Genomic DNA, 54976 nt, shown 5'->3' on the forward strand with positions numbered 1-54976 from the left:
CGCCTTCGTTGTCGAAGTTGTGCATGATGGACGTGAACCACCAGCTGAAGCGCTCGGCGCGCCAGATGCGCTTGAGGCAGCGCTCGGAGTAGCTGTCGATGCCGGCTTCGCTCTTGTCGCTGTAGAACTCGACCAGCGCGTTGCTCAGGTACTTCACGTCGGTGGCCGCCAGGTTCAGGCCCTTGGCACCGGTGGGCGGCACGATGTGGCCGGCGTCGCCCGCAAGGAACATGCGGCCGAAGCGCAGCGGCTCGGTGACGAAGCTGCGCAGCGGCGCGATGCTCTTTTCCAGGCTGGGGCCGGTCACCAGTTTTTCTGCCGCTTCCGGGTCCAGGCGCAGCTTGAGCTCGTTCCAGAAGGCGTCGTCGCTCCACTGTTCGATCTTGTCGGTCAACGGCACCTGCAGGTAGTAGCGGCTGCGCGTGGCGCTGCGCTGCGAGCACAGCGCAAAACCCCGCGGGTGGTTCACATAGATCAGTTCGTGGTGCACCGGCGGTGTATCCGACAGCAGGCCGAGCCAGCCGAAGGGATAGACCTTTTCAAACTCCTTGATCGCGTTGCGGGGCGCGCTGGCACGGCAGACGCCATGGAAGCCGTCGCAGCCGGCGATGAAGTCGCAGTCAATGGTGTGGCTCTGGCCATCCTTCTCATAGGTGACGCGCGGCTTGGCGGTGTCGAAATCGTGCACCTGCACGTTGGCGGCCTCGTACACCGTGGGCAGGCCCGCGGCCTTGCGGGCGTCCATCAGGTCGCGGGTCACTTCGGTCTGGCCGTAGACCATGACTTTCTTGCCGCCGGTGAGTTTTTCCAGGTCGATGCGGTGGCGCTCACCGTTGAACAGCATGTCGAATCCGGTGTGCACCAGGCCTTCGGCATGCATGCGCTGCCCGACACCCGCTTCGTCCATCAGATCGGTCGCGACCTGCTCCAGCACGCCGGCGCGGATGCGGCCGAGCACGTAGTCGGGGCTCTGGCGTTCGACGATGACGGCGTCGATGCCGGCCTTGTGCAGCAGCTGTCCGAGCAGCAGGCCGGAGGGGCCTGCACCGACGATGGCGACCTGGGTGCGCATGGGAATGTCTCCTGATTCTGTGGAATGCACAGACTGTAGGCAGCCGCCTTTCATGTCTCAATACCACGGCGGCGGCGCTGCGCGGTCATCAGATCAAATGTGCGATCATCGCGCACTATGACCACCGAACTCCGTCAGATCGCCAAGGCCGACTTCATCGAGGGCATGGCCAAGGGCATGGCGGTGCTGGAGAGCTTCGACACCGAACGCCAGCGCCTGAACGCCACCCAGGCCGCCGAGCGCGCCGGCCTCACGCGCGCCGCTGCGCGGCGCCACCTGCTGACACTGGCCTATCTGGGCTACCTCGACACCGATGGCACGCACTACTGGCTCTCGGCCAAGGTGCTGCGCTTTTCGGGCAGCTACCTGTCATCCGCCAGGTTGCCCCGCCTGCTGCAGCCCACGCTGAACCGGCTGGCGGCGCAAACGCGCGAATCGTTTTCGGCCGTTGTGCTCGACGGCGACGAAGTGGTGATCGTGGCGCGCAGTGCGTCGGTCGGCGGGCAGCGGCTGATGGCCTACGGCCTGCACCTGGGCGCTCGGCTGCCGGTGCACGCGACGTCGACCGGGCGTGTGCTGCTGGCGGCGATGCCTCGGGTGGCGTTCACCGCCTGGCTCAAGGGGCGCGAGCTGGCGCGGCTGACGCCGAAGACGACGGTCGATCACAAGGCCTTGCGCGCCATCGTGGCCCACGTCAAGGCCGACGACCACGCCGTCGCCAGCGAAGAACACGAACTCGGCGTGCACGCCTTGGCGGTGCCACTGCGCAACATGAAAGGCCAGACGGTGGCGGCGCTCAACGTGGTGGCTTCGCCCGACCGGCTGGTGCCGGCCGCAATGCGCAAGGACCTGCTGCCGCTGCTGCTGGACGCGGCGCGGGAACTGCGGCCGCTGCTCTGAGCGGCCTCAGACGCCCAGGTACTGTTCCAGCAGTTCGGGTTTGGACAGCAGCTCTTGCGACGACCCTTCGAACACCACCTCGCCCTTGACGAGGATGACGTTGCGGTCGGTGATCTGCGTGACCTGCTTCCAGGCCTTGTCCACGATGATGCTGCTGATGCCGCTTTCGCGGATCAAGCCGCAGATGCGCCAGATCTCGCGGGCGATCAGCGGCGCCAGGCCTTCGGTCGCCTCGTCGAGGATCAGCACGTCAGGGTTGGTCATCAGCGCGCGGCCGATGGTCAGCATCTGCTGTTCGCCACCGGACAGCTGCTGCCCACCGTGGCCCAGGCGCTCGGACAGGCGCGGGAAGGTTTCGAGCACGCGGTCGTAGGTCCAGTCGCGCTGCCCCTTCGTTCCGGCGCGCGCCGACATCAGCAGGTTTTCCTTCACGCTGAGGTTGCCGAAGATGCCGCGGCCTTCGGGCACGTAGGCGATGCCCTGTCGCGCGATCTCGAAGGTCGGCGCGCCGGTCATGGCCTGTCCCTTGATGTGTACCGTGCCGCCGCTGGGCTTGACGATGCCCATGATGGACTTGAGCAGGGTGCTCTTGCCCATGCCATTGCGGCCCATCAGGCCGATGGTCTGGCCCGGCTGGACGGTGAAGTCAATACCGCGCAGGATGTGGCTCTGGCCGTAGTGCGTGTGCAGGCCGGTGGCCTGGATCAGGGGTGGACTCAATGGATAACCTCCGTGCTTCGCACTGCGGTGCGAGCTTGCTTGGGGCGGCCCTGCGCGGCGCTCATGTCAATGCTCCTCGCCAAGGTAGGCCGCCTGCACCATCGGGTCGTTGCGCACCTCAGTCGGCGTGCCGCTGGCGATCACCTGTCCGTTGACCATCACGGTCAGCTGGTCGGCCAGCGCGAAGACGGCGTCCATGTCGTGTTCGACCAGCATCATCGCGTGGTCCTTTTTGAGCTTGAGCAGCAGCTCGATCATGCCTTCGGCCTCGGCCTGGCCCATGCCGGCCAGCGGTTCGTCCAGCAGCAGCACGGTCGGCTCGGTGGCCAGCGTCATCGCGATTTCGAGCTGGCGCTGCTCGCCGTGGCTGATGGTGGCGGCGACGGTCTGCGCTCGGTGGGTCAGGCCGGCGAGTTCGATGGCGCGTTCGCAGCGCTCGTTGACGACCTTCATGGCGGCGGCCGACTGCAGCCAGCGCAGCGGGTTCCAGGGCGCGTGCCGCTCACGCGACTGCGCGGCCAGGCGGACGTTTTCCCACACGGTGAAGGGCAGGAAGATGTTGGTCTTCTGGTAGCTGCGGCCCAGGCCCAGGCGCGAGATCGACTCGGGGGTGTGACCAGCGGTTTCTTCGCCACCGAACAGGATTTTTCCCGAGGTCGGCTGCAGGTCGCCCGAGAGCAGGTTGGTCAGCGTGGACTTGCCGGCACCGTTGGGACCGATGACCGCGTGCAGGTTGTCGCGGTAGAGCTTGACCGAGACTTCATTGACGGCCGCGAGGCCACCGAAGCGTTTGGTCAGCCTGTCCGCAGCGAGCAGGGCGACATCGCTCATTTCGATGCTCCCTTGTTGCGGTTCAGGAACTTCTCGCCCAGGCCCAGCAGGCCGCGCGGCGCCACGATCACGATGAACACGATGAACAGGCCCATCCAGAGTTGCCAGTGTTTGCCGGTCTCGAAGCTGCCGATGGCGGGCAGGTCCTTGACCAGGTGCAGCACGTATTCGAAGCTGAAGGCACCGACGATGGCACCGGCGAAGTTGCCCATGCCGCCGAGGATGACCATCATGATCGCGTGCGCGCTCATGTGGAAACCCATCAGCTCGGGGTTCACGAAACCGGTCTGTGCGGCCCAGAGGTAGCCGGCGACCCCGGCCAGCGTGCCCGCCAGCGTGAAGGCGGCGAGCTTGTAGCCGAAGCTGCTGTAACCCACGGCGCGAAGCCGATGCTCGTTGACCCGGATGCCCGCCAGCACGCGGCCGAAGGGCGAGAACAGCACGCGGCGCAGGAACAGGTAGACCGCGACCAGCACCACCAGGGTGAAGTAATAGAAGTGGCGCTTGTTTTCCAGGTCCAGGCCGATGGCGGTCGCGTCGGGCCGGAAGTTGACGTAGATGCCGTCCGAGCCGCCCAGCGACTTGTTGTCGAAGAACAGGAAGAACACCATCTGCGCGAAGGCCATGGTGACCATGATGAAGTAGATGCCGTGGGTGCGCACCACGAAGAAGCCGATCACCAGCGCAGCCAGACCGGCCCCGGCCGCCGCCAGCGGCAGGCTCCAGAACAGGCTGATCGGCGTGTCCTGCGGCGTGAGGAAGGCCAGCGCATAACCGGCCAGTCCGAAGTAGGCCGCGTGGCCGAGCGAGACCAGACCGGTCACGCCCTGCAGCAGGTCCAGGCTCATCGCGAAGATCGCCAGGATCATCATCTGCGAGAGCAGCTGCAGGTAGAAGTCGGTGCTTTCCATCGGCACCAGCGGGAAGGCGGCGAGGGCGATGGCACCGGCGATCAGCACGGCCTGCATCGAACGCGGCAGTCTTTCGAGTTGTGCTTTGGCGTTGCTCATTGCTTGAACAGCCCTTCCGGCTTGTAGAGCAGCACCGCTGCCATCAGCATGTAGACCGCCATGCCGGCGACCTGCGGCAGCAGCACCTTGCCGAAGGTGTCGACCAGACCCACCAGCAGGGCCGCGACCAGGGCGCCTCGCACCGAGCCGATGCCGCCGATCACCACCACCACGAAACACATGATCAGCACCGAGCTGCCCATGCCGGGGTAGACGCTGGACAGCGGCGAAGCCACCATGCCCGCCACCGCGGCCAGCGCCACGCCCAGCGCAAACACGACGCCGTGAATCAGGCGGATGTTGATGCCCAGCGCCTCGGTCATCTCGCGGTTGAAAGCGCCGGCGCGGATCTTCATGCCCAGCCGCGTCTTGCTGATCAGGCCGTAGAGGCCCAGCGCCAGCACGATGCACACGCCCGAGACCACCAGCCGGTAGACCGGGTAGGACAGGTTCTCGGTCAGCTGGATCGACTGGTTCACCGCTTCGGGCACGGCGACCGAGTGCACGTCGTCGCCCCAGAGGATCGAGCGGATCTCTTCAAAGATGTAGATCAGGCCGAAGGTCAGCAGCACCTGGTCCAGGTGGTCCCGGTGGTAGAAGTGCCGGAACAGCAGCCATTCCAGCAGCCAGCCGAACGCAACCGCAATGATGCTGCCGACGACGATCGCCAGCACCAGGCTGTCGAACTGCGCCGCCAGTGCCCAGGCGAGGTAGGCGCCGAGCATGTAGAAGCTGCCATGGGCGAGGTTGACCACGCCCATGATGCCGAAGATCAGCGTCAGGCCGGCGGCCAGCATGAACAGCAGCAGCCCGTACTGCAGGCTGTTGAGCAGTTGAATGAGGAAATTGGCGAAGTCCATGGCAGACCCGAAAGGTCAAGGATGCCGCCGAACCGGCTTGGCCGGGCGGCTGGCATCGCCCCTTGGGGGGAGATGCCGAAGGCAGCGCGGGGGGATCAACTCAGCTTGCAACCGGCGCCGGAGTCGGCCACGGCCTTCTGAGCCACGCCGATGACCTTGTTTTCCTTGTTCTCGACCTTGCGCAGGTACATGTCCTGCACCGGGTTGTGGGCCTTGCTCATGGTCCACTTGCCACGCGGGCTGTCGATGGTCGCGCCCTCCATCGCGGCGTACAGTGCCTTCTTGTTGTTCAGGTCGCCCTTGACGGCGTTGGCGCCCTTGACCATCAGCAGGCCGGTGTCGTAGCCCTGCACGGCGTAGACGTCGGGCTGCAGCTTGAAGGTCTTGGCGTATTCCAGGCGGAATTTCTTGTTCAGCGCCGTGTCCAGCGAGTCGCTGTAGTGCATGGTGGTCAGCACGCCGTTGGCGGCGTCACCGGCGGCATCGAGCACGCCTTCGGTCAGGAAGCCGGAGCCGTAGAGCTGGATCGACTTGTTCAGGCCTGCGGCGGCGTAGTCCTTGAGGAACTTGGCCGCGCCGCCACCGGCGAAGAAGCAGGCCACGGCGTCGGGCTTGAGTGCGGCGATCTCGGTCAGAAGGGCCTGGAACTCGACGTTGGGGAAGGGCAGCCCCAGCTTCTTGACGATGGTGCCTCCAGCGGCGGTGTAGCTCTGCTCGAAGCCTTCAAAGGCTTCGTCGCCGGCCGCGTAGTTCCAGGTGATCCAGACCGCCTTCTTGTGACCGCGGTCGACCATGGCCTTGCCCAGCGCCAGCGTCGGCTGGGAATTGGTGAACGAGGTGCGGTACACGTTGGGGGCGCACTGGGCGCGGGTGGCGATATGCACGCCGGCGTTGGGGATCAGGTTGAGCACGCCGGATTCGCGCGCGACCTTGTGAATGCCCATCTGGACGCCGGAGTGCACGGTGCCGACCAGCACATCGACCTTGTCGCGCTGCACGAGGCGCTGCGCGTTTTCGATGCCCTTGGCCGGGTTCGATTCGTCGTCGACCTTGAAGTATTCGATCTCCCGGCCACCAAGCTTGCCGCCCTGTTCGTTGATGGCCATGCGAAAGCCGTTTTCGATCGCCACGCCCAGCTGGGCGAACGTACCGGTGTAGGGCAGCATGAAGCCCACGCGCAGCTTGTCGGACTGGGCGCGCACGATCTGCGGCAGCAGCAGGCCGGACGAAGCGGCGCCGATCACGGCGGCAGAACGGGTCAGGACGAGTCGGCGGGTGGTCATGGAAGGGTCTCCTGGGAGGTCATCAAAGATGCAGTCACTGTAGGCTGGCACCCGGCGTCTGGCGATACAGGCTTTCCCGTACTTTAGGGTTGAAGTATTCAGGAATGAAGGATAAAGGCCAGGTGAGGCAAGCTTTGACATGCAGTATCGTGCATGTTGTGCAGAATATTGCGAGGGGAAACCCTTGAAGGCGACCGCTACCAGCGTTGTTCTGAATACCGTTCCGCCAGGTAGTCCAGCAAGGCTCGCACCGCGGGCGACAGGTGTTTGCGCGACGGGTAGAGCGCGTGGATGGCCATGTCCGGGGGCTGCCAGTCGGGCAGCACCGACCGCAGCCGGCCAGCGGCCAGGTGCGGGTTGGCCAGGTAGGTGGGTTGCAGCGCAACACCGCCACCGGCCAGTGCCGCTTGCAGCAGTGCGGTGGCTTCGTTGGCGCTGAGCTGGCTGCGCACCTGGACCTCGCAGTGCTCGTCGTTGCGGCGCAGGGTCCAGGTGCTCTTGCCGAAGTTGGCAAAGCTCAGGCACCGGTGGTTTTCGAGGTCGGCTGGCACCTTGGGCGCACCGTGCTCCGCCAGGTACTCCGGCGAAGCCACCAGCACCGAGGTGCAGGGCGCCAGCACCCGGCCGATCAGGCTGGGGTCGGGCTCGGCGCTGATGCGGATTGCCAGATCGATGCGCGCCTCCACCAGATTGAGCGCGCCCTCGCTGGCGTTGAGGTCGATCTTGAGTTGCGGGTGCCGCTTGAGGAAATCGGCCAGCGCCGCCGCCAGCTGCGCGTAGGCGAACGAGATGCTGCAGGTGACGCGCAGCTGCCCGCGCAAGGCAGTGCCATGGCGGCTGGTTTCCTGCTCCACATCCTCCATCAGCGCCAGCATCTGCTGGCTGCGGCGCAGGCAACTCTCGCCCGCGTCGGTCAGCGTGACGCTGCGGGTGGTGCGCTGCAGGAGGCGGGCGCCCAGCCACTGCTCCAGTGCGCCCACGTGGCGCGTGACCATGGCGCGCGACATGTCCAGCTGGTCGGCGGCGGCGCTGAAGCTGCCGTTCCCGGCCACAGCCACGAACACGCGCATGGCGGTCAGTCGGTCCATGATTTGATCGATTTGTGAAACAGATATGGGCAAATTATGCGGTTTATCTGTCTGTTTATTGAAACTACAGTCTGCTTCGGCACTGAAGAGTGTCACCGTCCCAACACATCTCAGGAGCCATTCATGATCCGCACCACCGTCGTCGCCGCCTCGCTGGCCATTGCCTTCACCACTGCCCAGGCCGCTCAGCCGCTGACCGTCAAGGTCTACAACGCCGCCGGCAACAGCTTCAACGTCAACTCGACCCTGGTCTACGGCGAAAAAGATGCCGTGGTGATCGACGCCGGCTTCACCCGCGCCGACGCGCTGCGCATCGCCGCCAACGTGCTCGACAGCGGCAAACAGCTCACCACCATCTACGTGAGCCAGGCCGATCCGGACTACTACTTCGGCGTCGAGACACTCAAGGAGATCTTTCCCCAGGCCGACGTGGTGACCACGCCCGCCGTGCTGGAAAAGCTGAACGCCAAGCTGGCTGGCAAAGTGGCGTTCTGGGGTCCCAAGATGGGTGCCAACGCGCCGCGCAAGCCCGTCGTTCCGCGCGCGCTGGAGGGCAACAGCCTGAAGCTCGAAGGGCAGCTCATCGAGATCCGTGGCACGCAAGGCTTGCTGGCTCACCGTCCGTACGCCTGGATTCCGTCGATCAACGCCGTGGTGGGCAATATCGGCGTCTTCGGCGGCATGCACGTCTGGACCGCCGACACCCAGAGCGCCGCTGAGCGTGCCGCCTGGGTGGCGCAGCTGGACGACATGGCGGCCCTCAAGCCTGAGCTGGTGGTGCCCGGTCACATGAAGGCCGGCGCCGCCGTGGACGCCAGCGCCATCACCTTCACCAAGGACTACCTGCAGACCTTCGAGAAGAACCTGGCCAGCAGCAAGAGCGGCGCCGAGCTGATCGACGCCATGAAGAAGACCTACCCGCAGCTGACCGACGGCGCCTTGTCGCTGGACATCGGCGCCAAGGTCAACAAGGGCGAAATGAAGTGGTGAGGCATCCAGCATGAGCGCCACCGTCACCTACCTGTTCGACCCCCTGTGCGGCTGGTGTTATGGCGCCTCGCCGGTGATCGAGAAGCTGGCGCAGCACAACGGCATTCACCTCGTGCTCGCCCCCACGGGTCTGTTTGCCGGCAGCGGGCACCGCATGGACGCGGCCTTTGCCGAGTTCGCCTGGTCCAACGACCAGCGCATCGCCAGGCTGACCGGGCAGCGTTTCACCGAGGCCTACCGCGAGAACGTGCTGGGTCGCCACGGCAGCCCTTTCGACTCGTCGGCAATGACGCTGGCGCTCACGGCAGTGGCGTTGACCGAACCTCTGCGGGAAAGGGAGGTGCTCAAAGCACTGCAGAAAGCCCGCTATGTCGATGGCCTGGACACCGGTAACGCACAGGTGGTCGGCGATCTGCTGCGCCAGATGGGCCTGGATCTTGTCGCCGACCAGGTTGCCGCGGCAGATCTGGCTCTGTTGGAGCGCAACGCGTCACGGCTTCAGCAAGCTCGGCGGTTGATGCGGTCTCTGGGTGCGCAGGGGGTTCCTGGGCTGGTGGTACACACGGCATCGGGCCACCGGCTGTTGGGAGGCAACGCGCTGTACGGCGAGGTCGACCAACTCCTGGAGCAGATTGCGAACACCTGCGGGAATCGGGCCTCTTGAAACTCTTCAATGGCCTACCCGGAGGGACTCGAACCCCCGACCTGCTGCTTAGAAGGCAGCTGCTCTATCCAGTTGAGCTACGGGTAGACGGTGAGATCAGATACAAAAAAGGCCCACGCTGTGGGCCTTTTTGTTCTCAAGGAATGGTCGGAGCGGCGGGATTCGAACTCGCGACCCTCTGCTCCCAAAGCAGATGCGCTACCAGGCTGCGCTACGCTCCGACAAGCCAACGAGTATACCCTGCGAATGCCGTCGTGCCGTGGGAGTGGCTCCGGACGGTGCTTGCGGACACAAAGCCACAGTTCTGCGGTGACGTGTGAACTTTTGGGGGCTCGAAATCCGGCCTCCGGGTCCTGGTGGCGTAGGGGATATGCGGGATCGCCCGACAGGCGCTAGCATTTGACGATTACTTTGGTGTTCATCATGTTCGACCGCATCAGGCAAACCTTTCGGCGCAAGGCCGCCTCCGGGCCGGCAGATACCCCGGTGTCCCGCTGGGCCACCTCGCAGTTCCTGCACCACAAGGGAGGCGACAGCGGTCAGTTCATGATCGAAGGCCAGCTGCAGGGGCGGGCTTTCCGTGCCGAATGTGGTGCTTCCTCGCGTCCATACATCCAGGGCCTGGAGTTGCGCGCCCGGGTGGATCTGAACCTGCCGCCGGCAGGTCAGGTGGTCGTGATGTCCCGTGCGGTCGAGAAAGCGATCGCGGAACTGGACACCGCGTCCGAGGCCTACCGCAGTCTGGTGGATGAAAAGCGCTGGCTGGCGCAGCTGCCTGAGACGCAATGGCGTGGCGCGTCGCCAAAGTTCTGGTCGCGCTACTCGGTGCGCAGCGATTCGTCGGAACTCGCCCAACGGTGGCTGGACAACGACGCTCTGGAGTTCCTGACCATGGGCGACAGCGATGTTGCCGCCAAGGTGCCGGTGGTGATCGCGCTGATGCGCGGCAAGTGTTACCTGCGGCTGCAGGCCAACCCCCATGCCCGGGATGCCGACACCCTGCTTGCCCTGGAGCTGATGGAGCACCTGACCGAGCGGGCGCTGAAGATGGCGGCGCGCAACTCGCGCCGCCACTGAATCAGCAGCCCCGCGTCACCGGCATTTCCACATCGGTCTTCAGGGCCATGTGCCGGGCCAGTTCCAGCTTGGCGATGGCCGCGCGGTGCACTTCGTCCGGACCGTCGGCCAGACGCAGTGTGCGTTGGTTGGCATAGCTGTAGGCCAGCGGGAAGTCGTCGCTGACGCCGCCGCCGCCATGGGCCTGGATGGCCATGTCGATGATCTCGCAGGCCATGTTGGGCGCCACGACCTTGATCATGGCGATCTCGGCCTTGGCAACTTTGTTGCCCACTGTGTCCATCATGTAGGCGGCCTTGAGCGTGAGCAGGCGCGCCATCTCGATCTTGCAGCGGGCATCGGCGATGCGCTCGTGCCAGACCGACTGCGACGAAATCGGCTTGCCGAAGGCGACGCGGCTGTTCAGGCGCTTGCACATCAGTTCCAGCGCACGCTCGGCGGCGCCGATGGAGCGCATGCAGTGGTGGATGCGGCCGGGGCCAAGGCGACCCTGGGCGATTTCGAAGCCGCGGCCTTCGCCCAGCAGCAGGTTGCCCACCGGCACTCGCACATCCTTGAGCAGCACTTCCATGTGGCCGTGCGGCGCGTCGTCGTAGCCGAACACCGTCAGCGGTCGCACCACGGTCACGCCGGGCGTGCCGGCGGGCACCACGATCATGCTCTGCTGCGAGTGGCGGGGCGCTTCCGGATCGGTCTTGCCCATCACGATGTAGACCTTGCAGCGCGGGTCGCCGGCGCCGGACGACCACCACTTGCGGCCATTGAGCACGTAGTGGTCACCGTCGCGCCGGATCTCGCACTGGATGTTGGTGGCGTCGGACGAAGCGACAGCCGGCTCGGTCATCAGGAAGGCCGAGCGGATTTCGCCCTTGAGCAGCGGCTCCAGCCACTCGTCCTTGATGGCTTCACTGGCGTACCGCTCCAGCGTTTCCATGTTGCCGGTGTCGGGCGCCGAGCAATTGAACACCTCGGCGGCGAACGGCACGCGGCCCATGATTTCGCACATCGGTGCGTATTCGAGGTTGGACAGGCCTTCGGGTGCACGCTTGCTTTGCGGCAGGAACAGGTTCCACAGGCCGGCGGCGCGCGCTTTCGGCTTCAGCTCTTCAATGATGGTTGTCGGCCGCCAGGCGTTGCCCGCCGCACGGTTGGCGGCGATTTCGGCGAAGAAGCGACCTTCGTTGGGGTAGATGTGCTCGTCCATGAAGGCCAGCAGGCGCTGGCGCATGTCCTTGACCTTGTCGGTGTAATCGAAGTTCATGTGGTTCCTTTGGGAGTCGTGGGTCCGGACGGGTGAAAAAAGGAGGGGCAGGTCTGGTCAGGCCTGGCGGGCAAATCGCCAGGCCATTTCGGCGAGCGGGCGCGCGCCTGCGGCGGAGGAGACGGCCTGTGCGCTGGAGGCGGTGCCGGTCTCGACGCGCTTGGCGATGCCTTGCAGGATGGCCGCGAGGCGGAACAGGTTGTAGGCCAGGTAGAAATTCCAGTCGGCCTTGAGCTGCTCCGGCGTCACGAAACCAGTGCGCTCGCAGTAGCGCGCGATGTACTCGGCTTCGGTCGGAATGCCCAGGGCCTGCACGTCCAGGCCACCGATGCCCCGGAAGGCGCCGGGCGGGATGTGCCAGGCCATGCAGTGGTAGCTGAAGTCGGCCAGCGGGTGGCCCAGGGTGGACAGTTCCCAGTCGAGGATCGCGAGCACGCGCGGCTCGGTCGGGTGGAACATCAGGTTGTCCAGCCGGTAGTCGCCGTGCACGATGGATACCAGCGATTCGTCGCGCGCCATCGCCGGAATGTTCTGCGGCAGCCACGCCATCAGCTGGTCCATCTCGGGAATGGGCTGGGTGATCGATGCAACGTACTGCTTGCTCCAGCGTCCGATCTGGCGCTCGAAGTAGTTGCCGGGCTTGCCGTAGTCCGACAGGCCGATGGCGTTGGGGCGCACGGTGTGCAACGCCGCCATGACGCGGTTCATCTCGTCGTAGATCGCGCCGCGCTCGGCGTTGGAGAGGTCGGGCAGCGATTGGTCCCACATCACTCGGCCGTCGACGCATTCCATCACGTAGAAGGCGCGGCCGATCACCGATTCGTCTTCGCACAGCGCGTACATGCGCGCCACCGGCACTCCGGTGCCGTGCAGCGCGCCCATCACGCGGTATTCGCGCTCGATCGCATGGGCCGAGGGCAGCAGCTTGGCCACCGGGCCGGGCTTGGCGCGCATCACATAGGCGCGTTGTGGCGTGATGAGCTTGTAGGTCGGGTTGGACTGGCCACCCTTGAACATCTCGATGCTCAGCGGGCCCTGGAAACCCTCCACGTGGCGTTCGAGCCAGGCCTGGAGGGCCGCCGCGTCGACGGCATGTTGTGATGCCACCGGTCGTGTGCCGGTGAAGTTCTGGAAGTCGTTCATTCGGGCACGTTCGGTGAGAGCGGGAGCGGGGTCAGGTTTCGGCTTCGGCGATGCGCATCAACATGTCGCGGTTGCGCACCACCAGCCCTCCCTGTTCGATGCGGATCGCGTCTTCGCGCTCCATGGACTTGAGTTCCTGGTTCACGCGCTGGCGCGAGGCGCCCAGCAACTGCGCCAGTTCTTCTTGCGCCAACTGCAGGCCGATGCGCATTTCGTTGCCGTCCGACAGGCAGGGCACGCCGTACGAGCGCACCAGGTGCAGCAACTGTTTGGCCAGGCGCGCGCGCAGCGGCAGGGTGTTGAGGTCTTCCACCAGACCGAACAGCGTGCGGATGCGCCGTGCCTGCAGGCGCATCAGGGCTTCGTACAGTTCGACGTGCGTACTGAGGATTTTCTGGAAATCGGTGCGGGCCACGCAGAGCATGGTCGTGGGACCGTGCGCGTAGGCATCGTGCGTGCGCCGGTCCCCGTCGAAGAAGGCCACATCGCCGAACCACACGCCCGGCTCCACATACGTCAGCGTGATCAGCTTGCCCGACAGCGAGGTCGAACTCACCCGCACCGCGCCCTTGGCGACCGCCGTCCACTCGGTGGGCGGTTCGCCACGGGCGACGATGAGGTCGCCGTCCTTGAATCGCTTGACGTAGGCGCATCGAAGAATGTCGTGTCGCAGGGAGGGGGAGAGACTCTGGAACCAGCGACCACTGTTGATCGCCTCGCGTTCTTCCATTGTCAGAATCGGTTCGTCCATCGGATGTCTTTTGAGTGACTGAAAGCGGTCCCATTGTCACCACTGGGACGCAGGGAGGGCATCAGGGATATCGCGGGGAACTGTCCCGCAGGTGTCGCTGCGCTGCTCGAAAAATCGCAGCGCGAAGCCTTACCTGTACTGAGCGGGGCGCTTGTCGAGGAAGGCCGCAATGCCTTCGCCGCCGTTGGCGTGGTGCAGGTTGCGCACGAAGTTGTCGCGCTCGGCGGCGAGCTGGGTGTGCAGCGGCGTGGTCTGCGCGTCGTTGACCAGTTCCTTGATGCTGGCCATGGCGTTGGGTGCGCGGCCGTTGAGCTTCTCCGCCAGTGTCAGTGCCGTGGCGAGCGCCTCGCCGGTCGCGCTGACCTGGTTGACCACACCCAGTGCCTGGAGTCGCGCAGCGTCAATGCGGTCACCGCAGAGCAACAACTGCATGGCCGTCGCACGGGGCAGGGCGCGCACCATGCTCCAGCTGGCGCCACCATCGGGCGAAAGACCGACGTTGCTGTAAGCCATCACGAACACGCTGTCCTGCGCCGCGACCAGCAGGTCGCACGACAGCGCCAGCGAAAAGCCGGCGCCAGCGCAGGCACCCTCGACCGCGGCAATCACCGGCTTCGGAAAGGCGCGGATGGTCTCGATCCAGTTGTGCAGGCTCTCGATGCTCTGCGCCTGCACCTCGGGCGGCTGCTGGCGGTTGGACAGCAGGCGCTGCAAGTTGCCGCCGGCGCAGAAGTGGCTGCCTTCACCGGTGATGACCACCGAGCGGATTTCGGGGTTGGATTCGGCCACGTTCAGCGCCTCGACACCCGCCGCATAGATCTCGGGGCCCAGCGCATTGCGGTGTTCGGGGTTGCTGATGGTCAGCACCATGGTCTGGCCGTGGCTGTGGCTCTTGAGGCTGGCGGTCATGGTCAGCTCTCTTCGTGCATCAGGCTCAGACCCAGCGCGCCACGGCGGCGCAGCCAGGGAGAAGGTCGGTAACGCGGATCGGCGTAGACCGTGCCCATGTTGAACAGGATCTCCAGCAAGTTGGTCGGACCGATGCGGTCGCCCATCGCCAGGGGACCCATGGGGTAACCCAGGCCCAGGGTGACGGCCACTTCGAGGTCGGCCGGGGTGCAGATGCCTTGCTGGCACATGTCGGCGGCAATGTTGATGATGGTTGCGACCACGCGCTGGGTCACGAAACCACCGCTGTCCTTGATCACGCTGACCGCCTTGCCGTCCCTGGCGAACAGGGCATGGGCGGCGTCGCGCATGTCCGGGCGGGTGGCCGGGTTGGTGGCCAGAACGCGGCGCTTGGTGGCGGCGTCGTCCAGCATCATGTCGATGCCGACCGTGCGGGTTGGGTCCAGCCGCTCGACCGCCGCCAGCGTGGTCACGTCCAGACCCAGAGGTGCCACCAGGATCAGTGCGGCGGCAGACGGCGCTTGCGCCGTTTCGATGCTGGCGCCCAGGTTCTTGAGCAACTGATAGAGCTCGGCGCGGCGCGCAGCCTTGGGGGAGACCCACACCGGGGGCAGGGAAGCCACTTCGGGCACGGCTGGCTCGGTAGGCAACTGGGCCACACCGTTGACGTACGGGTAGAAGCCCTCGCCGACCTTCTTGCCCACCACACCGCCAGCCAGGCGCTGAGCGGTGATGACACTGGGCCTGTAGCGGGGCTCGTCGTAGTACTGGCGGTAGATGGACTCCATCACCGGATGCGACACGTCCAGCGCAGTCAGGTCCATGAGCTCGAAGGGACCGAGGCGAAAACCCATCTGGTCCTTGAGGATGCGGTCGATGGTGGCGAAATCGGCCACCCGTTCGCCCGCCACGCGCAGCGCTTCGGTGCCGTAGCCCCGGCCGGCGTGGTTGACGATGAAGCCGGGCGTGTCCTGCGCTGTGACCGGCGTGTGCCCGAACTGGCGTGCAAATTCGGTCAGTTGCTGGCACACCACAGCTTCGGTCTTCAGCCCGGCGATCACCTCAACGACGCGCATCAGCGGAACGGGGTTGAAGAAGTGGAATCCCGCCAGTCTCCCGGGCCTCTTGAGGGCCGCACCGATTGCCGTCACCGAGAGGGAAGAGGTGTTCGTGGCGAGCACGGCCGTTTCGGGCAGCAGCGCTTCCAGATCGCCGAAGAGCTTTTGCTTGATGTCGATGCGCTCGACGATCGCTTCGACCACTAAATCACAGGGGGAAAGTGCCGAAAGTTCGCTGACACAGGACAACTGCTCGAGCATGGATGCGCGCTTCTGCGCATCGAGCTTGCTTTTGTCGACCAGCGTCTGCCAGGTATCTGCCAATGCTTTGCGGGCGGCTTCGGCGGCACCGGGCTGGAGATCGAACAACAGAACAGCGCTGCCGGCCTGTGCGGCCATCTGGGCGATGCCACGGCCCATGGCGCCGGTGCCGACGATGCCGACGGTTTGAAAAGTAGGGGTCATATGAAAGTATTATTCGAGGGGGGAGGGCAATGACCTATGACAAAATGTTGCCACCAAGAATGGAAAGGCTCTGACGTGCGCCAGATCTGGATCGGCTCTATTTTGCTATCAACGGCGTTGGGCAGTCCCGCGGCCTCTTTGGGGCGTCACAGCGGAGCCGTGGTGATTGGCCGTCCGCTGGATATCAAGGTGCAGGCCGTTGCGGGCGCCGATGATGACCTCGCGAGCCAGTGTGTGCATGCCGACGTGATGTTCGGCGACAACCAGGTCGGGCCTTCTTCGGTGCGTACATCGGTGCAGCGCAATGCACCGGATGCCGAAGCCTCTGTGCGTATCCAGACCACGGTGCCGGTGAACGAGCCGATTGTCTCCGTGACGGTCAGGGCAGGATGTGTGTCTGCTTTCTCCCGCCGCTACGTTCTTCTGGCAGATCTCGTGTCCGATCCTGCCACCACGGCAGGTTCCGGCACCGAAGCCAGCCCGGTCACCTCGGCCAACCCGTCTGATCTGCCGAAGGCATTGCCGCCATTGAAAGCGGCACCTTCGCTGCGCAGCAGCGGGCGTACCGGGGCGGAGTCGAGCGCGGCTCCTTCGGCCGCTGCAGCAGGAGCCCAGAAGCCAGATGCATTGGGCAATGCCGCCCCCTCTCGCACAAAGCCGCCCAGCGTGGTCCGGCGCGACGAGGCGCCCAAAGAAGTCGCGCCGCGTCTGCACCTCGATCCGGTGGACATGAATCTCGGCATCGAACGGGATCCTGCACTGAGACTTTCTCTGGCCTTGCTGAGCGAGCCGACGTCCAACGAACAGGAACGCGCAGCGGCGGCCCAGTTGTGGAAGGCCTTGAATGCGTCGCCGGAAGACATCCTGCGCGATGCCCAGAAGCTGTCCGTGCTGGAGGCCGAAAGCAAGGGTTTGCGCGAGCAGGAGGCCAAGAACAAGGCCGCCCTTCAGGCGATGGAAGCGGAAGTCGAGAAATCGCGCTACATGACCTGGCTGGCGTATCTGCTGGGCGGGTTGCTGTTGCTGAGCCTCGCGGGTGTTGGCTGGCTGTGGAAGCGCCGCTCGGCAGTGGGTGCCGGGGATGCCAAGGCCAAAAGCTGGTGGGCTGCGGGAGCGACAAAGAATGTGGCAGCAACGACCAAAGGCGCTGTGAATCCTTCGCGTTCGCTGGACCTGGATCTTGATCTCGGCGACGAATCGGGACTGGACGACCTGCATGTCTTGCACAGCGATGCCACCGAGAGCGAAGCTGCGCTGCTGACGGGCTCGGATCGCCGCGAGTTCCCGGCGAGCCAGATGGGGGTTTCCCGCTCGGTCGCCACCGAAGAGCTGTTCGATGTGCAGCAGCAATCGGATTTCTTTGCCTCGCTGGGCGAGTTCGACCAGGCGATCGGTGTGCTCAAGAATCACATCAACGAGAGTCACGAACCCAGCGCTCTGGCCTATCTGGACCTCTTCAAGCTCTATCACAAGCTCGACCGGCGCGCCGAATACGACAAGCTGCGCGTCGAGTTCAACCAGAAGTTCAATGCGGGGGCGCCTCCGTTCGGTCAGTACTCCGATGCAAGCCAGGGGCTGGAGTCGTACGAAACCGCCTTTGGCCGCATCCAGGCCCTTTGGCCGCAGCCGCGCGTGCTGGATGTGATCGAGAACTCGATCTTCCGCGATGCTTCCGATGGCGAAGCCGAGGTGTTCGACCTGGAGGCTTATCGCGAACTGCTGCTGTTGCACGCAATCGCCAAGGATGTGATCAAGCGTGACGCCGGCCTGGGTTCCTCCGACTTCCAGCACACGTCGATCCGTCCGCTCAAGGCGGCAGGTCCTCGCGGTGCTTTGGGTGCTGGTGTCGCTGCTGCCTCCGCTGGCGAGCGCAATACCGTTCCGCAGGACGACATTCCGCATGCATCACCACGCCTGGGGCTGGATGTGGACCTCGATGCCTTGCAGGAAGCATCGGCGTTCGAGGCGTCGCTTCCAGAGGTGGCGGTGCCGGTGGAGCAAACCGCCAAGTTGGTGTCGCCGCTCGCCGGTCCTGGCGGAAGTGAGCTGCCGGTCGGCAATCTGATCGATTTTGAAGTGCTCGACTTCATGCCCCCGGACGACGACTCCAACAAGGGTGGCAAAGCGGGTTGATTGCGTATCGTGCAGGAAAAAGGGCCGGAGACTCCGGCCCTTTTTCATGGTGCTTGGGCTCGCTATCGACGGACCTGCAAGGCCCCGGGGTTGACGATGTTGGTGGGCGTGCCCTTGATGAAATTCACCACATTCTCAAAAGCGGCGGAGAACAGGGTTTCGTAGTTGTCCAGTTCCACGTAGCCAATGTGCGGCGTGCAGATGCAGTTCTCCAGGCGCAGCAGGGCATGGCCCTGAAGGATCGGCTCGGACTCGAACACGTCCACGGCAGCCATGCCAGGTCGTCCCCGGTTGAGAGCGGTCAGCAATGCCTCGGCCTCGATGAGTTCGGCGCGGGAGGTGTTGACCAGCAAGGCCGTCGGCTTCATGCGTGACAGGTCTTCCAGCGAGACACATCCTGCACTGGTTTCGCCTAGGCGCAGGTGCAGACTTAGCACATCGGACTGCTCGAAAAGCGCCTCGCGGCTGCTGGCTTGTTCGTAACCGTCACTCACCGCTTGCTGACGGCTGGCTTCGCTGCCCCAGACCAGAACGCGCATTCCAAAAGCGCGTCCGTAGGCCGCGACGAGTTTGCCGATGCGGCCATAGCTCCACAGACCGAGTGTCTTGCCATGCAACACCATGCCCAGCCCGAAATTGGCTGGCATCGACGACGCTTTCAGGCCGGATTGCTGCCAGGCGCCATGCTTGAGGCTGGCCACATACTGAGGGATCCGTCGCATTGACGCCATGATCAATGCCCAGGTCAGTTCGGCCGTGGACACCGGAGAGCTCTTGCCCTCGGCGACGGCAATGCCGCGTTCCGTGCAGGCGTTGACGTCGATGTGCGCGCCGACACGGCCGGTCTGCGCGATCAGCTTGAGCCGCGGCAGCTTTTCAACGAGTTGGCGCGTGATCTGGGTGCGTTCGCGAATCAGCACAAGCACGTCCGCATCACGCAGGCGGATCGACAACTGGCCAACTCCCTTGACGGTATTGGTGAAGACCTTGGCGGGAAAAGGTTCCAGGCGCGTGGCGCAATCGAGTTTGCGGACCACGTCCTGATAGTCGTCGAGGATGACAATGTTCATGCCGGCTATTGTGCCGTCATGCTCGGGTGCCGGCCCTTGCCAGGGTTCCGGCACCACCCGGGCGGGAAGGATTCCTCCGCGACGAGGACGGTCAGACCAACGCGCTGGGCTGTTCCAGAGCAGCCAGCCGGTCCAGCTCGGCGCAGACGTCGGCCATGCGACCGGCGATGACGAGCCTGGTGTTGCCCCGCACCGTCTTGGGTGGTCGCACGATGCGCACCGGCGCCGCGCGCACAGTGGCGGGACAGGCCGGGGGTACCAGCGGGATGGAGGAGCGGGGCGCGATTTCTGCAGGTTGCGCGTTACGCCCCAGCCAGCCGGCCTTGGCGAACCGTTGCAGCCAGGGTGAGGCCGTGCGACGGGTCTGGCAAGACGGCGACGGCGCGGGCAACCAGCTGTCGATCAGCTGCAGGGGGGTACGCCAGGTGGTGGAAGTGATGCGGATTCCCATGTGAAACTCCAGTGAGGGGTTGGACACAGGCAGGATTGACACGGAAAAGCCGACCCCGCAGGGATGTGCACGGTGGCACGGATGCCGCCGGACAAAACGCCCGCCACCTGCGAGGACAGCGCCGACCCGAAGGGTCAGATCTGGAAGCTGTTTCGGATCAAGCCGACCGCCAGACCTTCGATTTCGAAGGGTTCGCCGGCTTGCACGACGATGGTCTTGTAGTCGGGGTTTTCGGCATGCAGTTCGATCTGTTCATCTCGCCGCATGAAGCGTTTGACCGTGACATCGTCGCCCAGGCGAGCGACCACGATCTGGCCGTTCTTGGCCTCCTTGCCCGCCTGTACGGCCAGCAGGTCACCATCGAGAATTCCGACGTCCCGCATCGACATGCCGCGCACGCGCAGCAGGTAGTCGGGTGTGCGCTGGAACAGGCTGCGTTCGACGTGGTAGGTCTGGTCCACGTGTTCCTGCGCCAGGATCGGTGACCCGGCCGCGACGCGACCAATGAGGGGCAGCATCAGCTGGGTCAGGCTCGGCAGCGGCAGTGTAAGCTGCTGGGCCCTTTGCTCATTGATGGCCCGCAGGTCGTGGCTGCGCAGACGGATGCCGCGGGAGGTGCCGCTGACGAGTTCAATCACGCCCTTGCGCGCCAGGGCCTGCAAGTGCTCTTCGGCGGCGTTCGCCGACTTGAAGCCGAGCTCGGCGGCGATCTCGGCCCGTGTCGGTGGCGCACCCGTGCGCGCAATCGCGTTCTGGATCAGTTCCAGGATCTGTTGCTGGCGGGGCGTGAGTTTGGGCGGAAACGACTCGATCATGTCAACCTCGTGGTTTGGCGAGCGGGGCAACGGATAAGCTGTTTTCTTATCCAGTATCTGTATTTTTAAACAGTTTCGGAGACTTGGCAAGTGGCAATCAACAACAAGGGACTTCGGGTCATTCTGGGTACCGGCGGAACCATCGCGGGTAAGGCAAGCCGTCCGGGCGACAACGTGGGGTATGTGGCTGGGCAAGTCCGAGTGGAGGATCTGTTGGCTGGCGTACCGGCGCTGGAAGGTTTGCCGCTGGAGGTGGAGCAGGTCGCGCAGATCGACAGCAAGGACATGAATTTCGGTCTCTGGAAGCGCCTGCTGGAACGGTTGGTCCATCACCTGTCCCGCGAAGATGTCAGTGGGGTGGTGGTCACCCATGGCACCGATACCCTGGAGGAAACTGCGTGGTTCGTGCAGTCGGTGCTGCGACCGGTCAAGCCGGTGGTGTTCACATGCGCCATGCGTCCGGCGACCGCGCTGGTGCCAGACGGCCCGCAGAACCTGCTGGATGCCGTGACGGTTGCCGGGCAGGCGGACGTGCACGGCACGGTGGTGGTCTGCGCCGGGCAGGTGCACGCGGCCCAGCATGTGGCCAAGGTGCACAGCTACCGTGTCGATGCCTTCGACTCCGGGGATGCGGGACCGCTGGCCTGTGTGGAGGAGGGGCAGCTTCGCTGGTTCCACCGACCGCCCGCTGCCTCTCCAACGGAGGTACGTGACAACGGATTGCTGGAGTGGGTGCTGGCGGCAACCGAGTTGCCAAGCGTGCAGATTGTCACCAGCCACGCGGACACGGACGGTGCGCTGGTGCGCGCCTTGCTGCTGGCGGGAGATGCCGATCCGTCGCTGCTACCGCGCGGTATCGTGGTGGCTTCCACTGGAAACGGTACCGTGCACCTTGACCTGGGGCAGGCATTGAATGAAGCGATGGCGCGCAATGTACGTGTGGTGCGTGCCACACGCTGTGCCCGTGGCAGGGTGATTCCTGATCCGTCAAACCCGATGCCGGATTCGGCGGGACTCTCGCCCGTGAAAGCGCGCATCACGCTGGCGCTCAGCTTGCTGGCCGACGCAGCTGGTCGGCCCTGAACGGAGTCCGGCCTGAAAAAAACAAACCCGGCCGAAGCCGGGTTTGTTTTGTACGGTTCGCCGGATCAGCTGGCCAGTGCCTGGAAGGCGCGGGCGGTGATTTCGTCCACCGAGCCAGTGCCGCTGATCGCGCGGTACTTGGGTGCCGCGGTCGGATCGGCCTTGGCCCAGTTGCTGTAGTAGTCCACCAGCGGGCGGGTCTGTGCACTGTAGACCTCCAGACGCTTCTTGACGGTCTCTTCCTTGTCGTCATCGCGCTGGATCAGCGGTTCGCCGGTCACGTCGTCCTTGCCTTCCACCTTGGGCGGGTTGAACTTGACGTGGTAGGTGCGACCAGATGCCGGGTGCGAGCGCCGGCCGCTCATGCGTTCAATGATGGCGTCGAACGGAACATCGATTTCCAGCACATAGTCCAACTTGACGCCGGCAGCCTTCATGGCATCGGCCTGCGGGATGGTGCGGGGGAATCCATCGAACAGGAAGCCGTTGACACAGTCGCTCTGGGCAATGCGCTCCTTGACCAGATTGATGATCAGGTCGTCGCTGACCAGTCCGCCAGACTTCATGACCGCATCGGCCTGCAGGCCCAGTGGCGTACCAGCTTTGACTGCTGCACGCAGCATGTCGCCAGTGGAGATCTGGGGGATGCCGTACTTCTGGCAGATGAAGGTGGCTTGAGTGCCTTTGCCCGCGCCCGGAGCGCCCAACAGGATCAGTCTCATCGTCTTCCTTGTGAAGAGTTTTTCAGTGGATTCGAAAGGGGCGCTTGTCTCCGTGAGCGCACCCGCGCCCCTCGCAAAAGAAGCGTTCAAACGAGGATAGCATGGCCCGCCCCGACACTGGCTTACAGGCGCGGCAAGAGAATCAAACTGAGACGAACAGGGCCCGCACGCGCTCGAGGTCGGCTGGCGTGTCGACTCCAGGCCCTGGTGCAAGCGCGCTCACATGGACTGCGATGTGCTCGCCATGCCACAGGGTGCGCAGCTGCTCGAGCGACTCGGTGCGTTCCAGCGGGGCAGGTTCCAGCTTAGGAAAACGACGCAGAAAGCCGGCGCGGTAGCCGTACACGCCGATGTGCCGCAAGGGTGCCGGCGACGGCAGCGAGGCCGGCGCGCCGTCGGCCATGCCGTCGCGCCACCAGGCAATGGGTGCGCGGCTGAAGTACAGGGCGGTTCCCCGCCGGTCCAGCACGAGCTTCACCACGTTGGGGTTGAGGAAGTCGTCGGTGCTGGCAATTGCATGCGCCGCAGTGCTCATGACGCAATCGTTGCGCTGCACGAGTTCGTTCGCCACGGCCCGGACCAGGGTTGGATCGATCAGGGGTTCGTCGCCCTGCACGTTTACCACCACCGTGTCGTCGCTGAGCCCAAGCAGATCGCAGGCTTCGGCCAGCCGGTCGCTGCCAGATGGGTGGTCGGCGCGTGTGAGCAGACAGGCAATACCGTGCGATGCACAGGCCGCCACGATGCGGGCATCGTCCGCCGCCACCACGACTTGCCGGGCACCACTGCGCTCGGCCTGTTGCGCCACGCGAACCACCATGGGGAGACCCGCGATGTCGGCCAGTGGCTTGTCGGGCAGGCGGCTGGAGCCCATCCGCGCGGGGATGAGCACGACGAAGCCGTCGTGCTGGCCGTCTGCGCGGGTCATGGCGAGGTCGTGTGGGCGGCCAGGCGCTCCAGCTCTTCGTCGGAAAGCGTGCGGGCTTCGTGTTCCAGCAGGATGGGAATGCCGTCGCGCACCGGGTAGGCCAGACGGGCGCTGCGGGAGAGGAGTTCCTGGTGGTCGCGGTCGAAGGTCAGGGGGCCTTTGGTGACCGGGCAGACCAGCAGTTCAAGCAGTTTCGTGTCCATCGGCGGATGATAGTCGGCCACTGCGCCCGCAGGCGGCCAGCCGGCGGTCCAGTGCCTCGAAAAATGCGGGTTCGATCCGCAGATCCAGCGGAATGCTCCAGACCGCGGGGCGCTGGCTGGCGGGCCAGCGAGCCACTACATTGAACAGCTTGACGGCATCCTTCTCGGTACAGAGTACCGTGGCGGATGCCGAGCGCGGCAAAGCGGCGAACGCCTTGGCATCGGCGTGGTCGGGCAAGGCAACCGTCTGTGATAGCTCCAGTCCCTGCTCTCGCAGCATCTGGAAAAACACCTCAGGCCGTGCAATGCCGGCGACCGCGACCAGAGTCTCTCCGGCGAACGCGCGCAGGTCACGACGCGCTCCACGCGCATCAACAGCCTGATCGGCGAGGCGCCGCGTGGCGCTGAAACCCTGCGTTGCAGGCGGCATGGGGATGTCTGCGTGTGGACCATCGTGCCGCCCCTGGCGCAACACCAGCTGGGGTGCAAACGGATCGCCCGCCGCCGGTGGCCACGGCTCGCGCAGCAGGCCGGCAGGCAGCAACCAGCCGTTGCCCAGCCCTCGATCGTCGAACACCGCAATGGACACGTCCCGACCGAGGGCCAGGTGCTGCAGACCGTCGTCGCAGACGAGTACGTTCACCTGCGGATGCGCCGCCAGCAGGGCACGCGCCGCATCCGCACGGCGGCGCCCCACGAACACCGGCACCTCGGCTTTGCGGCGGATCAGGACCGGTTCATCGCCACCATCGGTTGCGGTGGTGTCCGGGCGCACTTCAAGCACTGCATGCCCCTGTCGTCCATGACCCCGCGAGACAACGCCAGGGCGCCATCCCGCGTTCTTGAGGTGTTCCAGCACTGCCAGTGTGGTGGGAGTCTTGCCGGCGCCGCCAACCACCACGTTGCCGACCACGATCACTGGAACCGGCATGGTCGCGACAGGAAGGCTGCCGTTGAGGTAACGCCGCCTGCGCCACGCAGAAAGCAGGCCGTAGACCTGCGAGAGCGGCCACAACAGTCTTGCGCGCCAGCCCCGCCCGGCCCAGATCGCCTGCCAGCGCGCCGGGGCGTCGGATCGGCTCATGCAGGTGTGGCCGGGTTGTGTCAGGACTTGCCGCGGGCAGTTGCGGAGCCCGATTGCTGCGTCGCAAACGTGATCTGCACCAGCCCCGCGCGGCGGGCTGCGTCCATCACGTTGATCACCGACTGGTGGGTGGCAGCAGCATCGGCGCTGATGATGATCACCACCTCGCGCGTGTCCTGTGAAGCCTGCTGCAGCGCGCGCGTGAGCACCTCGACCGAAGCACCTTCGAGCAACTGCTGGTTGATCGCATACCGGCCGTCACTGGAGACGGCCACGATGATCTCTTTGGGGGTGCTGCGCTGGGCCTGGGCGTCGGCAACCGGCAGATTGACCTGCAGCTGTGTGAACTTGCTGTAGGTCGTGGTCAGCATCAGAAAGATGAGCACCACCAGCAGGATGTCGATGAACGGGATCAGGTTGATCTCGGGCTCATCCCGGGTTCCGGGGCGAAAGTTCATGCGGGCTCCGGTTCTGTTTCGGGACCGTGGCTCAGCGGCGCAGGCCGGCCAGGTGGCGGGCGAAGCGCTCGGTCGCGACTTCCATGCCCAGCAGATAGTCGTCCACCCGCGCACGGAAGTAGCGCCAGAAAATCAGCGTCGGAATGGCGACCATCAGGCCGAAGGCCGTGTTGTAGAGCGCGACCGAAATGCCGTGGGCCAGCACGGCCGGGTTGCCGCCGCCCGGCACGGTACCCATGCCACCGTCACTGCCTTGGGAGCCAAAGATGTCGATCATGCCGATCACGGTGCCGAGCAGGCCCAGCAGCGGAGCGGCCGATGCGATGGTCGCGAGGGCACCCAGATAGCGCTGCAGCTTCGAGCCGGCCAGGCGACCGGCGCCTTCCAGGCTGGCGCGCAGATCCGCTTCGGAGGCACGCGGATCGTTGTTCAGGGTGCGGAAACCGCTGGCCAGCACTTCGCCGAACACCGAGTTCTGCTCCAGCTGGGCCACCACGTCGGGGCTGGGCACGCCGCCACGCGACACCATGATGGCTTCGTCCAGCAATTGAGGTGGAAGCACCTTGCTGGCCTTGAGGTTGACGAAGCGTTCGATGATGAGTGCCAGACCGACCACGGAACAGAACAGGAGAGGCCAAATGGGCCAGCCAGCGGCTTGTATGATGGAAAACAAATCAGGGCTCCAGTGCAATCTTTTGATTATGTCTCAGGCCCTGTGGCTGGCCTTAGGGTGGCGCGGTCCTGCAGCCTCGTGGCCATGCGCCTCGCACGAACACCCGCTTCCCGCCTGCCATGCACAGATTCTGTGGATAACTTTGTGCAGAACCATGCGGCGAAGCGTCGCCGCCCCCCGAATTCATTGCCTTCCAACGTTTCGATGACAAAACAGGCACCACAAAAGGCTTTGAAATCAAGCGTCTGTGCTGGCCGCCGCGTGAGACAGGGCCCTGGCACGCGCAACACCAGCAACGGCGCGCTTTGTGGACAGCTTGTGCCCGGAGAGCCCAGTGTCTGAGCCGTTTTTCAACGCGGAGGACGCCAGTTCGCGGCGCGTGTGGGCAGTTGGCCCGCTGATGCAAGCGATTGCGGATGCCTTGTCGGTGCGTTTCAACCCGGTGGCGGTGCGCGGCGAGATTTCGGGCTTCTCGCGCGCCGCCAGCGGACATTGCTACTTTTCGCTCAAGGACGAGGGCGGCCAGCTGCGCTGCGCCATGTTCCGGCGCGCGGCCGACCAGCTCCAGTTCGCACCGCGGGATGGACAACTGGTGCAGGCCCTGGGCAAGCTGGACGTCTATGGGCCGCGCGGCGACCTGCAGCTGATCGTCGACTCCCTCAAGCCAGCCGGGCAGGGCGCTTTGTTCGAGCAGTTCCTGCGCCTGAAGGTCAAACTGGAAGCGGAAGGGCTGTTCGACGCAGGGCGCAAGCGCGATCTGCCGTCACAACCCCGCAGCATTGCGGTGGTCACCTCGTTGGGGGCGGCGGCGCTGCGCGATGTGGTCACTGCGCTGCGCCGCCGTGTGCCACATATTCCGGTCGTGATCCATCCGGCGTCGGTGCAGGGCGCGCAGGCGCCGCAAGAAATCTGCCAGGCACTGGGGCGCGCCTACCAGCGGTTCCAGGCAGACGGCGAGGGCGAGGTACTGCTGTTGGTGAGGGGCGGGGGATCGCTGGAAGACCTCTGGGCCTTCAACGACGAAGCCGTGGTGCGCACGGTGGCGCAAGCGCCGATGCCGGTGGTCTGCGGCGTCGGTCATGAGACCGATTTCACCCTGTCGGATTTCGCGGCCGACCTGCGTGCACCCACGCCGACCGCGGCCGCCGAATTGTGTTCGCCGACCCGGCAGAGCCGTCTGGATGGCCTGGAGCAGGTCGCCACGGTTCTGGAGTCCGCAGTGCATCGTGCGCTCGATCTGCGGACCCAGCGGCTGGACCAGCTCGCCCAGCGACTGGGCCGTCCCTCGGGCCGCATTCACGAAAACCAGCAGCACTTGACTGTCCTGCAGCACCGGCTGGCGGGTGCTGTCCGGTTGCGGCGGCAGCGCCTTGGCATGGCGCTGGACCAGTTGTCCATCGCGCTCCCGCAGGCGCGAGACCGCGCTCTGGTGGCGCAGACCCAGCGGCTGGACCGGTGTGCGTCGGCGCTCAGCCTGCTGGATCCAACGCTGGTGCTGGAGCGGGGTTACGCCTTCCTCACCGAAGAGCCGCAGGGCGGGGTCATCACCAGCGCTGGCCAGGTCCAACCCGGCCAGCGGGTGCGGGCGACGTTGTCGGACGGCACGCTGGGCCTCACGGTCGACGTCTGAGCCTTCAGCGGCTGCTGGCGCAGGATGGACCAAATTTCCGCACCGCAGCAGTGAATCGCGGTCTTGCCTACAATGCCCCGAACTCAGCCGCCGGAGTTCTCCGGTGCCGGTTTCTTTCCAACAATCTTGCAAGAGGACCCCACATGGAACACACCCTGCCCGCACTGCCGTACGCCCTGGATGCCCTGGCGCCGCACTACTCCAAGGAAACGCTGGAGTTCCACCATGGCAAGCACCACAACGCCTATGTGGTGAACCTCAACAACCTGCAGAAGGGCACCGAGTTCGAGAGCATGGACCTGGAGTCCATCGTCAAGAAGTCCAGCGGCGGCATCTACAACAACTCCGCCCAGATCTGGAACCACACGTTCTTCTGGAACTGCATGAAGCCCAATGGCGGCGGTGAACCTTCGGGCGCCCTGGCTGCAGCCATCAACGCCAAGTGGGGCAGCTACGCCGCCTTCAAGGAAGCGTTCGTCAAGTCCGCCGTGGGCAACTTCGGTTCGGGCTGGACCTGGCTGGTGAAGAAGGCCGACGGTTCGGTGGACATCGTCAACATGGGCGCTGCCGGCACCCCGCTGACCACCGCCGACAAGGCCCTGCTGACGGTGGACGTGTGGGAACACGCCTACTACATCGACTACCGCAACCTGCGTCCCAAGTTCGTCGAGACCTTCCTCGACAAGCTGGTGAACTGGGGCTTCGCGGAAGCCAACTTCGCCTGATCTTGCGGTCACCCGCATTTCAAGGGCCCGAAGGCGTCATGCCTTCGGGCCTTTGTCTTTGCTGGCACCAGCCCGGAGACAAAAAGTTGAAGTTTTTTTGCCTTGTTTTTGCGATGTGAGATATGACTTCAAAATTTGAAGCCTGGGTCAGAGGACTGAAAGCAAAATCCCACACCATCGTCTGATTGCCCCGGATCTGCGCTCGGACCGGCGGTGTTCCAACAACGACATCAGGAGCCAATCCATGAGCCAAACTTCCTCCACCATCGTTTACACCCTGACCGACGAGGCCCCGCTGCTGGCCACGGCGTCGTTCCTGCCGATCATCCGAACCTTCGCCAAGCCCGCCGGCGTCGATGTGGTCACCAGCGACATTTCGGTGGCGGCCCGCGTGCTGGCCTCCTTCCCGGAATGCCTGACCGAGGAGCAGCGCGTGTCCGATGACCTCGGCGCGCTGGGCAAGCTCACGATGCGCCCCGAAGCCAACATCATCAAGCTGCCCAACATCAGCGCCTCCGTGGGCCAGCTCAAGGCCGCGATCAAGGAGCTGCAGGGCAAGGGCTACGCCATCCCCGACTACCCCGAAGCACCCAAGACCGAAGAAGAGCAGGCCATCAAGGCCCGCTACTCCAAGTGCACAGGTTCTGCTGTGAATCCGGTGCTGCGCGAAGGCAACTCCGACCGACGCGCGCCGCGCGCCGTGAAGGAATTCGCCCGCAAGAACCCGCACAGCATGGCCGAGTGGAGCCAGGCCTCGCGCTCGCACGTCTCGCACATGCACGCCGGCGACTTCTACCATGGTGAAAAGTCGATCACGCTCGACCGCGCCCGCGATGTGAAGATGGAGCTGATCACCGCCAGCGGAAAGACGATCGTCCTCAAGCCGAAAGTCTCGTTGCTGGATCGCGAAGTCATCGATTCCATGTTCATGGGCAAGAAGGCGCTCGTGGAGTTCTATGAGAAGGAAATCGAAGACGCGCGCAAGACCGGCGTGATGTTCTCGCTGCACGTGAAGGCCACGATGATGAAGGTCTCGCACCCGATCGTGTTCGGACACTGCGTCAAGATCTTCTACAAGGAAGCCTTCGAGAAGCACGCCAAGCTGTTCGAAGAGCTGGGCGTCAACGTCAACAACGGGATGGTCGATCTCTACAACAAGATCGCCGCACTGCCGCAGTCCAAGCAGGACGAGATCAAGCGCGACCTGCACGCCTGCCACGAACATCGCCCCGAGCTGGCCATGGTCGACTCGGCCAAGGGCATCACCAACTTCCACTCGCCCAACGACGTGATCGTCGACGCGTCCATGCCCGCGATGATCCGCAATGGCGGCAAGATGTGGGACGCCAACGGCCGCCTAAAGGACGTCAAGGCCGTGATGCCGGAATCGACCTTCGCTCGCATCTACCAGGAGATGATCAACTTCTGCAAGTGGCACGGAGCCTTTGATCCGAAGACCATGGGCACGGTGCCCAACGTGGGCCTGATGGCCCAACAGGCCGAAGAGTACGGCTCGCACGACAAAACCTTCGAAATCACCGAAGACGGTGTGGCCAACATCACCGACCTGGAAACGGGTGAAGTGCTGCTGAGCCAGAACGTGGAAGCTGGCGACATCTGGCGCATGTGCCAGGTCAAGGACGCCGCCATCCGCGACTGGGTCAAGCTGGCCGTCAACCGCGCCCGCAACTCCGGCATGCCGGTGGTCTTCTGGCTCGACAGCTACCGTCCGCACGAAGCGCAGCTGATCCGCAAGGTCAAGATGTACCTGCACGAGCACGACACCAACGGCCTGGACATCCAGATCATGAGCCAGGTGCGTGCGATGCGTTACACGCTGGAGCGCGTGATCCGCGGTCTGGACACCATCAGCGCCACCGGCAACATCCTGCGCGACTACCTGACCGACCTGTTCCCCATCATGGAACTGGGTACCTCGGCCAAGATGCTGTCGATCGTGCCGCTGATGGCCGGTGGCGGCATGTACGAAACAGGTGCCGGCGGATCGGCACCGAAGCACGTGCAGCAGCTGGTGGAAGAAAACCACCTGCGCTGGGACTCGCTGGGTGAATTCCTGGCGCTGGCCGTCTCGCTGGAAGACCTGGGTCTGAAGACCGGCAACAACAAGGCCAAGATCCTGTCCAAGACCCTGGACAGCGCGACCGGCAAGCTGCTGGACAACAACAAGAACCCGTCGCCCAAGACCGGCCAGCTGGACAACCGCGGCAGCCAGTTCTACCTGGCCCTGTACTGGGCCCAGGAACTGGCCGCGCAGACCGAAGACGCCGAACTCGCCGGCAGGTTCGCGCCGCTGGCCAAGAAGCTGGCCGACAACGAGGCCGCGATCGTGTCCGAACTGGCGGCAGTCCAGGGCCAGCCGGCCGACATCGGTGGTTACTACCAGCCCGATTTCGCCAAGCTCTCTGCCGTGATGCGCCCGAGCGCCACCTTCAACACGGCGCTCGAATCGGTGGCTTGATAGCGAGGCCGAACCATCGACAGGATGGTTCGCCAACAAAAAGCCCGCCATATGGCGGGCTTTTTGTTTGGGGGAACGAAAGTGGTTCGCTCAGCGCGGGCCCTCGAACGGTGCGCCGCCGAGCCGGGTGCCGGCCTTGAGTCCGCGCTTGGCGAACCAGCCCTGGTTCATCTCCAGCACGTAGCGCACCGGCTTCGCTGAACAGTGCGAGTCGAGCGTCTGCGGTTTCATGTCGGCCAGGTTGACGATGGTGCCGTCGTCGGCCACGAACGCAGCGGTCAGCGGCAACAGGGTGTTCTTCATCCAGAAGCACTGTCCGGCTGGCTCCTCGAACACGAACAGCATGCCTTCGTTGGCCGGCATCTCGGCGCGGAACATCAGACCGGTGGCGCGCTGGTCGAAGGTGGAGGCTACTTGCGCATGGATCAGGTGCATGCCGGCCTTGAGCGTGACCTGTGGCAGGTTGCGCTGCGCTTCCTGGGACCAGGCGCTGGTGGCCGTCAGGGCAAGGGTCGCGAGCAGAAGTGTGAATCGGCGGATCATGCGCGGTTCCGGAAGTCGTGTTGGGCAGCATTGTGCTTGATCGCACGGGCTCCACCCGCCAGGTTTGGCGACTAGAATTTCCCGCGCGCCCGGTCGGCGGGCGCAACCCGCCCAAGGACTGGCGGTTGACCCAATCTTTCCACCGGAGTTCCTTTTCCATGTACCAGCACATCCAGGTGCCCGCTCAGGGCACGAAGATCACCGTCAATGCCGACATGTCGCTGAACGTGCCGGACGAACCGATCGTTCCTTACATCGAGGGCGACGGTACCGGGCTGGACATCACGCCAGTGATGCTCAAGGTGGTCGATGCGGCTGTCGAGAAGGCCTACGGCGGCCAGCGCAAGATCCACTGGATGGAGGTCTATGCGGGCGAGAAATCGACCAAGGTTTACGGTCCGGATGTCTGGCTGCCGGAAGAAACCCTGGCGGCGCTCAAGGAGTACGTGGTCTCGATCAAGGGCCCGCTGACGACGCCGGTGGGTGGCGGCATCCGCTCGCTCAATGTGGCGCTGCGTCAGGAACTGGACCTGTATGTCTGCCTGCGCCCGGTTCAGTACTTCAAGGGTGTGCCATCGCCCCTGAAGGAACCCGAGAAGACCAACATGGTGATTTTTCGCGAGAACTCGGAAGACATCTACGCCGGCATCGAATACGCCGCGCAGAGCGACAAGGCTAAGAAGCTCATCAAGTTCCTGCAGGACGAGATGGGTGTGACCAAGATCCGCTTCCCTGACACCTCGGGCATCGGCATCAAGCCAGTCTCGATCGAAGGCACCGAGCGGCTGGTGCGCAAGGCAATCCAGTACGCGATCGACAACGACAAGCCCAGTGTGACTCTGGTCCACAAGGGCAACATCATGAAGTTCACCGAGGGCGGCTTCCGCGACTGGGGCTATGCCCTGGCGCAGAAGGAGTTCGGTGCGCAACCGATCGACGGCGGCCCGTGGTGCCAGTTCAAGAATGCGCGCACTGGCCGCAACATCGTCATCAAGGATGTGATCGCCGACGCCTTCCTGCAGCAGATCCTGACCCGTCCGGCGGAGTATTCGGTGATCGCCACGCTCAACCTCAACGGCGACTACATCTCCGATGCCCTGGCGGCGCAGGTGGGCGGCATCGGCATTGCGCCGGGCGCCAACATGTCCGATTCGGTTGCATGCTTCGAGGCGACCCATGGCACGGCGCCAAAGTACGCCGGCAAGGACTATGTGAACCCCGGTTCCGAGATCCTGTCTGCCGAGATGATGCTGCGCCACATGGGCTGGAAGGAGGCCGCCGATCTGATCATTTCCTCGATGGAGAAAGCGATCCTGTCCAAGCGGGTGACCTATGACTTCGCCCGACTGATGGATGGCGCCACCCAGGTGTCGTGCTCCGGGTTTGGTCAGGTGATGATCGACAACATGTAACCAGCATATCGGCGCGCCCACGGGGGGCGCAAAAGCCCACAAAAGCCGCCAGGAACCAGTGTTCCTTGGCGGTTTTTTCTTGCCTGCCACGGTCACAATGCCTGCATGGACAGGGCCACATACGCATTCAAAGGGGAGGTGCACACCACTTCTCCCGGCGGTGTGCCGGTCGCGGTTTTACCGGTTCGCAGCAGCGATCGGCGGGGACCGCTAGAATGGTTTTCATGGCCTCCCAGATACCGAAAAAACCTCAGATTCCTGCTGCTCCACCGGGTGTGGGCAGCGACGATTCGGTGGTGCTTGAACGGCGCACGCAGCGTGTCAAACCACCCCAGATGTATCAGGTCGTGCTGCTCAATGACGACTTCACCCCCATGGAGTTTGTCGTGCACGTGATCCAGGAGTTCTTCAGCAAGGACCGCGAGACGGCCACGCAGATCATGCTCAAGATCCATCTGGAGGGCAAAGGCATCTGCGGCATCTATTCCCGCGATGTGGCCAGTACCAAGGTCGATCAGGTTCTGGCGGCATCCCGGGTGGCCGGTCATCCGCTGCAATGCCTGAGTGAACCAGTTGAATAAAGCCGGGTCTACCCCAGATGATGGTCTCTTCCCTGTAAACCACCCAACGGACGTTCGCGTTTCAGATCCTCACCAGCCAAAAGGAAGTGTCCATGATTGCCCAGGAACTTGAAGTCAGCTTGCATATGGCCTTTGTCGAGGCCCGGCAACAGCGACACGAATTCATCACGGTCGAGCACCTGCTGCTCGCACTGCTGGACAACCCCAGCGCTTCCGAAGTGCTGCGGGCCTGTTCGGCCAACATCGACGATCTGCGCAAGTCCCTGACGAACTTCATCAAGGACAACACCCCGCAGGTCGCCGGTACCGACGAAGTCGATACCCAGCCCACGCTCGGATTCCAGCGTGTGATCCAGCGCGCGATCATGCACGTGCAGTCCACCGGCAACGGCAAGAAGGAAGTCAACGGTGCCAACGTGCTGGTGGCGATCTTCGGCGAGAAGGACTCGCACGCGGTGTATTACCTGCATCAACAGGGTGTGACCCGCCTGGATGTGGTCAATTTCATTGCCCATGGCATCCGCAAGAGCGATCCGCCCGAGTCGTCCAAGCCCGGTGAAAGCGCTGCCGACAACGAAGAGCAGGGCGCCGAGACCAAGGGAAGCGATAAGCAGTCGCCGCTGGAGCAGTTCACTCTGAACCTGAACCAGGCGGCCAAGGAAGGCAAGATCGACCCGCTGATCGGCCGCGAGTACGAGGTCGAGCGCGTGATCCAGATCCTGTGCCGCCGCCGCAAGAACAACCCGCTGCTGGTGGGTGAGGCTGGTGTGGGCAAGACAGCGATCGCCGAGGGCCTTGCATGGCGCATCACCCAGGGCGACGTGCCCGAAATCCTGGCCGAATCGAACGTGTTCTCGCTGGACATGGGCGCGCTGCTGGCTGGCACCAAGTACCGCGGAGATTTCGAGCAGCGCCTGAAGGCGGTGCTCAAGTCGCTCAAGGACAAGCCGCACGCCATCCTGTTCATCGACGAGATCCACACCCTGATCGGGGCCGGTGCGGCCTCGGGCGGCACGCTGGACGCTTCGAACCTGCTCAAGCCGGCGCTCTCCAGCGGCCAGCTCAAGTGCATCGGCGCAACCACCTTCACCGAATACCGAGGCATCTTCGAAAAAGACGCGGCCCTCTCGCGCCGCTTCCAGAAGGTCGACGTCGTTGAGCCGACGGTCGAACAGACGGTGGACATCCTCAAGGGGCTCAAGAGCCGCTTCGAGGAACACCACAGCGTCAAGTACGCCGTCGCGGCTCTGCAGGCTGCGGCCGAACTGTCGGCCAAGTACATCAACGACCGCCACCTGCCCGACAAGGCCATCGACGTGATCGACGAGGCCGGTGCCGCCCAGCGCATCCTGGTGCCGTCCAAGCGCAAGAAGACCATCGGCAAGACCGAGATCGAAGAGATCGTGGCCAAGATCGCGCGCATTCCGCCCGCGAACGTGTCCAACGACGACCGCGGCAAGCTGCAGACGCTTGAACGCGACCTCAAGAGTGTGGTGTTCGGCCAGGACAAGGCCCTCGAAGTGCTGGCCGCCAGCGTCAAGATGGCGCGTTCCGGTCTGGGCAAGGCCGACAAGCCGATCGGTGCCTTCCTGTTCAGCGGTCCCACCGGCGTCGGCAAGACCGAGGCTGCCAAGCAGCTGGCCTACATCATGGGCATTGACCTGCTGCGCTTCGACATGTCGGAGTACATGGAGCGTCACGCCGTGAGCCGCCTGATCGGGGCGCCTCCGGGCTATGTGGGCTTCGACCAGGGTGGCCTGCTGACCGAGGCGGTCACCAAGAAGCCCCACTGCGTGCTGCTGCTCGACGAAATCGAGAAGGCACACCCGGACATCTTCAACGTGCTGTTGCAGGTGATGGACCACGGCACTTTGACCGACAACAACGGGCGCAAGGCCGACTTCCGCAACGTCATCATCATCATGACGACCAACGCGGGGGCCGAGACCATGAACAAGGCGACGATCGGTTTCACCAACCCGCGCGTGGCCGGGGATGAAATGGGCGACATCAAGCGCCTGTTCACGCCCGAGTTCCGCAACCGTCTGGACGCCATCGTCAGCTTCAAGGCGCTGGACGAGCAGATCATCATGCGCGTGGTGGACAAGTTTCTGCTGCAGCTCGAGGGCCAGCTGGCCGAGAAGAAGGTCGAGGTCACCTTCACCGACACGCTGCGCAAGCACCTGGCCAAGAAGGGCTTCGATCCGCTGATGGGCGCGCGTCCGATGCAGCGCCTGATCCAGGACACGATCCGTCGTGCACTGGCCGACGAGTTGCTGTTCGGTCGCCTGACCGAGGGCGGTCGCCTGACGGTGGATCTGGAGACCAAGACCGGCGACGACGGCAAGGAAACCCAGGAGGTCAAGCTCGACATCCTGCCGCTGCCGAAGAAGGAAGGCAAAGCCAAGCCGGAAGAGGCGACCACGGGCTGATCCAAGGTGGGGGTGCAAGCCTCCAGTCCGAACGGCCTATAAGAAAGCCCGGCTCTGCCGGGCTTTCTTCATTGTCGCGGCATGAGTCTCAGGAGCGCAGCGCCTGGATCGCCTGCGCCCAGCGTGCCGCCAGTTTGGATTCGCCGGTCGGGTTGGGGTGCACACCGTCATAGAGGTCGCCGGTGGAAAAACCGGCCGACTGGTCGACCACACTCACTCCGCGACTGGCGGCAACGCCATCGATCTGCGCGTTCAGCGCAGCGACCGCGCCCGGATCCACCACGTTGGGAATGAGCTTGGCCAGCACGATGCGCACGTCGCCCTTGCCGGCCCGGATGTTGTCGATCAGGCCACCCAGCTCTTGCGCCACGCCGGCAGGGCTTTCGCCCTGGAACAGGTCGTTGGTGCCCAGATGGATCAGCACGATGTCGGGGGCAGCGCCAGACACATAGCCGGCAGCCTGGGCAGACATTTCGTCGGTCCGCCAGCCCCAATGGCCTTCGTTGTCCTGGTCGAAATCGGCGTTGGGCGCGCTGCCGCCGGAGACTCCCGAATGGCTGCCGACGAAGTTGACCTGGCAGCCGGCGCCGACCAGATTCATCCAGAGGTCTCGGCGGTAGCTGTTGTGGCCGGTTTCTGCTTCCGTGATGGAGTCGCCCATGGGCATGATGCGCAGCGCGCCGCCCGCGTTGCCGCAGGAGGCCACCCGTTCTGCGGTGCTGCCGCCGCCAGGAGCGTCGTCGGAGCCGCCCCCTCCGCCGCAGGCAGCGAGGGCCAGTGCAAGTAGCGGCGAGGTCAGGGACAGCAGGGTGGGGCGAATGCGCATGGAAATTCCTTGAAAAGTGGGGTGTCGTCGATGATCAGCGTTTGCCGCCCAGCAGGCCGCCGAGCACGCCGCGCACGAGCTGTCGTCCGAGGCCGCTGGCCACGCTGCGCGCCGCCGTCTTGGCCATGGTCTGGACCAGACCGTCATACTGGCCACCGCGCGGACCGGTGCGTCCGAACAGGGCCTCATTGATCATGCCGCCGATACCGGAACCTTCTTCCTTCTTGTCGTCGGTGGCGCCCGGAATGCGGGGTGTCTTGGGGACATCCGTGGCTTCAACCGGCGCCTCGGCCTTCGCCCCGGCGTGTTTGCGGAACACTTCGTAGGCGCTTTCCCGGTCGATCACCTTTTCGTACACACCTGCCACCAGCGAGGTCTGCAGCAGCGTGGTGCGCTGTTCGGGTGTGATGGGGCCGAGCTGACTGCCAGGCGGGAGCACGAACACACGCTCGGTTTCGCTGGGACGCCCCTTGGCATCGAGCAGGCTGACCAGGGCTTCGCCCACGGCAAGTTCCGTGATCGCGGCCTCGATGTTCAGGCCGGCCTTGGGGCGCATGGTTTCAGCGGTCGCCTTGACGGCCTTCTGGTCGCGTGGGGTGAAGGCGCGCAGCGCGTGCTGCACGCGGTTGCCCAGCTGCCCGAGCACCGAATCGGGAATGTCCAGCGGGTTCTGCGTCACGAAATACACGCCCACGCCCTTGGAGCGCACCAGGCGCACCACGAGCTCGATGCGGTCGATCAGGATCTTGGGCGCTTCATCGAACAGCAGGTGGGCCTCGTCGAAGAAGAACACCAGCTTGGGCTTGTCGGGGTCGCCGATCTCGGGCAGCGCCTCGAACAGCTCGGACAGCATCCAGAGCAGGAAGGTGGCGTACAGGCGCGGCGCATTCAGCAGCTTGTCGGCAGTGAGCACGTTGATCACGCCTTTGCCACCGACGGTCTGCATGAAGTCGTTGATGTCGAGCATGGGCTCGCCAAAAAACTTGTCGCCACCCTGTTGCTCGATCTGCAGCAGTCCGCGCTGGATGGCTCCGATGCTCGCCGCGCTGATGTTGCCGTACTCGGTGGTGAACTGCTTGGCGTTGTCGCCCACGTGCTGCAGCATGGCCCGCAGGTCTTTCATGTCCAGCAGCAGCAGGCCGTTGTCGTCCGCAATCTTGAAGACGAGGTTGAGCACACCGGCCTGGGTCTCGTTCAGGTCCAGCATGCGCGCCAGCAGCAGCGGTCCCATGTCGGAGATCGTGGCACGCACCGGGTGGCCCTGCTCGCCGAACACGTCCCACAGCGTTGTGGGGCAGGCCTGTGGCTCGGTCGGAGTGAGGCCCCGGTCGGTCAGGATCTTGCGGACCTTCTCGGGCAGATTGCCTTTCTGGCTGATGCCGGTCAGGTCGCCTTTGACATCGGCCATGAACACCGGCACGCCGATGTTGGAGAACTGCTCGGCCAGCGTCTGCAGCGTGACCGTCTTGCCGGTGCCCGTTGCGCCGGTGATCAGCCCGTGGCGGTTGGCCAGTCCCGGCAGCAGATGGCACTGGGCATTGGCGTTCTGGGCAATCAGCAGCGGTTCGGCCATGTCGGGCTTCCTTACAGGGGTGAAAAGGGGAGGGGGTCGTAAAATCGTTGGTATTACACCAAATTCTGGTCAGAAAAAAGGACTCTCTCGTGGCTGGACACAGCAAATGGGCCAACATTCAACACCGCAAGGGCCGGCAGGATGAAAAGCGGGGCAAGATCTGGACACGCGTGATCCGTGAAATCACCGTGGCAGCCCGCACTGGCGGCGGTGACCCGGCGATGAATCCGCGTCTGCGCCTGGCGATCGACAAAGCCAAGGCCGCCAACATGCCGGCCGACCGCATCAAGTACAACGTCGACAAGGCCTCGGGCAACCTCGAAGGCCAGGCGCTGGAAGAAATCCGCTACGAGGGATACGGCATTGGTGGCGCGGCGATCATCGTGGATACCATGACCGACAACAAAGTGCGCACCGTGGCCGAAGTGCGCCACGCGTTCAGCAAGTACGGCGGCAACCTGGGGACCGAAGGTTCGGTGGCCTTCCAGTTCAAGCACTGCGGCCAGATCATCTTTGCGCCGGGCACGAGCGAAGACAAGGTGATGGAAGTGGCGCTGGAAGCCGGCGCCGAGGACGTGATCACCGACGACGATGGCGCCATCGAGGTGCTGACCGCCTACACCGACTTCGAAGCCGTGAAGAACGCGCTCGAAGCCGCGGGCCTCAAGCCGGAAGTGGCCGAAGTCACCATGCGCGCCGAAAACACCATCGAACTGGCCGGGGAAGACGCGGCCCGCATGCAGAAGCTGCTGGACATCATCGAAGACCTGGACGACGTGCAGGAAGTCTTCCACAACGCCGAGATCAACGAATGAAAGTCCTGGTGATTGGCGGCGGTGGCCGCGAACACGCGCTGGCATGGAAGCTCAAGCAGTCCGAAGGCGTGGAGCAGGTGTTTGTGGCGCCCGGCAATGCCGGCACGGCGCGCGACAAACAGCTCGTGAACCTGCCGATCACGGACAAGGTGGCGCTGCGCGAGTGGGCGCAGGCCAACGGGATTGGCCTGACGGTGGTCGGCCCTGAAGCGCCGCTGGCGGCCGGTGTGGTGGATGAGTTCCGCGCACATGGCCTGGCGATCTTCGGCCCGACGCAGAAGGCGGCCCAGCTGGAAAGCTCCAAGGCTTTCAGCAAGGCCTTCATGCAGCGCCATGGCATTCCGACGGCCGAATACCAGACCTTCACCGACGCGGATCAAGCCCATGCCTATGTGGATGCCAAGGGCGCTCCCATCGTGGTCAAGGCCGACGGCCTGGCGGCTGGCAAGGGGGTCGTGGTGGCCATGTCGCTGGCCGAGGCGCACGACGCGATTGACTTCATGCTGCTGGACAACAAGCTGGGCGTGGCGCACAACGAAGGCGGCGCGCGCGTGGTGATCGAGGAGTTCCTTGAAGGCGAAGAGGCCAGCTTCATCGTGTTGTGCGATGGCGTGAATGCGCTGGCGCTGGCCACCAGCCAGGACCACAAGCGCCTGCTGGACGCCGACCAGGGGCCGAACACCGGCGGCATGGGCGCGTACTCGCCCGCGCCGGTGGTCACACCCGCGGTGCACCAGCGCGCGATGGACGAGGTGATCCTGCCGACGCTGCGTGGCATGGCGACGGACGGCATCCCGTACACCGGCTTTCTCTATGCCGGTCTGATGATCACGGCCGACGGACGCGTCAAGACGCTCGAATTCAATTGCCGCATGGGCGACCCGGAAACGCAGCCGATCATGATGCGCCTGCGCTCCAACCTTGCGCAGGTGCTGCTCTCGGCCACCCGGGCCGAGCTGGACAAGGTGACGCTGGACTGGGACCCGCGCGTGGCGCTGGGCGTCGTGCTGGCCGCGGCCGGTTACCCGATGAACCCGCGCAAGGGCGACGCCATCACCGGTCTGCCCGCCGACGAAGCCGACCGCATGGTGTTCCATGCCGGCACCGCCGACGCTGACAGCCAAGTGGTGGCCTCGGGTGGCCGCGTGCTGTGTGTGACGGCGCTGGCCGACACCGTGGCCGCTGCCCAGAAGAAGGCATACGAAGTGGTCGATGGTGTCCGCTTCGACGGCATGCAATGCCGCCGCGACATTGGCTACCGCGCCCTCTGATGCCATGACCCAACCGACCCGCCGCGTTCGCGACTACCTCACCGGCCTGCAGGACCGCATCACCTCCACCATCGCGGTGGTCGACGGCGGCTCGTTTGTGGTCGACCACTGGAAGAAGCCCAAGGGCGAGCGGCTGCAGGGACACGGCATCACGCAAATCCTGGAGAACGGTGCGGTCTTCGAGCGGGCTGGCTGCGGCTTCTCGCACGTGACCGGCCCGAGCCTGCCGCCTTCGGCAACACAGCACCGGCCGGAGCTGTCGGGTGCACCGTTCGAGGCCTTGGGGGTTTCGCTGGTTTTCCATCCGCGCAACCCCTTCGTGCCGACGGTGCACATGAATGTGCGCATGATTGCCGCGACGCCGGCCAGCGGGAAGACTGTCTGCTGGTTCGGCGGCGGCATGGACCTCACCCCTTACTACGGCTTCGAAGAAGACGCGGTGCATTTCCACCGCACCTGCCGGACCGCGCTGGATCCCTTTGGCGTAGACAAATACCCGCGCTTCAAGAAGTGGTGCGACGAGTATTTCTTTCTGAAGCACCGAGACGAACAGCGCGGCATCGGCGGGGTGTTCTTCGACGACTTTTCCGAGCTCGGTTTTGAGGGCAGCTTCTCGATGATGCGCTCGGTCGGGGATGCCTTTCTCGACGCCTATCTGCCGATCGTTGATCGGTGCAGGGTCATCGAGTATGGCGAGCGCGAGCGTGCATTTCAGCTCTACCGACGGGGTCGCTACGTCGAGTTCAACCTGGTCTGGGACCGGGGCACCCATTTCGGTCTCCAGTCGGGCGGGCGCAGCGAGTCCATCCTGCTGTCGATGCCACCCATGGTCAGCTGGTCGTACCAGCGCACCGAAGAGCCCGGTTCGGAAGAGGCACGGCTTTACAGCGATTTCCTCGTGCGCAAGGACTGGATCTGATGCCGCAAGCGGCGCCGGGGAACCTGTTGCGCATCGGCGTCTTTGGCGGTGCCTTCGATCCGCCACACTGTGCTCACCAGGCGTTGGCCGAAGCCGCCATCGTGCAGTTGTCGCTGGACCGGCTGCACATCCTGCCCACCGGTCAGGCATGGCACAAGTCCCGCACCTTGACAGTCGGTGAGCACCGGCTGGCAATGTGCCGACTGGCCTTTGGTCACTTGCCGGCGGTGCATGTCGACGACCGCGAGCTGCGCCGACCTTCCGCCACTTACACCATCGATACTCTCGAAGAATTCCAGCGGGAGTACCCGGGCGCCCGGTTCTTCCTCATCGTCGGCGAGGATCAGCTCCGGGCGTTTCGGACCTGGCGCCGCTGGCAGGACGTTCTGTCCGTGGCGACCCTGGTGGTCGCCGGCCGGCCTGGCGCAGAGGGGGATTCGCCGCTGTCCGAAGGATGTTTTGCGGCCGACGAGGTGCCATTCCAGCGTCTGCTCCTGCCTCTGTCTCCCGCCAGTTCCACCGACATCCGCAGCCGTCTGGCCGATCCGGCGCGTCGCAGCGCAGGACTGGCCGCTCTGGTGCCTGAGGCCGTCGCAGGCTATATTTCCAACCATTCCCTTTACCAACAGCCTTCATGACCAGCGAAACCACCGCCAAAAAAGACATCCAGAAACTCCAGCGAGCCATTGTGGAGGGCCTGGAAGACGTCAAAGGCCAAGACATCGTGGTCTTCAACACCGAAGCGCTGTCACCGCTGTTCGAGCGTGTGATCGTCGCCAGCGGCACCTCGAACCGCCAGACCAAGGCGCTGGCCTCCAGCGTGCGAGACGCCGTGCGCGAAGCGGGCTTCGACAAACCCCGCATCGAGGGCGAGGACAACGGCGAGTGGATCATCATCGACTGCGGCGCGGCCGTGGCCCATGTGATGCAGCCGGTGATTCGCCAGTACTACCGCCTGGAAGAGATCTGGGGTCAGAAGCCGGTGAAGCTGAAATCCGGCGCCGAGAAGGCCGCCGCCGCAAGGTCTGCCGCTTCGACCGAACCCAAGAAGTCCGTGAAAAAGGCGGCCAAGAAGTCCACCGCCACCAAGGAAGTCGCGCCTGTCTCCGGCAAGGCCGTGGTGCGCAAGACCGCCAAGGCTGTTGCACCGGTAGCTGCCAAGGCTCCCGCGAAAAAGGTGGCCGGAAAGTCGCCTGCCAAGCCGGTTGCATCCAAGGCACCGCGCAAGACCGCCACAAGTGGTGCCAAGCCGAAGGCTGCGCTTCCCAAGCTGGTGGTGAACAAGCCCAAACCCGCCGCCAAGCCGGCAGCGAAGACCGCCGCCAAGCCGGCCGCCAAGAAGTCTGCGCCGAAGAAGAAGGCATGAAGCTCGTGATCGTCGCGGTCGGGCAGCGGATGCCCGACTGGGCCCAGACAGCCTACGACGATTACGCCAAACGCTTTCCGCCCGAGCTTCGGGTCGACATCAAGACCGTCAAGACCGAGCCGCGTGGCTCCAAGACCGTCGACACGGTCATGGCAGCCGAGCGCGAGCGCATTGTGGCGGCGCTGCCCAAGGGCTGCCGCACCGTGGTGCTCGACGAACGCGGCACCCAGCTGACCACCAAAGCGCTGGCGCAGCAACTGCGGCAATGGCAGATGGATGGCGACGATGTGGCGCTGGTCATCGGCGGCCCCGACGGGCTGGAACCTGCGTTCCGTGAAGCGGCACACCAGCGCATCCGTCTTTCAGACCTGACGCTGCCGCACGCGATGGTGCGGGTGTTGCTGATCGAGCAGCTCTACCGGGCCTGGTCCATCAACGCCAACCATCCGTACCACCGTGAGTGACTTCATCTATCTCGCCTCGCAGAGCCCGCGCCGCAAGCAGTTGCTTGAACTGTGGGGCGTGTGTTGCGAGTTGCTGCTGCCCGACGACGGCGAAGACGTCGAGTCGCTGGAGGCTGTGCTGCCCGGCGAGGCGCCTGCGGCCTATGTGCAGCGGGTGACGGGGCTGAAGCTGCAGGCATCGGTGCAGCGGCTCAAGCGGCGCGGGCTACCGCTGGCGCCGGTGCTGTGCGCCGACACGACGGTAGCGCTGGGCCGGCGGATCCTGGGCAAGCCCGCCGATGCGGCCGATGCGCGCCGCATGCTGTGCGATCTTGCGGACCGTCGCCACCGTGTGCTGACTGCGGTGGCCGTGGCCAAACCGGCAGCGCGGGGAGCTGGCCGGCGATGGGCTGCGCTGTCGACCTCGCAGGTGCAGTTCGATGCCTGGAGCGCGGCCGACATCCAACGTTACGTCGACAGCGGTGAGCCCATGGGCAAGGCCGGTGCCTACGCGATCCAGGGCGCGGCTTCCCTGCACATCAGCCGCATCATCGGAAGCTACTCGGGCATCATGGGGCTGCCGGCCCATGAGACGGCCCAACTGCTGCGTGCCGCCGGCGTGCAGCTGGCCTGCTGAACAACCAGAACATCGAGACAGACATGAGCCAGGACATCCTGATCAATTGGGCGCCGCAGGAGACGCGGGTGGCGGTGGTGGAACAGGGCGCTGTGCAGGAGGTTCATCTGGAACGCACCCTGGAGCGTGGTCTGGTGGGCAATATCTACCTGGGCAAGGTCTCGCGCGTGCTGCCGGGCATGCAGTCGGCCTTCATCGACATCGGGCTGGACCGTGCGGCCTTCCTGCACGTGGCCGACCTGATGCCCAACATCACGGCCAAGCACGCTGCACCGAAGGACCGCGCGTCGTCGGCCGGTGAGGGCTCGGCGGAGGGCGGCGGCAAGATGCTGACACCCGATCCGGTGCAGCCGATCGAGCGCCAGATCTTTGAGGGTCAGGCGCTGATGGTGCAGGTGCTCAAGGACCCCATCGGTTCCAAGGGCGCGCGGCTGACCGCACAGATCAGCATCGCCGGCCGCCTGCTGGTGTTCCTGCCGCAGGACAACCACATCGGCGTGTCGCAGAAGATTCCTGCAGCGCAACGCGAAGCCCTGCGTCAGCGCCTGCTGGCCTTGACGGCGATGCCCGATGGCAGTGTGGCAGGTGGCTTCATCCTGCGCACCAATGCTGAAGACGCGACCGACGAGGAAATGGGCGAAGACATCGCCTACCTGCGCAAGACCTGGCAGCGCATCAAGGAGGCGTCCTCGCGCCAGCCGCCGGCCACCGTGCTGCACGTCGACCTGAACCTGATGCAGCGGGTGCTGCGGGATCTGGTGGGCGCGCAGACCCAGTCAATCCGCATCGACTCGCGCGAGCAGTTCGGCCTGCTGCAGGCCTTTGCGGCCGAGTTCATGCCCGATACCGCGCGCAAGCTGCAGCTCTACACCGGCGAGCGGCCGATCTTCGACCTGTTCAACATTGACGAAGAGATCACCCGTGCCCTCAGCCGGCGCGTCGATCTCAAGTCGGGCGGCTATCTGGTGATCGACCAGACCGAGGCGCTGACCACGGTGGACGTGAACACCGGTGGCTTTGTCGGTGCCCGCAATTTCGACGACACCGTGTTCCGCACCAACCTGGAGGCCGCGCAGGCCATCGCACGGCAACTGCGACTGCGGAACCTGGGCGGCATCGTGATCGTCGATTTCATCGACATGGTGCGCGAGGACCACCGCGACGCGGTGCTGACCGAGTTCCGCAAGCAGCTGTCGCGCGACCGGGTGAAGACCATGACCGGCGGGTTCTCCCAGCTCGGTCTGGTCGAGATGACACGCAAACGCACTCGCGAGTCGCTGGCGCACATGCTCAGCGAGCAGTGTCCGGCCTGTTCCGGCAAGGGCGTGGTCAAGACCGCGCGCAGCCTGTGCTACGACATCCTGCGCGAGATCCTGCGCGAGGCCCGGGCCTTCAGCCCGCGCGAGTTCCGTGTGGTGGCGTCACCAAGGGTGGTGGAGCTGTTTCTGGACGAAGAAAGCGCCCACCTGGCCGGGCTGTCGGACTTCATCGGCAAGCCGATTTCGCTTCAGGCCGAAAGCTCCATGACGCAGGAGCAATACGACATCGTCCTGCTCTGACTCTCAGGCGGCTTCGGGTTCCGAGAAACCCTGCGCGTGCAGGCGGGCGTACAGGCCACCGGCGCGCAGCAACTGCTGGTGGGTGCCCTGTTCGGCGATGCGGCCGTTGGCCAGCACCACCACGCGGTCGGCGTGTTCGATGGTCGAGAGCCGGTGTGCGATGACCAGGGTGGTGCGGCCCTTCATCAGGCGGGCCAGCGCGTCCTGCACCAGCCGCTCCGATTCGTTGTCCAGTGCAGAGGTGGCTTCGTCCAGGATCAGTATCGGTGCGTCCTTGTAGATGGCCCGCGCGATGGCGAGGCGCTGGCGCTGGCCACCGGAGAGTTCCGCCGCGTTGTGTCCAACGCTGCTGTGGATGCCGCGAGGCAGGCGGGAGATCAGTTCGCCCAGATTGGCCGACTCCAGCGCCGACAGCACCTTGGCTTCGTCGATGGCGCCATCGGCAGCGCCCAGCGCCACGTTGGCCGCCAGGCTGTCGTTGAGCATGATCACATCCTGGCTGACCATGGCGAACTGCCGCCGCAGGCAGTGGAGATCCCAGTCGGGCAGGGCGACACCGTCGAGCTGTACCTCGCCATGCAGAACTTCGACAAACCGCGGCAACAGGTTGGCCAGCGTGGTCTTGCCCGATCCCGACGGTCCGACCAGGGCCAGCACTTCACCCGGTTGCACTTGCAATGACACACCGCACAGGGCGGTGCGGTTGATTTCGTCGTCGCCGGTGGCCTCGTCGTCGCGCGACGGGTAGCGCACCCAGACGTCCTTGAATTCGATGGCACCCTGCGCCCGATCGGCGACGTGGGTTCCGCTGGATTGTTCCGGCGTCGCTTCGATCAGCTCCAGCCCACGCTCCAGGGCAGCCAGGCCACGGGTGATCGGACCGGCGATTTCCGCCAGATGGCGGATCGGCGCGACCAGCATCAGCATGGCGGTCACGAAGGCTACAAAGTTGCCCACAGTCACGCCGCTGCGGCTGCTTTGCCAGAGCGCCACCGCGATCACCGCCGACAACGCGACCGCGGCTAGCATCTGTGTCAGCGGGGTCATGGCGGCCTGCGCAATGGTCGACTTCAGGGCCAGGCGCCGCAACCGCACACTCAGGCCTTCAAAGCGCTCCGACTGGCGGGCCTGCGCGCCGTGCAGCCGCACCATGCGGTGCGCCAGCGCGTTCTCCTCGACCACATAGGCCAGCTCGTCAGTGGCCTGCTGGCTCGATTTGGTCAGGCGGTACAGCCGGCGCGACAGCACCCGCATCACCACCACCAGCGCCGGGAACAGGAACAGCACGATCAGCGTGAGTTTCCAGTTCAGGACCATCAGGTAGCCCAGCAAGGCCAGCAGCGTCAGGCTGTCCTTGGTCAGGGTCAGCAGGGCGTTGACCAGCAGCGTCGAACCGGTCTGCACTTCATAGACCAGGGTGTTGGACAGCTTGCTCGCGCTCTGCCTGGAAAACAGCGTCATCTGCGCATCGTTGAGCTTGTCGAACATCGCTCGGCGCAGGTTCAGCAGCCCCAGGCTGGCGGTGTAGGACAGCGCGTACTGCGCGAGAAAACCGGACAGCCCGCGGATACCAAACAGGCCGAGCAGCGCGGCCGGCACCATCCAGAGGGCAATGTTCCCTTCTGAGAAGCCGCGGTCCAGCAGTGTCTTGAGCAGGGCCGGGATCATTGGCTCGGTCAGGGCGCCAATGATGGTGCAGACCGCGGCCAGCACAATGCCGGACGACGCAGAGCGGAAATATGGCCAGAAGCGCCGCAGTCGCTGACGTATCGTGTCCCTGGGGGAATCGAGTGCTGGATCAGGAGTAGTCAAGGCGGCTGGGACCTGGGTCGGTGTGTGTCGGAAGCGCTGGAGCGGAACTTGCGCCGCGACGGCACATCTTGTCACGGCAGGGGTATGCGCATCCGGTATTATCCGATGGCGGCCCGCTATGGTGCATTCACCTTTGAACCGACGCATGCAGGAACTGAAACGATCCGATTGGCTGCCCTCGCGGCGGCACCTCTTGACCCACGCTGCAGCGCTTCCGCTGATGGCGATGCCCCTGACGGATGCGATGGCGCAGTTTCGCGTCGAAGTGTCGGGGGCTGGTGTCACCCAGATTCCGATCTCTGCCGCCGCCTTCCGCGACAACAGCCTGGTGAACCAGGACATGGCCGCCATCGTGCGCGCCGACCTGGATCGCAGCGGGCAGTTCAAGTTCATCGAGCCACTGCCGGTGCGGCTGGACGAAACATCCCGCCCCGAACTCGCTGCCTGGCGAGAAAAGGGGACGGATGCCCTCCTGACTGGCAGTGTGTCCCGGCTGGCCGATGGCCGTTACGACGTGCGCTTCCGCTTATGGGATTCGGTGCGTGGGCAGGACCTTGGTGGTCTGAGCTACCCGGTCGGCACCTCCGACCTGCGGTATGCCGCGCACAAGATCGCCGACTACATCTACGAAAAGCTCACTGGCGAAAAAGGGGTGTTTGCCACCCGCATCGCGTATGTGACCAAGACGGGGCCGCGCTACACGCTTCTGGTGGCCGACTCCGACGGGGAAAACGCGCGCGCCACACTCAGCAGCCCAGAGCCCATCATTTCGCCAAGCTGGGCGCCGGGTGGTGCCCAACTGGCCTATGTTTCGTTCGAGTCCCGCAAGCCTGTCATCTATTCGCATGACGTCGCCACCGGCAAGCGTCGCCTGCTGGCCAACTTCCGCGGCTCCAACAGCGCGCCGGCATGGTCTCCCGACGGTCGCCAGGTGGTGGCGACCTTGTCCATGTCCGGCAACGCCCAGATCTACGCCATGGACTCCAACGGCGGCCAACCCCGTCGACTGACGAATTCCAGCAGCATCGACACCGAACCGGTATTCAGTGCCGATGGCCGGTCGATCTTCTTCGTGAGTGATCGGGGTGGCTCGCCACAGGTGTATCGCATGGGTGCCAATGGCGAGAACCCCCAGCGGCTTACCTTCGAAGGCAACTACAACATCTCGCCCGCGCCCAGCCCGGACGGCCGCTGGCTGGCTTTCATCTCCCGTGTCAACGGCGCCTTCCGCCTGCACGTCATGGATCTGAACGGGGGGAAGGTCACCGCATTGAGCGACACCAGCGCCGACGAGAGTCCGAGCTTCGCTCCGAACAGCCGACTCATCGTCTATGCGACGCGAGACCGTGGACAGGAAGCCCTGATGACGTCGACCGTGGACGGTCGCGTGAAGACCCGTCTGACGGGCGCACAGGGTGACATTCGCGAGCCCGAGTGGGGCCCGTTCGTCCGCTGACACCGACAGACCCGACCTACCGAACGCTCACTCCCATACCGATCCAGAAAGGGATTTTTGCAATGATCAAGACTTCGACCCAGGCGCAGCACACGAACGCCTCCCGCCCTGTCTGGCTGACCCGGGTCGCCGGGCTGGTTCTCGTGGCCACGCTGGCCGCTTGTGGCTCCAGCGTAAAGCTCGATGAAGCGCCGGTGGAAGACCGCAATACCACCACGACCGGCCAGACCGGGCAGGAAGGTTCCGGTACGGGAGTCGACCCGCGCGGCGTGACGGGTGTGCAGGTGCCGGGCATGGACTCGCAGCAACCGGCGGCGCTGACCCGCATCGTCTACTTCGACTACGACAGCTTCGAGGTGCGCCCCGAGTTCACGGTTGCTCTGGAAGCCAATGCGAAATACCTGAAGGCCAACCCCGGCCGCAAGGTCGCTCTGGAAGGCCATACCGACGAACGCGGTGGTCGCGAATACAACTTGGCTCTGGGGCAGAAACGCGCGGAAGCCGTACGCCGCTCGATGGCGCTGCTCGGCGTGTCCGAAGGGCAGATGGAGCCGGTGAGCTTCGGCGAAGAAAAGCCGGCGGCCATGGGTGGCGACGAGGCTTCGTTTGCCAAGAACCGCCGCGTCGAACTGACCTACCGTTGACATGAAGCTTCGTCCGTCTGCTTCCTGGCCCGCCTTCATGGGTGGGGCGTCTCTGGTTCTGGCCGGCCTCTGGCCCTTGCAGGCGCACGCCCTGTTCGACGACGATGAGGCCCGCAAGGCCATCCTCGACCTGCGGCAGAAGTTCGACGCTTACCGGCAGGACACCGACGCGAAGCTGGGTCGCCTGATGAGCGAGTCCCGCGATGCGGGCACGGCCAGCCAGCGCAGCATGCTCGAACTGTCGAATCAGAACGAGCAGCTGAGGGCAGAAATTGCGCGCCTGCGGGGTCAGAACGAACAGCTCGCGCGCGATGTGGCCGAGCTGCAGCGCCAGCAGAAGGACGCACAGGCCGGAGTGGATGCTCGACTGCGGCAGGTAGAGCCAGCCAAGGTTTCGCTCGATGGAGCCGAGTTCACGGCCGCGCCGGAAGAAAAGCGCGACTACGACGCTGCGATGGAGCTGCTGCGCAAGTCCGACTTCGCTGGTGCGGCGTCGGCCTACACAGGGTTCTTGCGCCGTTTCCCGGGCAGCGGCTACACCCCGTCGGCGTTGTACTGGCTGGGCAACGCCCAGTACGCCAACCGCTCCTACAAGGAAGCCATCGAGAGCCATCGCCGGCTGGTGGCCCAGTACCCGACACACCAGCGCACACCCGAAGCCATGTTGGCAATGGCGAACAGCCAGATCGAGCTCAAAGATGGCAAGGTCGCCCAGCGGACCCTCGAGACCCTGGTTCGCAGCTACCCGCAGTCCGAGGCCGCGGCCGCCGGGCGCGAACGCCTGGCCAAAATTCGCTGAACGACCTCCGGGGCCGGTCCCCGGTTGCTTGCAGAGCGCAAATGACCACCGACTTTGAACGCCGCTTCGGTGGCATGCGCCGTCTGTATGGCGTCGCAGGCGCGCAGGCCGTGTTTGATGCACACGTGGTCGTGGTCGGCATCGGTGGGGTCGGCTCTTGGGCGGCTGAGGCGCTGGCCCGCAGCGGGGTCGGGGAGCTGACGCTGGTCGACATGGACCATGTGGCCGAATCGAACGTGAACCGCCAGATCCATGCACTCTCCACCACCCTTGGGCAGGCCAAGGTCGAGGCGATGAAGGAACGCATCGCGCTCATCCACCCCGACTGCAAAGTGCATGTGATCGACGACTTCGTGACGCCGGACAACTGGCACGCGATGGTGGCTTCCTGGTCATCCGTCGGAAAGCCGATGGCTGTGGTCGACGCCTGTGACCAGGTGCGGTCCAAGACCGCCATGGCGGCGTGGGCCGTGACGAACCAGGTGCCGCTCGTGAGCGTGGGCGCTGCCGGTGGCAAGCGGCGTGCGCAGGCGGTCGAGGTGGGCGATCTGGCCGATGTGACGCACGATCCGCTGCTGGCACAGTTGCGCTACCGGCTTCGCAAACACCATGGTGCTTCGCGCACGAAACGCATCGGGGTGACCTGTGTGTTCAGCCGCGAAGCCGTGGCGCCTCCCGATGCTTCGTGTGCCATCGAGTCGGGCGATGGTTCCCTCAACTGCCATGGTTACGGCTCGGCGGTCAGTGTCACTGCGACCTTTGGTATGTGTGCCGCCGGCTGGGTCATTGGTGCCTTGACAGATCGAGTTGAAAAAGTGCTGCGTGTTTCAAAAACTGAAGAAATGACGCTATAATCTGAGGCTTCGCACTATCCGAAGTCGCTGTTGAAATCGGATCTCGCGGGGCGTTAGCTCAGTTGGTAGAGCAGCGGACTCTTAATCCGTAGGTCGAGTGTTCGAGTCACTCACGCCCCACCAGTTTTTCAGCCTTTCGAATTCGGGGGGCGTTCCTTGATTCAAGCAATCAGGAAAGTTCTTCCAAGTTTGATGGGACGTTAGCTCAGTTGGTAGAGCAGCGGACTTTTAATCCGTTGGTCGGCAGTTCGAGCCTGCCACGTCCTACCAAAGCAAAAGCCCTGGTCTGTCGACCAGGGCTTTTTTCTTGCTGCCTTGAAAAGGTGCTCAGGCCTTCTTCTTGAGCAGGCTGTAGATCACCAGCAACACCACCGCGCCGACCACCGAGGCGATGAAGCCTGCGGCCTGGCCCTGCGCGTACAGGCCCAAGGCCGCTCCCGCATAGCTGGCGAGGAATGAACCCGCGACGCCAAGGATGGCGGTCATGATCCAGCCCATGTTGTCATCGCCCGGTTTGATCATGCGTGCGATGAAGCCGGCGATCAGGCCGATGAAGAGGGTGCCGAGAATGGACATCATGAAAAGTCTGCCTTTCAGAAAGTAGAGAAAAAGTCTCTGTTCTGGCCGGACTGTAGCCATGATTCCGGAGTCAGGGAACCCTGACCGATCCAAACCCGTTGGGCGTGTGCGGGCTGTCACCCCGCAGCGGTGTTCACGCGACAGCGCTGGCCGCTTCGATGGCTTCGGTCAGTTCGAGCCACCGCGCCTCGACGGTCTCGATCTCGTCGTTGACGGCTTTGAGCTGGCGGCCGGCATCGGCCAGCACGGCGGGAGTGGCCGGCTGGCTCAACGTGTCTTCCAGGCGCTGCTTCTCCTGTGTCAGCGACTGCAGGCGCTTCTCAGCCTGCTCCAGGGATTTCTTGAGCGGACGCAGGCGCTCGGTCAGTTGCTGGCGCTTCTGCGCGTCGAGCTTGCGCTGTTCCGCGCTGCTGGGCGCTGGTGCGGCAGGCGCCGCTGGAGCCGGCGGTGGTGCTGCCACTGATACCGTGGCCGCCGCAGGTTCGGCCCGCGATTCCTGGCGTCTGGCGTCGCGCGCCTGCTTGGCGACATCCAACAAGTACCGCTGGTAGTCGTCGAGGTCGCCATCGAACGGCGCGATGCCGCCGCGCGACACCAGCCAGAACTCGTCGCACACAGCGCGCAGCAGCGCCCGGTCGTGCGAGACCAGCATCACCGTGCCCTCGAACTCGTTGAGTGCGACCGACAATGCTTCGCGGGTGGCCAGGTCCAGGTGGTTGGTCGGCTCGTCTAGCAGCAGCAGGTTGGGGCGTTGCCAGACGATCATGCAGAGCACCAGTCGTGCTTTTTCACCGCCGCTCATGCTGCCGACGGCCTGTTTGACCATGTCTCCGCCGAAGTTGAACCCGCCCAGGAAGCTGCGCAGATCCTGCTCGCGCGTGGCTTGGCCGTTCAGGCGCCCTTGCGCCGTGCAGTCCTTGACCAAGCGGATCATGTGTTCCAGCGGCGTGTCGGCCGGGCGCAGCACGTCGAGTTCCTGCTGCGCGAAGTAGCCGATGTTCAGGCCCTTGCCTTCGGTGATCTGACCGCTGATGGCGCCGAGGTCGCGTGCGATGGTTTTGACCACGGTGGACTTGCCCTGGCCGTTGGCGCCCAGGATGCCGATGCGCTGCCCGGCCAGCACCGACTTGCTGACGTTGCGCACGATCACGGTCGGCGCGCCGCCTTCGTCGGGCGACGGATAACCGAAGCACACGTCCTGCATTGCCAGCATCGGATTGGGCAGGTTCTGCGGCTCGGCGAACTCGAAGTTGAAGTCGGCCTCGGCCAGTACCGGTCCAATCTTCTCCATGCGTTCGAGCGCCTTGACCCGGCTCTGGGCCTGCTTGGCTTTGCTGGCCTTGGCCTTGAAGCGGTCGATGAACTTCTGCAGGTGCGCCATCTTTTCCTGCTGGCGCGAATAGGCCGAGGCCTGCAGTGTCATCTGCTCGGCGCGCATGTCTTCAAAGCGGCTGTAGTTGCCGCCGTAGCGGGTCAGCAGTGCGCGCTCGATGTGCACGGTGACATCCGTCACGGCGTCGAGGAATTCGCGGTCGTGGCTGATCACCAGCAGAGTGCCCTGATAGCGCTTGAGCCAGTCTTCCAGCCAGACCAAGGCGTCCAGGTCCAGGTGGTTGGTCGGTTCGTCGAGCAGCAGCAGCTCGCTCGGGCACATCAGCGCGCGCGCCAGCTGCAGGCGCATGCGCCAGCCGCCGGAGAAGCTGTTGACCGGGCGGTCAAGTTCGTCGAGGCGAAAGCCCAGGCCCAGGATCAGGGCCTGAGCGCGCGAGGGCGCATCGTGCGCCCCGGCGTCGTGCAGCTCCATGTAGGCGTGTGCCATGCGCTCGCCGTCGTCGCTGGCCTCGGCGGCCGTGACTTCCTGCTGGGCCGCCAGCAGCGTCACGTCGCCTTCAATGACGAACTGCGTGGCCGGCATGTCGGTCTCGGGCATGTCCTGCGCCACCTGCGCCATGCGCCAGTGGTTGGGCACGGAGAAGTCGCCCTTGTCTTCGTGCAGCGTGCCGTCGAGCAGGCGGAACAGGCTGGATTTGCCGGCGCCGTTGCGGCCCACAAGGCCGACTTTTTCGCCGGGGTTGATGGTGCAGGACGCGCCATCGAGCAGGACCTTCGTGCCACGACGAAGGACCAGGTTTTTCAGGGTAATCATTGGCGGGAGTCGGTAGGGCAGGCAAATGCCTGCAGGGCTTGCGCAGTCAGCAGCAGCACCTGGTCATCGCCAGCGCTGGTGGAGAGCCAGACCACTTCCAGCTGGGGAAAGGCGGCTTCGAAGAAGGGGCGTTCGTGACCGATTTCGAGCACGAGCACGCCGTGGGGCGACAGACGGGAGGGCAGGTCGCGCAGCAGCGCGCGCACGAAGTCCATGCCGTCGTCGCCGCCGGCCAACGCCAGTTCTGGCTCGGCGCGAAATTCCGGCGGCAAGGCGGCCATGCTGCCACTGTTGACGTAAGGCGGGTTGCACAGGACCAGGTCCCAGGGACCGGGGCAGGCAGCAAGTCCGTCGGATTCGGTCAGCTTGATGCGATCGTGCAGGCCATGGCGTTCGACGTTGATGCGGGCCACGGCCAGTGCGTCGGGCGAGAGGTCGGCACCCGTCACCGCGATGTCGGGCCAGGCCATCGCGGCCAGCACGGCCAGGCTGCCGTTGCCGGTGCACAGGTCCAGCACCCGGTGCGTGTCCTCGCCCAGCCAGGCGTCGAAACCGCCGTCGGCGATCAGTTCGGCGATGAAGCTGCGCGGCACGATGGCGCGTTCGTCGACATAGAACGGCACGCCCTGCAGCCAGGCTTCGCGCGTGAGGTAGGCTGCGGGCTGGCGCGTGTCGATGCGGCGGGTGACCAGTGCCTCAGCCTCGCGAACCTGTTCATCGGTGGGTACCGTGTGGGCGACCCCGTCGAGGTCGCTGTCCAGTGGCATGCCCAGCGACCAGAGCACGAGCCAGGCTGCCTCGTCGCGCGCATTGGTGGTGCCGTGGCCATAAGAGAGGGCGGCGGCGTCGAGACGCGCCTCGGCGCGGTCCAGCAGTTCCTGCAGGTTCATGGGGTTCAGCCGGCCTGCGCCGCGCTGCTGTTGAGCCGCTGCAGGACGCCGAGATAGATCTTCGTCAGCGGCTCGATGTCGGCCACTGCAACGTGTTCGTCAACCTTGTGGATGGTCGCGTTGGGCGGGCCGAGTTCGAGCACCTGCGGGCAAATTCGGGCGATGAAGCGGCCGTCGCTGGTGCCGCCGGTGGTCGAGAGTTCGGTGGTGATGCCGGTGGCGTCGCGGATCGCGTCGCGCACGGCGTCGACCAGTGTCCCGGGCGTCGTGAGGAACGGCAGGCCGCCGACAGTCCACGACAGGTCGAAATCGGCGCCTGGCTGCAGGCCGTGCCGCGTCAGTACCTCGACGAGCCTGCCTTGCAGGCCTTCGGGCGTCGACTCGGTGGAGAAGCGGAAATTGAAGTCGATGACGACGTTGCCGGGGATCACGTTGCTGGCACCGGTGCCGCCGTGGATGTTGCTGATCTGCCAGCTCGTCGGTGGGAAGAAAGCGTTGCCCTGGTCCCAGACCGTGGCGGCCAGTTCGGCCAGCGCGGGTACGGCCAGGTGGATCGGGTTCTTTGCCAGTTGCGGGTAGGCGATGTGGCCCTGGATGCCCTTGACCGTGAGCTTGCCGCTCATGGTGCCGCGGCGCCCGTTCTTGATCATGTCGCCGGTGCGTTCGACCGAGGTCGGTTCGCCAACAATGCACCAGTCCAGCCGCTCACCACGGCGCTGGATCTCGCGGCAGACGATCACGGTGCCGTCGTTGGCCGGACCTTCCTCGTCGCTGGTCAGCAGAAAGGCGATGTCGATCGCCGGTTGCGGCGTCGTGGCGAGAAACTGCTCGCAGGCCACAACCATCGCCGCCAGCGAGGTCTTCATGTCGCTGGCACCGCGGC

Annotated in this window: 53 protein-coding genes and 4 tRNA genes (2 of these 57 running past the window's edge); 26 read left to right on the forward strand and 31 right to left on the reverse strand. The window is 64.7% G+C overall.

Annotated elements, in window-relative coordinates; genetic code table 11:
- Positions 1-1072: the 5' portion of a 4-hydroxybenzoate 3-monooxygenase gene (pobA, locus tag ACLIJ1_RS05015; protein ID WP_411364373.1), read on the reverse strand. It extends 113 nt beyond the left edge of the window; only the first 1072 of its 1185 coding nucleotides appear in the window; it begins with the start codon at positions 1070-1072; its stop codon lies beyond the left edge, outside the window.
- 117 nt (positions 1073-1189) lie between these two features.
- Here pobA and ACLIJ1_RS05020 point away from each other — a divergent pair, with 117 nt between their 5' ends.
- Positions 1190-1972: an IclR family transcriptional regulator C-terminal domain-containing protein gene (locus tag ACLIJ1_RS05020; protein WP_411364374.1), complete on the forward strand. Its 783-nt coding sequence runs from the start codon at positions 1190-1192 to the stop codon at positions 1970-1972.
- A 6-nt stretch (positions 1973-1978) separates the two neighbouring features.
- Here ACLIJ1_RS05020 and ACLIJ1_RS05025 read toward each other — a convergent pair whose 3' ends face one another.
- The 6 genes from ACLIJ1_RS05025 to ACLIJ1_RS05050 form a co-directional block, all read right to left on the reverse strand.
- Positions 1979-2692 (reverse strand): ABC transporter ATP-binding protein, encoded by a 714-nt coding sequence (locus ACLIJ1_RS05025; protein ID WP_411364375.1) that lies wholly within the window; start codon positions 2690-2692, stop codon positions 1979-1981.
- 66 nt (positions 2693-2758) lie between these two features.
- Positions 2759-3523: an ABC transporter ATP-binding protein gene (locus tag ACLIJ1_RS05030; RefSeq protein WP_411364376.1), complete on the reverse strand. Its 765-nt coding sequence runs from the start codon at positions 3521-3523 to the stop codon at positions 2759-2761.
- Entirely contained in the window at positions 3520-4533 is a 1014-nt protein-coding gene (locus ACLIJ1_RS05035; protein ID WP_411364377.1) for a branched-chain amino acid ABC transporter permease, read from the reverse strand. Before ACLIJ1_RS05035 ends, ACLIJ1_RS05030 begins: the two co-directional genes overlap by 4 nt.
- The gene (locus ACLIJ1_RS05040; protein ID WP_411364378.1) at positions 4530-5393 is read right to left on the reverse strand and encodes a branched-chain amino acid ABC transporter permease; all 864 of its coding nucleotides are present in this window, start codon (positions 5391-5393) and stop codon (positions 4530-4532) included. Before ACLIJ1_RS05040 ends, ACLIJ1_RS05035 begins: the two co-directional genes overlap by 4 nt.
- A 95-nt stretch (positions 5394-5488) precedes the next feature.
- A complete protein-coding gene (locus ACLIJ1_RS05045; protein WP_411364379.1) occupies positions 5489-6676 on the reverse strand; it encodes an ABC transporter substrate-binding protein in 1188 nt (395 codons plus the stop codon).
- 197 nt (positions 6677-6873) lie between these two features.
- A complete protein-coding gene (locus ACLIJ1_RS05050; RefSeq protein ID WP_411364380.1) occupies positions 6874-7764 on the reverse strand; it encodes a LysR family transcriptional regulator in 891 nt (296 codons plus the stop codon).
- A gap of 123 nt (positions 7765-7887) precedes the next feature.
- On the opposite strand from ACLIJ1_RS05050, the gene ACLIJ1_RS05055 reads away from it, so the two are divergent.
- Complete coding sequence (locus ACLIJ1_RS05055; RefSeq protein ID WP_411364381.1) at positions 7888-8754, forward strand: MBL fold metallo-hydrolase; 867 nt, start codon at positions 7888-7890, stop codon at positions 8752-8754.
- A 10-nt stretch (positions 8755-8764) separates the two neighbouring features.
- Positions 8765-9418: a DsbA family protein gene (locus tag ACLIJ1_RS05060; protein ID WP_411364382.1), complete on the forward strand. Its 654-nt coding sequence runs from the start codon at positions 8765-8767 to the stop codon at positions 9416-9418.
- 10 nt (positions 9419-9428) lie between these two features.
- Here ACLIJ1_RS05060 and ACLIJ1_RS05065 read toward each other — a convergent pair.
- Together ACLIJ1_RS05065 and ACLIJ1_RS05070 are read right to left on the reverse strand one after the other, a co-directional pair.
- Positions 9429-9505 (reverse strand) — tRNA-Arg (locus ACLIJ1_RS05065).
- A gap of 57 nt (positions 9506-9562) precedes the next feature.
- Positions 9563-9639: transfer RNA gene (locus tag ACLIJ1_RS05070), tRNA-Pro, on the reverse strand.
- 202 nt (positions 9640-9841) lie between these two features.
- Between ACLIJ1_RS05070 and ACLIJ1_RS05075 the strand changes: the two genes are divergently transcribed.
- Complete coding sequence (locus tag ACLIJ1_RS05075) at positions 9842-10495, forward strand: hypothetical protein (RefSeq protein ID WP_411364383.1); 654 nt, start codon at positions 9842-9844, stop codon at positions 10493-10495.
- A 1-nt stretch (position 10496) separates the two neighbouring features.
- On the opposite strand, the gene ACLIJ1_RS05080 is transcribed toward ACLIJ1_RS05075, so the two are convergent.
- From ACLIJ1_RS05080 to ACLIJ1_RS05100, 5 genes are all read right to left on the reverse strand, one after another.
- Positions 10497-11756 (reverse strand): acyl-CoA dehydrogenase family protein, encoded by a 1260-nt coding sequence (locus ACLIJ1_RS05080; RefSeq protein WP_411364384.1) that lies wholly within the window; start codon positions 11754-11756, stop codon positions 10497-10499.
- Positions 11757-11813: 57 nt separating this feature from the next.
- Entirely contained in the window at positions 11814-12899 is a 1086-nt protein-coding gene (locus tag ACLIJ1_RS05085; RefSeq protein ID WP_411364385.1) for a phosphotransferase family protein, read from the reverse strand.
- 31 nt (positions 12900-12930) lie between these two features.
- Positions 12931-13650, reverse strand: a complete 720-nt coding sequence (locus tag ACLIJ1_RS05090) for a Crp/Fnr family transcriptional regulator (protein ID WP_411364386.1) — start codon at positions 13648-13650, stop codon at positions 12931-12933.
- A 129-nt stretch (positions 13651-13779) separates the two neighbouring features.
- Positions 13780-14559, reverse strand: coding sequence for an oxepin-CoA hydrolase, alternative type (locus tag ACLIJ1_RS05095; protein ID WP_411364387.1), 780 nt, complete (start codon positions 14557-14559; stop codon positions 13780-13782).
- 2 nt (positions 14560-14561) lie between these two features.
- Positions 14562-16082, reverse strand: a complete 1521-nt coding sequence (locus ACLIJ1_RS05100) for a 3-hydroxyacyl-CoA dehydrogenase (RefSeq protein ID WP_411364388.1) — start codon at positions 16080-16082, stop codon at positions 14562-14564.
- A 75-nt stretch (positions 16083-16157) separates the two neighbouring features.
- Between ACLIJ1_RS05100 and ACLIJ1_RS05105 the strand changes: the two genes are divergently transcribed.
- On the forward strand, positions 16158-18215 hold the full coding sequence (locus ACLIJ1_RS05105) for a FimV family protein (RefSeq protein WP_411364389.1): 2058 nt from the start codon (positions 16158-16160) through the stop codon (positions 18213-18215).
- A gap of 62 nt (positions 18216-18277) precedes the next feature.
- Here the strand turns inward: ACLIJ1_RS05105 and ACLIJ1_RS05110 are convergent, their stop codons facing one another.
- The 3 genes from ACLIJ1_RS05110 to lexA all read right to left on the reverse strand — a co-directional run bounded on the left by ACLIJ1_RS05110 (position 18278) and on the right by lexA (position 20551).
- Positions 18278-19285: a D-2-hydroxyacid dehydrogenase family protein gene (locus ACLIJ1_RS05110; RefSeq protein WP_411364390.1), complete on the reverse strand. Its 1008-nt coding sequence runs from the start codon at positions 19283-19285 to the stop codon at positions 18278-18280.
- Positions 19286-19376: 91 nt separating this feature from the next.
- Positions 19377-19736, reverse strand: a complete 360-nt coding sequence (locus ACLIJ1_RS05115; protein ID WP_411364391.1) for a hypothetical protein — start codon at positions 19734-19736, stop codon at positions 19377-19379.
- Positions 19737-19870: 134 nt separating this feature from the next.
- Positions 19871-20551: a transcriptional repressor LexA gene (lexA, locus tag ACLIJ1_RS05120; RefSeq protein WP_411364392.1), complete on the reverse strand. Its 681-nt coding sequence runs from the start codon at positions 20549-20551 to the stop codon at positions 19871-19873.
- Between the two features lie 90 nt (positions 20552-20641).
- Here lexA and ACLIJ1_RS05125 point away from each other — a divergent pair, with 90 nt between their 5' ends.
- Positions 20642-21634, forward strand: coding sequence for an asparaginase (locus ACLIJ1_RS05125; RefSeq protein ID WP_411364393.1), 993 nt, complete (start codon positions 20642-20644; stop codon positions 21632-21634).
- Between the two features lie 65 nt (positions 21635-21699).
- On the opposite strand, the gene adk is transcribed toward ACLIJ1_RS05125, so the two are convergent.
- The 6 genes from adk to ACLIJ1_RS05155 all read right to left on the reverse strand — a co-directional run bounded on the left by adk (position 21700) and on the right by ACLIJ1_RS05155 (position 25702).
- Entirely contained in the window at positions 21700-22356 is a 657-nt protein-coding gene (adk, locus tag ACLIJ1_RS05130; protein WP_411364394.1) for an adenylate kinase, read from the reverse strand.
- Between the two features lie 142 nt (positions 22357-22498).
- Entirely contained in the window at positions 22499-23284 is a 786-nt protein-coding gene (kdsB, locus tag ACLIJ1_RS05135; RefSeq protein WP_411364395.1) for a 3-deoxy-manno-octulosonate cytidylyltransferase, read from the reverse strand.
- Positions 23281-23487 (reverse strand): Trm112 family protein, encoded by a 207-nt coding sequence (locus ACLIJ1_RS05140; RefSeq protein ID WP_411364396.1) that lies wholly within the window; start codon positions 23485-23487, stop codon positions 23281-23283. Before ACLIJ1_RS05140 ends, kdsB begins: the two co-directional genes overlap by 4 nt.
- Entirely contained in the window at positions 23468-24595 is a 1128-nt protein-coding gene (gene lpxK / locus ACLIJ1_RS05145; protein WP_411364788.1) for a tetraacyldisaccharide 4'-kinase, read from the reverse strand. The genes ACLIJ1_RS05140 and lpxK overlap by 20 nt, the downstream gene beginning before the upstream one ends.
- Positions 24592-25029 carry an ExbD/TolR family protein gene (locus ACLIJ1_RS05150; protein WP_411364397.1) on the reverse strand — a complete coding sequence of 146 codons (438 nt, stop codon included), beginning with the start codon at positions 25027-25029 and terminating at the stop codon, positions 24592-24594. The genes lpxK and ACLIJ1_RS05150 overlap by 4 nt, the downstream gene beginning before the upstream one ends.
- A 31-nt stretch (positions 25030-25060) precedes the next feature.
- Positions 25061-25702, reverse strand: coding sequence for a MotA/TolQ/ExbB proton channel family protein (locus ACLIJ1_RS05155; protein ID WP_411364398.1), 642 nt, complete (start codon positions 25700-25702; stop codon positions 25061-25063).
- A gap of 400 nt (positions 25703-26102) precedes the next feature.
- Here ACLIJ1_RS05155 and xseA point away from each other — a divergent pair, with 400 nt between their 5' ends.
- From xseA to ACLIJ1_RS05170, 3 genes are all read left to right on the forward strand, one after another.
- Positions 26103-27332: an exodeoxyribonuclease VII large subunit gene (gene xseA, locus ACLIJ1_RS05160; RefSeq protein WP_411364789.1), complete on the forward strand. Its 1230-nt coding sequence runs from the start codon at positions 26103-26105 to the stop codon at positions 27330-27332.
- 143 nt (positions 27333-27475) lie between these two features.
- Entirely contained in the window at positions 27476-28057 is a 582-nt protein-coding gene (locus tag ACLIJ1_RS05165) for a superoxide dismutase (RefSeq protein ID WP_411364399.1), read from the forward strand.
- A gap of 244 nt (positions 28058-28301) precedes the next feature.
- Complete coding sequence (locus tag ACLIJ1_RS05170; protein WP_411364400.1) at positions 28302-30536, forward strand: NADP-dependent isocitrate dehydrogenase; 2235 nt, start codon at positions 28302-28304, stop codon at positions 30534-30536.
- Positions 30537-30626: 90 nt separating this feature from the next.
- On the opposite strand, the gene ACLIJ1_RS05175 is transcribed toward ACLIJ1_RS05170, so the two are convergent.
- Complete coding sequence (locus ACLIJ1_RS05175) at positions 30627-31079, reverse strand: DUF192 domain-containing protein (protein WP_411364401.1); 453 nt, start codon at positions 31077-31079, stop codon at positions 30627-30629.
- Positions 31080-31237: 158 nt separating this feature from the next.
- Here ACLIJ1_RS05175 and icd point away from each other — a divergent pair, with 158 nt between their 5' ends.
- From icd to clpA, 3 genes are all read left to right on the forward strand, one after another.
- On the forward strand, positions 31238-32491 hold the full coding sequence (gene icd, locus ACLIJ1_RS05180; RefSeq protein WP_411364402.1) for an NADP-dependent isocitrate dehydrogenase: 1254 nt from the start codon (positions 31238-31240) through the stop codon (positions 32489-32491).
- Between the two features lie 215 nt (positions 32492-32706).
- A complete protein-coding gene (gene clpS / locus ACLIJ1_RS05185) occupies positions 32707-33072 on the forward strand; it encodes an ATP-dependent Clp protease adapter ClpS (RefSeq protein WP_411364403.1) in 366 nt (121 codons plus the stop codon).
- 92 nt (positions 33073-33164) lie between these two features.
- Positions 33165-35504, forward strand: a complete 2340-nt coding sequence (gene clpA, locus ACLIJ1_RS05190; protein WP_411364404.1) for an ATP-dependent Clp protease ATP-binding subunit ClpA — start codon at positions 33165-33167, stop codon at positions 35502-35504.
- 88 nt (positions 35505-35592) lie between these two features.
- On the opposite strand, the gene ACLIJ1_RS05195 is transcribed toward clpA, so the two are convergent.
- Both ACLIJ1_RS05195 and ACLIJ1_RS05200 read right to left on the reverse strand, forming a co-directional pair.
- Positions 35593-36330 carry an SGNH/GDSL hydrolase family protein gene (locus tag ACLIJ1_RS05195; RefSeq protein WP_411364405.1) on the reverse strand — a complete coding sequence of 246 codons (738 nt, stop codon included), beginning with the start codon at positions 36328-36330 and terminating at the stop codon, positions 35593-35595.
- Between the two features lie 34 nt (positions 36331-36364).
- Complete coding sequence (locus tag ACLIJ1_RS05200) at positions 36365-37903, reverse strand: helicase HerA-like C-terminal domain-containing protein (RefSeq protein WP_411364406.1); 1539 nt, start codon at positions 37901-37903, stop codon at positions 36365-36367.
- Positions 37904-37992: 89 nt separating this feature from the next.
- Between ACLIJ1_RS05200 and ACLIJ1_RS05205 the strand changes: the two genes are divergently transcribed.
- The 8 genes from ACLIJ1_RS05205 to rng are packed head-to-tail and all read left to right on the forward strand — an operon-like array spanning position 37993 to position 44913.
- Positions 37993-38718: a YebC/PmpR family DNA-binding transcriptional regulator gene (locus tag ACLIJ1_RS05205; protein WP_411364407.1), complete on the forward strand. Its 726-nt coding sequence runs from the start codon at positions 37993-37995 to the stop codon at positions 38716-38718.
- Entirely contained in the window at positions 38715-39989 is a 1275-nt protein-coding gene (gene purD / locus ACLIJ1_RS05210; RefSeq protein WP_411364408.1) for a phosphoribosylamine--glycine ligase, read from the forward strand. Before ACLIJ1_RS05205 ends, purD begins: the two co-directional genes overlap by 4 nt.
- A gap of 4 nt (positions 39990-39993) precedes the next feature.
- On the forward strand, positions 39994-40908 hold the full coding sequence (gene hemF / locus ACLIJ1_RS05215; RefSeq protein ID WP_411364409.1) for an oxygen-dependent coproporphyrinogen oxidase: 915 nt from the start codon (positions 39994-39996) through the stop codon (positions 40906-40908).
- A complete protein-coding gene (gene nadD / locus ACLIJ1_RS05220) occupies positions 40908-41546 on the forward strand; it encodes a nicotinate (nicotinamide) nucleotide adenylyltransferase (protein ID WP_411364410.1) in 639 nt (212 codons plus the stop codon). The genes hemF and nadD overlap by 1 nt, the downstream gene beginning before the upstream one ends.
- Positions 41543-42274 (forward strand): ribosome silencing factor, encoded by a 732-nt coding sequence (gene rsfS / locus ACLIJ1_RS05225; RefSeq protein WP_411364411.1) that lies wholly within the window; start codon positions 41543-41545, stop codon positions 42272-42274. Before nadD ends, rsfS begins: the two co-directional genes overlap by 4 nt.
- Positions 42271-42738, forward strand: coding sequence for a 23S rRNA (pseudouridine(1915)-N(3))-methyltransferase RlmH (rlmH, locus tag ACLIJ1_RS05230; protein WP_411364412.1), 468 nt, complete (start codon positions 42271-42273; stop codon positions 42736-42738). The genes rsfS and rlmH overlap by 4 nt, the downstream gene beginning before the upstream one ends.
- Positions 42731-43354 (forward strand): Maf family protein, encoded by a 624-nt coding sequence (locus tag ACLIJ1_RS05235; RefSeq protein WP_411364413.1) that lies wholly within the window; start codon positions 42731-42733, stop codon positions 43352-43354. The genes rlmH and ACLIJ1_RS05235 overlap by 8 nt, the downstream gene beginning before the upstream one ends.
- 23 nt (positions 43355-43377) lie before the next feature.
- Positions 43378-44913, forward strand: a complete 1536-nt coding sequence (rng, locus tag ACLIJ1_RS05240; protein ID WP_411364414.1) for a ribonuclease G — start codon at positions 43378-43380, stop codon at positions 44911-44913.
- Between the two features lie 3 nt (positions 44914-44916).
- Here the strand turns inward: rng and msbA are convergent, their stop codons facing one another.
- Complete coding sequence (gene msbA, locus ACLIJ1_RS05245; RefSeq protein ID WP_411364415.1) at positions 44917-46725, reverse strand: lipid A export permease/ATP-binding protein MsbA; 1809 nt, start codon at positions 46723-46725, stop codon at positions 44917-44919.
- Positions 46726-46945: 220 nt separating this feature from the next.
- On the opposite strand from msbA, the gene tolB reads away from it, so the two are divergent.
- From tolB to ACLIJ1_RS05275, 6 genes are all read left to right on the forward strand, one after another.
- Positions 46946-48181 carry a Tol-Pal system beta propeller repeat protein TolB gene (gene tolB / locus ACLIJ1_RS05250; RefSeq protein WP_411364790.1) on the forward strand — a complete coding sequence of 412 codons (1236 nt, stop codon included), beginning with the start codon at positions 46946-46948 and terminating at the stop codon, positions 48179-48181.
- Between the two features lie 62 nt (positions 48182-48243).
- Complete coding sequence (gene pal, locus ACLIJ1_RS05255) at positions 48244-48825, forward strand: peptidoglycan-associated lipoprotein Pal (RefSeq protein WP_411364416.1); 582 nt, start codon at positions 48244-48246, stop codon at positions 48823-48825.
- 1 nt (position 48826) lies between these two features.
- Positions 48827-49624 carry a tol-pal system protein YbgF gene (gene ybgF / locus ACLIJ1_RS05260; protein ID WP_411364417.1) on the forward strand — a complete coding sequence of 266 codons (798 nt, stop codon included), beginning with the start codon at positions 48827-48829 and terminating at the stop codon, positions 49622-49624.
- 41 nt (positions 49625-49665) lie between these two features.
- Positions 49666-50478, forward strand: a complete 813-nt coding sequence (locus ACLIJ1_RS05265) for a ThiF family adenylyltransferase (RefSeq protein WP_411364418.1) — start codon at positions 49666-49668, stop codon at positions 50476-50478.
- A gap of 47 nt (positions 50479-50525) precedes the next feature.
- A tRNA-Lys gene (locus ACLIJ1_RS05270) sits at positions 50526-50601 on the forward strand.
- A gap of 71 nt (positions 50602-50672) precedes the next feature.
- A tRNA-Lys gene (locus ACLIJ1_RS05275) sits at positions 50673-50748 on the forward strand.
- A 57-nt stretch (positions 50749-50805) separates the two neighbouring features.
- Here ACLIJ1_RS05275 and ACLIJ1_RS05280 read toward each other — a convergent pair.
- The 4 genes from ACLIJ1_RS05280 to dapE form a co-directional block, all read right to left on the reverse strand.
- Positions 50806-51057 carry a GlsB/YeaQ/YmgE family stress response membrane protein gene (locus ACLIJ1_RS05280; RefSeq protein ID WP_411364419.1) on the reverse strand — a complete coding sequence of 84 codons (252 nt, stop codon included), beginning with the start codon at positions 51055-51057 and terminating at the stop codon, positions 50806-50808.
- Between the two features lie 133 nt (positions 51058-51190).
- Positions 51191-53203 (reverse strand): ABC-F family ATP-binding cassette domain-containing protein, encoded by a 2013-nt coding sequence (locus tag ACLIJ1_RS05285; protein WP_411364420.1) that lies wholly within the window; start codon positions 53201-53203, stop codon positions 51191-51193.
- Positions 53200-54093, reverse strand: a complete 894-nt coding sequence (gene prmB, locus ACLIJ1_RS05290; RefSeq protein WP_411364421.1) for a 50S ribosomal protein L3 N(5)-glutamine methyltransferase — start codon at positions 54091-54093, stop codon at positions 53200-53202. The genes ACLIJ1_RS05285 and prmB overlap by 4 nt, the downstream gene beginning before the upstream one ends.
- A gap of 5 nt (positions 54094-54098) precedes the next feature.
- A protein-coding gene (gene dapE, locus ACLIJ1_RS05295) for a succinyl-diaminopimelate desuccinylase (RefSeq protein ID WP_411364422.1) crosses the window boundary here: on the reverse strand, positions 54099-54976 show its 3' portion. It continues 295 nt past the right edge of the window; 878 of the gene's 1173 nt are visible here — the last part of the coding sequence; the start codon falls outside the window, past its right edge — the gene reads right to left on this strand; its stop codon occupies positions 54099-54101.

Origin of the sequence: Hydrogenophaga sp. RWCD_12 (assembly GCF_046604225.1) — a bacterium.
Classification (GTDB): domain Bacteria; phylum Pseudomonadota; class Gammaproteobacteria; order Burkholderiales; family Burkholderiaceae_C; genus Hydrogenophaga.

What these genes read in the sequence shown, in the direction of transcription:
- ACLIJ1_RS05020 (WP_411364374.1), top strand. Translation starts at nt 1,190, where the DNA reads ATGACCACCGAACTCCGTCAGATCGCCAAGGCCGACTTCATCGAGGGC.
- ACLIJ1_RS05030 (WP_411364376.1), bottom strand. Translation starts at nt 3,523, where the DNA reads ATGAGCGATGTCGCCCTGCTCGCTGCGGACAGGCTGACCAAACGCTTC.
- ACLIJ1_RS05035 (WP_411364377.1), bottom strand. Translation starts at nt 4,533, where the DNA reads ATGAGCAACGCCAAAGCACAACTCGAAAGACTGCCGCGTTCGATGCAG.
- ACLIJ1_RS05040 (WP_411364378.1), bottom strand. Translation starts at nt 5,393, where the DNA reads ATGGACTTCGCCAATTTCCTCATTCAACTGCTCAACAGCCTGCAGTAC.
- ACLIJ1_RS05045 (WP_411364379.1), bottom strand. Translation starts at nt 6,676, where the DNA reads ATGACCACCCGCCGACTCGTCCTGACCCGTTCTGCCGCCGTGATCGGC.
- ACLIJ1_RS05050 (WP_411364380.1), bottom strand. Translation starts at nt 7,764, where the DNA reads ATGGACCGACTGACCGCCATGCGCGTGTTCGTGGCTGTGGCCGGGAAC.
- ACLIJ1_RS05055 (WP_411364381.1), top strand. Translation starts at nt 7,888, where the DNA reads ATGATCCGCACCACCGTCGTCGCCGCCTCGCTGGCCATTGCCTTCACC.
- ACLIJ1_RS05060 (WP_411364382.1), top strand. Translation starts at nt 8,765, where the DNA reads ATGAGCGCCACCGTCACCTACCTGTTCGACCCCCTGTGCGGCTGGTGT.
- ACLIJ1_RS05075 (WP_411364383.1), top strand. Translation starts at nt 9,842, where the DNA reads ATGTTCGACCGCATCAGGCAAACCTTTCGGCGCAAGGCCGCCTCCGGG.
- ACLIJ1_RS05080 (WP_411364384.1), bottom strand. Translation starts at nt 11,756, where the DNA reads ATGAACTTCGATTACACCGACAAGGTCAAGGACATGCGCCAGCGCCTG.
- ACLIJ1_RS05085 (WP_411364385.1), bottom strand. Translation starts at nt 12,899, where the DNA reads ATGAACGACTTCCAGAACTTCACCGGCACACGACCGGTGGCATCACAA.
- ACLIJ1_RS05090 (WP_411364386.1), bottom strand. Translation starts at nt 13,650, where the DNA reads ATGGACGAACCGATTCTGACAATGGAAGAACGCGAGGCGATCAACAGT.
- ACLIJ1_RS05095 (WP_411364387.1), bottom strand. Translation starts at nt 14,559, where the DNA reads ATGACCGCCAGCCTCAAGAGCCACAGCCACGGCCAGACCATGGTGCTG.
- ACLIJ1_RS05100 (WP_411364388.1), bottom strand. Translation starts at nt 16,082, where the DNA reads ATGACCCCTACTTTTCAAACCGTCGGCATCGTCGGCACCGGCGCCATG.
- ACLIJ1_RS05110 (WP_411364390.1), bottom strand. Translation starts at nt 19,285, where the DNA reads ATGAACATTGTCATCCTCGACGACTATCAGGACGTGGTCCGCAAACTC.
- ACLIJ1_RS05115 (WP_411364391.1), bottom strand. Translation starts at nt 19,736, where the DNA reads ATGGGAATCCGCATCACTTCCACCACCTGGCGTACCCCCCTGCAGCTG.
- lexA (WP_411364392.1), bottom strand. Translation starts at nt 20,551, where the DNA reads ATGATCGAGTCGTTTCCGCCCAAACTCACGCCCCGCCAGCAACAGATC.
- adk (WP_411364394.1), bottom strand. Translation starts at nt 22,356, where the DNA reads ATGAGACTGATCCTGTTGGGCGCTCCGGGCGCGGGCAAAGGCACTCAA.
- kdsB (WP_411364395.1), bottom strand. Translation starts at nt 23,284, where the DNA reads ATGACCCGCGCAGACGGCCAGCACGACGGCTTCGTCGTGCTCATCCCC.
- ACLIJ1_RS05140 (WP_411364396.1), bottom strand. Translation starts at nt 23,487, where the DNA reads ATGGACACGAAACTGCTTGAACTGCTGGTCTGCCCGGTCACCAAAGGC.
- ACLIJ1_RS05150 (WP_411364397.1), bottom strand. Translation starts at nt 25,029, where the DNA reads ATGAACTTTCGCCCCGGAACCCGGGATGAGCCCGAGATCAACCTGATC.
- xseA (WP_411364789.1), top strand. Translation starts at nt 26,103, where the DNA reads ATGCAAGCGATTGCGGATGCCTTGTCGGTGCGTTTCAACCCGGTGGCG.
- ACLIJ1_RS05165 (WP_411364399.1), top strand. Translation starts at nt 27,476, where the DNA reads ATGGAACACACCCTGCCCGCACTGCCGTACGCCCTGGATGCCCTGGCG.
- ACLIJ1_RS05170 (WP_411364400.1), top strand. Translation starts at nt 28,302, where the DNA reads ATGAGCCAAACTTCCTCCACCATCGTTTACACCCTGACCGACGAGGCC.
- ACLIJ1_RS05175 (WP_411364401.1), bottom strand. Translation starts at nt 31,079, where the DNA reads ATGATCCGCCGATTCACACTTCTGCTCGCGACCCTTGCCCTGACGGCC.
- icd (WP_411364402.1), top strand. Translation starts at nt 31,238, where the DNA reads ATGTACCAGCACATCCAGGTGCCCGCTCAGGGCACGAAGATCACCGTC.
- clpS (WP_411364403.1), top strand. Translation starts at nt 32,707, where the DNA reads ATGGTTTTCATGGCCTCCCAGATACCGAAAAAACCTCAGATTCCTGCT.
- clpA (WP_411364404.1), top strand. Translation starts at nt 33,165, where the DNA reads ATGATTGCCCAGGAACTTGAAGTCAGCTTGCATATGGCCTTTGTCGAG.
- ACLIJ1_RS05195 (WP_411364405.1), bottom strand. Translation starts at nt 36,330, where the DNA reads ATGCGCATTCGCCCCACCCTGCTGTCCCTGACCTCGCCGCTACTTGCA.
- ACLIJ1_RS05200 (WP_411364406.1), bottom strand. Translation starts at nt 37,903, where the DNA reads ATGGCCGAACCGCTGCTGATTGCCCAGAACGCCAATGCCCAGTGCCAT.
- purD (WP_411364408.1), top strand. Translation starts at nt 38,715, where the DNA reads ATGAAAGTCCTGGTGATTGGCGGCGGTGGCCGCGAACACGCGCTGGCA.
- hemF (WP_411364409.1), top strand. Translation starts at nt 39,994, where the DNA reads ATGACCCAACCGACCCGCCGCGTTCGCGACTACCTCACCGGCCTGCAG.
- nadD (WP_411364410.1), top strand. Translation starts at nt 40,908, where the DNA reads ATGCCGCAAGCGGCGCCGGGGAACCTGTTGCGCATCGGCGTCTTTGGC.
- rsfS (WP_411364411.1), top strand. Translation starts at nt 41,543, where the DNA reads ATGACCAGCGAAACCACCGCCAAAAAAGACATCCAGAAACTCCAGCGA.
- rlmH (WP_411364412.1), top strand. Translation starts at nt 42,271, where the DNA reads ATGAAGCTCGTGATCGTCGCGGTCGGGCAGCGGATGCCCGACTGGGCC.
- rng (WP_411364414.1), top strand. Translation starts at nt 43,378, where the DNA reads ATGAGCCAGGACATCCTGATCAATTGGGCGCCGCAGGAGACGCGGGTG.
- tolB (WP_411364790.1), top strand. Translation starts at nt 46,946, where the DNA reads ATGGCGATGCCCCTGACGGATGCGATGGCGCAGTTTCGCGTCGAAGTG.
- pal (WP_411364416.1), top strand. Translation starts at nt 48,244, where the DNA reads ATGATCAAGACTTCGACCCAGGCGCAGCACACGAACGCCTCCCGCCCT.
- ybgF (WP_411364417.1), top strand. Translation starts at nt 48,827, where the DNA reads ATGAAGCTTCGTCCGTCTGCTTCCTGGCCCGCCTTCATGGGTGGGGCG.
- ACLIJ1_RS05265 (WP_411364418.1), top strand. Translation starts at nt 49,666, where the DNA reads ATGACCACCGACTTTGAACGCCGCTTCGGTGGCATGCGCCGTCTGTAT.
- ACLIJ1_RS05280 (WP_411364419.1), bottom strand. Translation starts at nt 51,057, where the DNA reads ATGATGTCCATTCTCGGCACCCTCTTCATCGGCCTGATCGCCGGCTTC.
- ACLIJ1_RS05285 (WP_411364420.1), bottom strand. Translation starts at nt 53,203, where the DNA reads ATGATTACCCTGAAAAACCTGGTCCTTCGTCGTGGCACGAAGGTCCTG.
- prmB (WP_411364421.1), bottom strand. Translation starts at nt 54,093, where the DNA reads ATGAACCTGCAGGAACTGCTGGACCGCGCCGAGGCGCGTCTCGACGCC.